Origin of the sequence: Corynebacterium sp. HMSC078H07 (assembly GCF_001812805.1) — a bacterium.
GTDB lineage: Bacteria > Actinomycetota > Actinomycetes > Mycobacteriales > Mycobacteriaceae > Corynebacterium.
Map to the genome: position 1 here is coordinate 1 of NZ_KV810436.1, position 57,671 is coordinate 57,671.

Genomic DNA, 57,671 nt, shown 5'->3' on the forward strand with positions numbered 1-57,671 from the left:
CGGGTGTGCCCGAAGTAGGTGCGGTGAAGGTGGGAAAGCTCGGTGGCGTCGGCTGGGTCGGCGCCGAGTGCGCGAAGCTCGTCGGGTGAGCTGGATGCTTTTTCCACTAGCGCTATCCCCGAGTTGCGGTAGTGGAAGTAGGTTTCTAATACCCCCATGACCACGAAGCTTAAAACAGGCCCACCAACCCCGCAACCGAAGCAGAAAAAACACTGGTTGCGGGGAGAAAACGATTAACCACGGTCGACGGCGCGGTTGCGCAGGGCGCGGGCGAGGCGGTCGCGCTGCTCGGTGACCGTACGGCGCAGGCCGCCGGCCAGGTCGCGGGAGAGGAACTCGTCGGCGCGGTCGAGGGTCTCCTGGCTGACATCCCAGCGCGGGAACAACCCGGTCACCGTGGTCAGGGCAATCTCATTGGACTGCGCGGACCAAATCTTTTCCGCCACGTCGAAGAACTCAGCGTTCGGCAGGAGCTCGTCGGCGCCTACGAACGTCAGACCCGCTAGCTTTGACTCCAAGTCGCGGTTACCCAACTCACCAGCGACGATTTCGTCCCATACTGCGCGCTTGTTGTCCTCGGTGTTTACAGCTGCCAACGCTTTGAGGGAAGCCTGATAGCCCGTCGCGGTGTTATCGCGCTTGAGTTCCTCAGCCACGGCCGTCATGGCGGCGCCGGCGTGCTCGGGGCCGGTGGCGCTGGCAAGCGAGCCATCAGCAATGAGCGCGGTGAGGGCCTTCCAGCGCAGGCCCGCATCCGAGGAGGTTTCAAGGAGGTCCTGGAAGAAGGTGCGGGAGGCGTCGTGAAGCTTGATGCCGGCCAGCGCCTGGGCGAAGACGATGGAGCGCTCAGTGTTGTCGGAGCGAGCGCCTTCAAGGAGGGCGTCGGCAAGCTGCGTATCCTCCTTTGCCCACTCCGGGTCGGCGTAGGTGGACTGAGCCAAAGCTGCCTGGGAGAGGATGCGTTCGAGCACAGCGAGCTCGGTTTCGGCCTCAGCACCGCGGGCGACGAGTGCGACGAAATCGCGGGCGCGCATCGAGCCAGCACGGGTCATCTCCCACGCGGTGGACCAGCACAGCGTGCGGGCCATGGGGTCTTCGAACTTGTCGATATTCTCCAACAGGAACTGCAGGGAACCCGCACCCAGCTCGATGAGACAGTAGGTCAGGTCATCGTCATTGGGCAGCACGAAATCGATATCCGCCAGCGGGCGGCCGATGAGTTCCGGAATCTCTGTGGAGGCACCATCGATATCCATCTCGATGCGCTCGGTGCGCACCACCTTCTCTCCCTGCAGCGCGTAGACGCCGACGGCGACGCGGTGCGTGCGCAGGGTATCGCCGCGCTGGGTGAGGTGGGCCTGGGTGATGGTGCCGGACTCGTCCGTCTCCAACGCCACACCCAGCGTGTTGACTCCCGTGGTCTTCAGCCACTGCTGCGCCCAGAAGGACAGGTCGCGGCCCGAGGCCTCCTCCAAGTGGCGCAGCAGATCCCCGAATGTGGCATTCGACCACTGGTGTTCCTGGAAGTGGCGGCGCACGCCGGCGAAGAAGTTCTCGCGGCCCACATAAGCCTGCAGTTGCTTGAGCACCGAGGCGCCCTTGGCGTAGGTGATGCCGTCAAAGTTCTGCTCCACGGTCTCAATATCGGAGGCATCCGTGGAAATCGGGTGCGTCGTGGGCAGCTGATCCTGCTGGTAAGCCCAGGCCTTCTCCACGTTGGCAAAGGTCACCCACGCGGTGTCGTACTGGGTCTCCTCCGCCTGAGAGATAGCGGCGGACCACGTGGCAAAGGATTCGTTGAGCCACAGGTCATCCCACCACTGCATGGTCACCAAGTCGCCGAACCACATGTGCGCCAGCTCGTGCAGAATGGTGTCCGCGCGGCGCTCATACTTGTAATGCGAGGCCTGCGACGTAAAGACGTATTCATCGCGAATGGTCACGCAGCCGGCGTTCTCCATCGCACCAGCGTTGAATTCCGGCACGAAAATCTGGTCGTACTTGCCAAAGGGGTAGGCAAAGCCGAAGTTGCGGTGGTAGAAATCGAAGCCCTGCTTGGTCTCAGTAAAAATGCGCTCCGCGTCGAGCGAATCCAGCAGCGACGGGCGGCAGTAAATCCCCAGCGGCACCTCAACGGACTGAGCAGGCGAGCCTTCCGGGTGCTCCGCCAAGGTGCCGGTCCACGTATCCGTCACGCCCACGTACGGGCCGGCGCACAGGGCAATCAGGTAGGTCGACAGCGGGTAGTCCACCGCCGCGCGCACGGTATTGCCTGAACGCGTGATGGGGGAGTTCGTAATCACCGTCCAGTGCTCCGGAACCTCAAAAGCCAGCGAGTACGTCGCCTTCAAATCCGGCTGGTCAAAGCAGGCGAAGACGCGCTTGGCGTCGGCAGTCTCGAACTGGGTGTAGAGGTAAGCCTCGCCGTCGACCGGGTCAACGAAGCGGTGCAGGCCCTCGCCCGTGCGGGAATAACGAATCTTTGCCACGACTTTTAGCTCATAAGAAGCCACCTGCAAACCCGACAACGGGATGCCGTAAGTCGGGTCATAGGCATTGGTAGGCAACGGCGCACCGTTGAGACGGACCTCGACAAGCTCGTCCCCGCGCAAGTCAATAAAGGTTGAGCCAGCTTCCTTTACCCGGAACTTCACCACCGTGGTAGACGTGAAAAACTCCTCCCCGGTGAGGTCGAGGGCGACGTCATAGTGCTCTACCTCCACCATGCCCGAGCGCTGCTGGGCTTCCTCGCGGGTGAGGTTAATCGAGGTCATGTAGGTTACTCCTCTTCGTCGGTGATTAAGTCTCTGCACCAGCGTAGTCACACGCCTAGGGTGGGATGCCACAGACCGCACAATCAAAGGAGATTTACCGTGGCTCAACAAGTGACGTTCTGGTTCGACTGCTCCTGCCCCTTCGCATGGCTGACCTCGCGTTGGATTAAAGAAGTGGAGAAGGTCCGCGATATCGAGGTGACCTTCGAACCGATGTCCCTGTCCGTGCTCAACAAGGGCCGTGACCTGGATCCGGAGTACATGAAGATGATGGAGGCCAACTGGGGCCCTGCCCGCGTGGCAGCCAAGATTGCCGTGGAGGCCCCGGAGAAGGTCGATGCCTTCTATACCGCAATGGGCACCCGCATCCACACCGAGGGCCAGGGCGGCAAGAAGGGTTACGGCGCCTACGACGACATCATCAAGCAGGCGCTTTCCGACGCCTCCCTCCCCGCCACCTTCGCCTCCGTGGCCAACACCGAAGAGATGGATGACAAGCTCTCCGAGTTCCATAACCGCGGCATTTCCGAGGTCGGCGATGAGGTCGGCACCCCGGTAGTGAAGTTCGGCGATACCGCTTTCTTCGGCCCGGTCATTACTCGCGTTCCCGCCGGCGAGGAAGCCGGCGAGCTTTTCGACGCCTCCGTGCGCCTCGCCCAGTTCCCCTACTTCTTCGAGCTCAAGCGCTCCCGCACGGAAGCCCCGCAGGTCTAACGCGTGCGGTTGCGCATTGCCGCCGCGATGACGCAAACGAGGACGATGGGGGTGAGCACGAAAGCAGGAAGTCCCGCGATGTTAATGATGGGCAGATAGCTCTGCGCCTGATATTCCTCCCACTCGGCGGCTACCCACGTGCCCCACGAGGCGCCCGCAAGTAGCGCTAGGACGCCGGCGGTGATTCCGCCGGCGGTGCGTGGCTTATGCAGGAGCCACCACAGGCCCACGCTGAGGTGGGCCAGCGTCATCACTGCTGCCAAGAGAAGAGGCAGAATGAAGACGTTGTCGGTGAAGAAATCGGCGGCGAATAAACCTGCGCCGACAAGGATTGCGCCGACGTAAAGGACACAAACACGAGTGTTCATAGGCGTAGCTGGGTCCTTCCTAGGGGAGTAGACCTGCCCCACCATATCAATTTTGAGTTATTGCTAAAACGGGTCGGCGGGTGTGTTCGCTGACCGCTAAGATGTTGGGCATGCGCGTTTATCTAGGAGCAGACCATGCAGGGTTCGAGATGAAGAACGTCATCGCCGAACACCTAAAGAAGCAGGGCCACGACGTCATTGATTGCGGTGCCCATGAGTACGACGCCGAGGATGACTACCCGGCATTTTGCATTGAGGCGGCGTTGCGGACCGTCAACGATCCGGGCTCGCTGGGCATCGTGCTGGGCGGTTCCGGAAACGGCGAGCAGATTGCCGCGAATAAGGTCAAGGGCGCGCGCTGCGCCCTGGCGTGGTCCCCCGAGACCGCACGCCTCGCCCGCGAGCACAACAATGCCCAGCTCATCGGCATCGGTGGCCGTATGCACTCCGAGGAGGAGGCGCTCGCTATCGTGGACGCTTTCCTGGATCAGGAGTGGTCCCGTGCTGAGCGCCACCAGCGCCGTATCGACATTCTTGCCGAGTACGAGCGCACCAACATTCCGCCGGAGCTTCCGGAGGCTTAGTAGTTCATCTCCTTGGGGTGAGTGCCGCCACGGCCCTCTTCCCCGAGGTCGAGATCAGTAATCGCAGCCATCTCGGAATCATCAAGCTCGAAGCCGAAGACATCGAAGTTCTGCGCGATGCGCTCCGGGTTTTCGGACTTCGGGAACACGATGACACCATTTTGTAGGTGCCAGCGGATGATCACCTGAGCGGGGGAGACGCCGTATTTCTCGGCGGGCTCAGTGATTTCCGGCTGCTCGAAGAGATCGGTTTTGCCCTGGCCCAGCGGGCCCCAGGCCTCGATGTGCACCTGGTGGGCGCGGAAGGCATCGAGCTCGCGCCAGCGCTGCAGGTAGGGGTGCAGCTCTACCTGGTTGACCACGGGGGTTTCATCAGTCTTGGTTTCCAGCTGGTCCAAGTGCTCCAGTTCGAAGTTGGAGACACCGATGGACTTGGCCTTGTCGGCCTTCCTCAGCTCGATGAGCTGCTTCCAGGCCTCGACGTAAGTATCGTTCTCCGGGCAGGGCCAATGGATGAGGTAGAGGTCCACGTAGTCAAGTCCGAGCTTCTCCAACGATTCGTCGAGTGCTGCGGCTGCGTCGGTCTGACGGTCATTCCATAGCTTGGTGGTGATGAAGAGCTCCTCGCGCGGGATGCCGGACTTGGCAATCGCGCGGCCCACACCTTCTTCGTTGCCGTAGATGGCAGCGGTGTCGATGTGTCGGTAGCCCAGCTTGAGGGCCTCGAGAACCAGCTCTTCGGTCTTGTCGGGGTCAACCTTGAAGACTCCGTAGCCAAGCTGGGGGATGGTGTTGCCGTCGTTGAGTGTGATCGTCGGTACAGCGTTCGATGTAGTCATGGGCACCACTGTACGCAGAAAAGACGGGCTCCTGTGGAGGAGACCGCCAGAAAAATTTGGAGGGAATGACGGGAATCGAACCCGCGTCTTCAGCTTGGAAGGCTGAGGTATTAGCCACTATACGACATTCCCACAACCCCGAAACTCCTCGCGATGAGCGCGCGAATCGGCGTGGCGTCTACTTTAGCGCACACCGGCGCCGATGCGAAAACGGGAACTAGAGCAGGGCTTTAGACGTTACGGTGGGTAAGAATGCAATCACTGTAAAACTCACGGCTCTGATAGGAGAGGTGTTCTCGTGGCCGCTCTGTGGCTCATCATTATCGCTGTCGGTGGCAGCGTATGGTTCTTGTCTTCGTTAAACGGAAAGAAGCAAAAGGAGCTGCGAGAATCCGAGCGCTTCGATGATGCCCTGGCGGATGCCCGCCGCTGGACTGAGCGCTTGGGCGGTCAGGTGATGAACCTGAGCGGAACCGATACTGCCTCCCAGCAGGCCATGGCGGATGCATCCGAGCGTTTCACCGCTGCAAACTCCGCAATCTCCCAGGCCAGCACAGTCAAGCAGGCGCACCTTGCGCGTGAGTCCGCGCTGGAGGGTCTGTACTACGTGGCGGCCGCGCGCGAGATTATGGGCATGGACCCAGGCCCAGAACTCCCGCCGCTGGAAGGCCAGCGCCAGGCCGGCAAGGTCACGGAGACCCGCACGGTGGAGGCAAATGGGGAGACGCTGACGGCGTCGCCAAGCGCATCGGCACAAACCCCGAACTACTACCCGGGTGGTGTCGTAGCAGGGCGCCCGGTCCCGGCCGGTTGGTACTCGCGCCCGTGGTGGGCTGATGCGTTGACCACCGGAGTGTGGATGGTGGGCTACTCCATGATGTTCAACGCCATGTTCGCGGGCATGTCCGGCGTCGGCTACTCTGCCGCGGCGGCTGAAAGCGGCGACTGGGGTGGCCATGATGCAGGCGACATGGCGGATGTTGGCGGTGACATGGATGGCGGCGGAGATATGGGCGCCGGTGATGTCGGAGGAGGCGATGAAGGAGGGTTCTTCGATGGTCTCTTTGGCGGCGACGGAGGCGATGGTGGAATGTTTGACTTTGACTTCGACTTCTAAGCGGAGAAAGAGCCTCTGACATGCAGAAAGGTCGTTAAAATGGGGCCGGTGTTGGGATAGTCAAGCGGCTATCGGTACACTAGCCCCAGTATGAAGCGCAGCTGCGTACGGGACTTCCGGGCGCAGAGGCTTTCCATACGGGGCGTGGCGCAGCTTGGTAGCGCACCTGCTTTGGGAGCAGGGGGTCGCAGGTTCAAATCCTGTCGCCCCGACGTATGGGGGCCTGGACACTCATCCAGGCCCCTTAATTACATTTTTAAACGATCACAATCAGGAGAGTTTCTCGTGAAGACCACCGTAGACAAGCTGAGCGATACGCGCGTCAAGCTCACCGTCAACGTTCCGTTCGCTGAGTTGGACAAGGAAATCGCTCAGGCCTACGCGGCGATCGCGCAGCAGGTTTCCATCCCCGGTTTCCGTAAGGGCAAGGCTCCGCGCCAGCTTATCGACGCCCGCTTCGGCCGCGGCCCTATCCTCGAGCAGGTCGTTAATGACATGTTGCCGTCTCGCTACGAGCAGGCCGTTGAAGAAAACGAGCTCAAGGTTATTGGCCAGCCGGAGGTTGACATTGCCAAGCTGGAGGACAACGACTTTGTCGAGTTCACCGCTGAGGTAGACGTGCGCCCGGAGTTTGAGGTTCCGGACTTCTCCAAGATTTCTGTCAAGGTTCCGGCCCTCGAGGTGGGCGATGAGGACGTCGACAAGGCACTCGAGAACCTTGCTGAGCGCTTCGGTGAGCTCAAGGACACCAAGCGCAAGATGAAGACCGGTGACTTCGCTGTCATCGACATCACCACTGAGGTGGACGGCACCAAGCTGGATGAGGCTTCCCACGAGGGCATGACCTACCGCATTGGTGATGACAACCTCATCAAGGGTCTGGACACCGCTCTGCGCGGCATGAAGACCGACGAGGACAACGAGTTCACCACCACTATCCAGTCCGGTGAGCACGAGGGCGAAGAGGCTACCGTTAAGGTCCACGTCCAGCAGACCAAGGAACGCAAGCTGCCGGAGCTCGACGACGAGTTCGCACAGATGGCTTCCGAGTTCGACACCATGGACGAGCTGCGCGAGGACACCAAGACCCGCGTCGAGGAAACCAAGAAGTCCGAGCAGGCGGCTAACATCCGCGATGAGGTCCTCAAGGCCGCTCTCGACGAGGTTTCCTTCGAGCTGCCGAAGTCCATCGTCGACGAGCAGGTTCACGCTCAGCTGCACCAGATCATGGGCCAGATGGCTCACGACGAGAAGGCACTGGCTCAGCTGCTGGAGGCTCAGGGCACCACTCGCGAAGAGTTCGATGCTGATGCTCGCAAGTCCGCTGAGGAGTCCGTCCGTACCCAGCTCTTCCTCGACGCACTGGCTGAGGTTGAGGAGCCGGAGGTATCCCAGCAGGAGCTGACCGACCACATCCTGTTCACCGCGCAGTCCTACGGCATGGACCCGAACCAGTTCATCCAGCAGCTGCAGTCCAGCAACCAGCTGGGCAACCTGTTCTCTGACGTTCGCCGTGGCAAGGCCCTGGCAATGGCTATCTGCCGTGCCGAGGTCACCGATGAGGCTGGCAACAAGGTTGATGTTGACCAGTACTTCGGTGAGATCGATGAGGACGAGGCTGAGGCTTCCGAGGAGAAGTAATCTCCCGCTTGTAACGCGCTGCTGCCACATGTGTGGTGGCGAGCGCGCATGAAACCCCGGATTCAGGTAACTCAAAGATGAGCCTGAATCCGGGGTTTGTGTCATTGTGAACGCCCTCTAGGAGTCTTTGAGTACTTCGTAGAGGGCGTGATGTGTGTTGGCTGGGGATACCGCTAGCCGTTCTTGGCTCTAAAGGCCTCGTCGGTCAACTGCAGGAAGCGCATAACGTAATCCTTGACAAAGTCTGCGGTACGTTGATTGAGATGCCCGGACTCTTCGAAAAGGGTGGGGGATTGGCCCAGAAATACTTCGGGCTGACCAGGGAGCGGCATATCGAAGTAGGACAGGGCGAGGCGAAGGTTTTTCTGTGAACTGTAGCCGCCCATACGGCCTACAGAGTGGCTAATGATACCTGCGGGAAGGTTCTTCCACGCCACATCTGAGTTGGGTTTAGAGCCGATGTCCACTGCGTTCTTGAGGCAGGCAGGGATAGTGCGGTTGTTCTCTGGCGTAATGAAGAGGATCCCGCTCGAGTTCTTGATGGTCTCGCGAAAGGTGGTGTACTCAGCCGGAGTGGGCTTGTCCGTGACGGCGGGGTCATCGTAGTCGAAGTCATAGAGCGGCAAGTCACGGATTTCCACGATGTTTGCCTCGTAGTCTTCAGGGATCATCGTGAGCACCTCGTGTGCAATCTTGCGTGCAAATGATTCTCGGCGCAGGCTGCCGACGATAACGCTGATACGTGGGGTGGTCATGGTAAACCTTCTTTCTTAGTTGGGTGTAGGGAGACGTGGTCAAGGGAGAAAAGGCTTGCAGCCAAAGGCCGGTGGTGGGCCGGCAGCGTGGGCGGCGGTGAGGAAGCCATCTACTTTGTCTCCTTCTTCATGGCGGAAGTACAGTTCGATGAGTCCTAGAAGCCCCCCGAGGACTGCTTCTCGTGCGGCGGATGTATTCAACAGCCGCATGGCTGCGGGTTGGTTTCCTTCGCGGATGGCTTCAAACAGCGCGATGGTCTCAAGCCAGCTTCCTTGGTCCGGTCGCGGAAAAGGTTTAGAAATCCCAGTCATCATCACTCGTTTCTTCAGCAGTACCAATGACATAGGAGGAACCAGATCCGGAGAAGAAGTCATGGTTCTCATCTGCTCCGGGGGCTAGGGCCGCGAGGATTTCTGGGTTCACTTCCGTTTCTTCGGGCGGGAAATAATCCGGGTAGCCCAAATTCATGAGTGCCTTATTGGCGTTATAGCGAACGAACACAGCTACATCATCCATGAGTCCCAAAGGCTCATATAGCTCGCCGGAATAGTCCAGCTCTAGTGCATAAAGCTCTTCGAGCAAAGAAATGGTGAAATCATGCATCTCCTTCTGCCGTAGCGGGGTCGTGGATTCCAGACCGCGCTGATACTTGTAACCCGAGTAGTAGCCGTGCACTGCCTTGTCACGCAGAATGAGGCGAATCATGTCTGCCGTATTTGTCAGGGTGGCGTGGACAGAAAAGTGCAAGGGAAGATAGAAACCCGCGTAGAGAAGCAGCGAGGAAAGCAGCGTCGATGACACCTTGCGTTTGAGTGGATCCGGCCCAAAATAGTGCGCGAGCACTTTCTTGGCGCGTGCCTGGAGAAGGTCATTATTCACCGCCCAGCGGTATGCTTCATCAATTTCCTTTGTACTGCTCAGGGTAGAAAACACTGAAGAGTATGAACGGGCATGGACTGACTGCATGAAGGCGATGTTGGTATACACGGCCTCCTCGTGTTCGGTGCGGGCATCTTGAATCTGACAGATTTCACCCACGGTGGCCTGGACAGTATCCAGGGTGGTGAGTCCCGTGAACACCCGCATGGTGAGGTTGCGTTCCTCGGGTGTCATCTTCTGCCACGCCGGGAGATCATTAGAAAGCGGGACCTTCTCTGGCAACCAAAAGTTGGCGGTGAGACGGTTCCACACTTCAAGATCCTTGTCATCGCTCACCCGGTTCCAATTGATGGCGCGGATGCGGGCTGAAGGATCATGCCGGTAGCTCGGCGGAGTAACTGAAATGCTGGTTAGTTCAGCACTATTCGATGTTGAAGACATAGCTTCTTTCTTTCTGAGTGAATGGTTGTGGACAAGGGGGAGGACCGTGCTCCTACAAAGCACAGGAGACGCAGCCTTCGACCTCGGTTCCTTGGAGCGCGGATTGGCGTAAACGGATGTAGTAGAGGGTCTTGATTCCGGCTTTCCAGGCATAGATTTGTGCCTTGTTGATGTCCCGCGTGGTGGTATCAGCGGTAAAGAACAAGGTCAGGGAAAGCCCTTGGTCCACGTGTTGGGTGGCCATGGCGTAGGTGTCGATGATTTTTTCGTATCCCACGGCGTAGGAGTCATCGAAATACTCCAGGTTGTCGTTGGTCATTTCCGGTGCGGGGTAGTACACGCGCCCCAAGCGGCCTTCCTTGCGTATTTCAATTTTGGAGGCAATTGGGTGGATGGACGCGGTAGAGTCATTGATGTAGGAAATTGATCCAGTGGGTGGAACTGCCTGCAAGTAGGCGTTGTAGATGCCGTCTTGCATCACTTGATTCTTGAGCCGTAGCCAATCCTCGCGTTGAGGGATCTGCACGCCTGCTTCATGGAAGAGCTGTTTTACGTGTTCAGTGGCTGGCGCCCAGTCTTGGTCGATGTATTTGTCAAAGTAGGCGCCAGTGGCATAGGTGGATTCTTCGAAGCCTGTGAATCGTTGACCTTTTTCAACCGCGAGTGCATGGGATGCGCGGAGCGCATGGTAGGTCACCGTGAGGAAATAGATATTTGTAAAGTCCAGTGCCTCGGCGCAGCCATAAGGAATACGCTGTGAAGCAAGGAAGCCGTGGAGATTCATTTGGCCCAGACCAATGGCATGCATGGAAGCATTTCCGTGAGCGATGGAGGGAACAGCTTCGATATTCGTCAGGTCTGAAACCTTCGTGAGGGCACGCACCGCGGTTTCGACGGTCTCCCCGAAGTCCGGCGATTCAAAAGCCTTCGCAATGTTGAGCGAACCTAGATTGCAGGAAATATCCTGGCCAACGGTGGTGTAGTCACCCGAAGCTCCGTAGGTCGATGGCGTGTTGACCTGGAGGATTTCGCTACACAGATTGGACATATTGATATGTCCTTTGAGGGGATTAGCGCGGTTGACCGTATCCTCAAAGAGGATGTAGGGGTATCCGGATTCAAACTGAAGCTCAGCCAGCGTGGTGAAAAACTCGCGGGCCTTAATGGTCGTGTGAGAAATTCGCGGATTGGCAACCAGCTCGTCGTAGTACTCGGTGATGGACATGTCAGACATGGCTACGCCGTACTCGCGAGCGATGTCATACGGGCTAAAAAGATGCATATCCTTGTTCTCTTTGGCCAGCCGGAAGGTTATATCTGGAATAACAACCCCCAGCGAAAGAGTCTTGATGCGGACTTTCTCATCGGCATTTTCCCGCTTGGTATCCAGGAAGCGAAGAATATCTGGATGGTGCGCATGCAGGTAGACGGCTCCAGCGCCCTGCCGGGCACCCAATTGGTTGGCATAGCTGAAGCTATCTTCGAGAATCTTCATGACTGGGACTACGCCGGAAGCCTGGTTCTCAATCTTTTTGATCGGGGCTCCGGATTCGCGCAGATTGCTCAGCAACAGGGCCACTCCACCACCGCGCTTTGATAGTTGCAGTGCAGAGTTCACGCAGCGGCCAATGCTCTCCAAGTTGTCTTCGATTCGCAGGAGGAAGCAGGAGACCATTTCGCCGCGCTGGGCTTTGCCTGCGTTGAGAAAAGTAGGGGTGGCGGGCTGGAAGCGTCCGGTCATGATGTCATCCACCAGCTTTTCTGCGAGCTCTTCGTCGCCCTGTGCAAGGTATAAAGCTGTGGTGGCGACACGTTCTTCGTAGCCTTCTAGGAATCGGGAGCCATCAAAGGTTTTCAGTGCATATGAAGTGAAGAACTTAAATGCGCCGAGGAAGGTGCGGAACTGGTGCTTAGCTCGATGAGCTCTGTCGTACATGGCGCACAGAAAGGCGTCATCATAAAGCTCAAGGAAATCCCGCTCGTAGTACTCGTTATCAACCAACCATTCCAAGCGTTGCTTGGTGGAATCGAACTGATGCATGCGGGGAGCGACATGGTGCGTGACATAGTCTTGTGCTGCCTGAATGTCCTTGTCAAACTGGATTTTTCCAGAAGCGTCGAACAAGTTCAGCTGCGCGTTGAGTGCGTGGTAGCTCTTGCGCTTGCCGACACCGCCGGCATTGTCTGCTGAAGCGGTGCGGGGCGTAGCGCCAATAGTCTGTGTGGGGGTGGCATCAAGAGGCCACATTGTGTTGTCCAATCTGTGTGATGCGGATGTGTTCTTCATCTTGTGGGGGATTAATGGGGTGTCATCGTTAGCTGCTTTTGCTGCTCCCAAAACTTCTGAAGGCCCTGCTTTACGGCGGCGATGTCCTTCTGGGTGCCGAGAAGCTCGAAGTGATACAGCTCCGGTACGTGGCACTTGGCGGAAATGATGCGTCCGGCGACGCAGTAAGCACTTCCGAAGTTGGTATTCCCTGAGGTAATAACGCCCCGGATAAAGGAGCGGTTGATTGGGTCATTGAGGAAGTCGATGACCTGTTTGGGGACTGCGCGTTTGAGCGAGCCGCCGCCGTAGGTGGGAACGATGAGTACGTACGGGTGTGAAACCTGGATCATCCCGGTTTTCTTGGGGCGCAGTGGAATGCGCACCGCGGGTCTATCTAAGCGTTCGACGAATCTTTTCGTGTTTTCTGAAACGCTGGAAAAGTACACCAAATCTGGTGAGTCTGACATAGCAATCCTGCTCATCCTGGCCTTAGCCATAAGTGGGATAGGTGATATTCGAAAAGACTAACTACGCAATGGCGTAGTTGCAACTACGGTCTAACGTAGTTTTGAAAAGAGCAGGTGAGAGCAGGATTAATGCAAAGGGGAATGTCTAAAGGTTGTGGTGTGCTACAAACACTGCGTCGGTAGCTGGGCGTCCAAGTACTACCCACTGAGTGCTGCCGGCCACCTGTATTTCGAGAGAATCTGAAAAGGGCGCTCCCTCGCGCGTGCTAAGAACAGCCCCAGTGACAATGCCGCGCTCCTCAAGGAACTTCAGCAGTTGTGGGTCGGAATCAGAAATGCGTTCCACGGTCACCTGCGATTGTGCACCGCTGTCGGTGAGGCGATGCGCACTGGGGATTGTGATCTGTCCATCAACCGTAGGGATAGGATCGCCGTGCGGATCCCTAGTGGGGTAATCAAGGAACTTATCCACACGTTCTATGAGCACGTCAGACACCGCGTGTTCGAGATTTTCGGCTTCATTGTGGACTTCGTCCCAGGTGTAGCCCAATGCTTGAACCAAAAAAGACTCAAGCAATCGGTGACGGCGCACCATGACCAATGCGTACTGCCTGCCAAGTTCGGTTAACTCCACAGAGCCATAGGGCGTGTGTGACACGAGCCCTTGCTTCGCCATTTTGCGCACTGCATCAGAGACCGAGGAGAGCTTGAGTCCCAGCTGTTTTGCTATAAGCGTGGCGGTAACGGGCTCGGATGACCATTCCTTTAGCCCCCAGATAGCTTTCAAATAGTTCTGGGTACTGGTGGACAGCTCGGAAACAGACATGAGTAAATGTTAACCCAGCTTCCGAGTGCGCCTTTGGCGCTGTGCCCCAACGCTCATAGCGAACAGAAGCCAAGTTTGAGAGGAATGCCGGTAAGGTGGGGCCAGTTAAAGCATTCTTCACTTGAAGGAGAACCACTAATGTCTGAGAAGATTTCAATGAACTCGTCGTCTACGGGTATGAATCTGAGCGATAGCGTGTACGAGCGCCTGTTGCGTGAGCGCATTATCTTCCTGGGAACCCAGGTCGATGATGAGATTGCGAACAAGCTTTGCGCCCAGATCCTCCTGCTGTCTGCCGAGGACCCCACTCGCGACATTTCGCTTTACATCAACTCTCCGGGTGGCTCTGTCACTGCGGGCATGGCCATTTACGACACGATGAAGTACTCGCCGTGCGATATTGCCACGTACGGCATGGGCCTGGCTGCCTCTATGGGTCAGTTCCTTCTCTCCGGCGGCACCAAGGGCAAGCGCTACGCTCTGCCGCACGCGCGCATCATGATGCACCAGCCTTCCGCTGGTGTCGGTGGTACCGCAGCTGACATCGCCATCCAGGCTGAGCAGTTCGCGCAGACCAAGCGTGAGATGGCTGAGCTCATCGCTGAGCACACCGGCCAGACCTTCGAGCAGATCACCAAGGACTCTGACCGTGACCGCTGGTTCACCGCCCAGCAGGCCAAGGAGTACGGAATCGTCGACCAAGTCATCGAGTCCGTCAACGGTCCTATCAGCAACTAGGGAACAAGGAGCCTTATTACAATGTCTAACCTTCAGATGCCTTCTTCCCGCTACGTTCTGCCAGAGTTTATTGAGCAGAACGCGCAGGGATCCAAGACCACCAACCCGTACTCCAAGCTGTTTGAGGAGCGCATCATCTTCCTGGGCACCCAGGTCGATGACACCTCCGCTAACGACATCATGGCGCAGCTGCTGGTGCTGGAGTCTCAGGACCCAGACCGCGATATCACGATGTACATCAACTCCCCGGGTGGATCCTTCACCGCGCTGATGGCCATCTATGACACCATGCGCTACGTGCGCCCGGACGTGCAGACCGTGTGCCTGGGCCAGGCCGCCTCCGCCGCAGCCGTCCTGCTGGCTGCCGGTGCCCCGGGTAAGCGCGCAGCACTTCCGAACTCTCGCGTGCTTATCCACCAGCCGCGCACGCAGGGCACCCAGGGCCAAGTCTCTGATCTTGAGATTGAGGCCAACGAGATTGAGCGTATGCGCCGCCTCATGGAGGAGACCCTGGCCGAGCACACCGGCCGCACCGCTGAGCAGATTCGCATCGATACTGACCGTGACAAGATTCTCACCGCCCAGGAAGCAGTGGAGTACGGTCTCATCGATACCGTCTTTGATTACCGTAAGCTCAACGCCTAGGTAAGTTGCGTGTAGGCGCGATGCCCCGCCTCCGGATTTGGTCCGGGGCGGGGCTTGCTTTCGGCGAAGAGCGGCTTAGCCCTCATAAACTGGCAAGATGACGATGTGGCCATAGCGCTTGTCGACGTCCCAGGAGAGGTTTCGCACGGAGTCGCGCGAGGTGACGTCGACAAGCAGGGCGTCTGCGTCGAGATCGGTCGCGGCCTGGTCTTGAAGGTCGAACCTGGAGTTGCTCCTGAACGGTTGGGGCGGATGTGTCCGAGCTTCAGCCTAGGAGGCTAGCGCCAGTGGTATGGCTAGCGCCGGTGGTGTGGAGGGCCTTGTTGACGCCGATGTCGGTGAAGGGGCGGACAGCAGAAGTAAACGAGCAAGCAGCTCTGTCTATGTTGATTAAAGACTGTTTTAAATTCAATGGCGCGCCACTCAGTGGGGAATGAAGCTCATGGGTGAGTGGTTTACTAGAGTGGAATGAAGACCGCGGGGGCTGCGGTAGAATCGCCCCACTAACACCCTCAGAGAAAAGAGTCGAAAGGCGTTCATGGCACGTATGCAAGAAAGCGCTGACCTGCTCAAGTGCTCCTTCTGCGGAAAGAGTCAAAAGCAGGTAAAGAAGCTTATCGCCGGCGGCGGCGTCTACATTTGTGACGAATGCATTGAGCTCTGCAACGAGATTATTGAGGAGGAGCTCGGCGCAGCTCAGGCCGAGGCGGATGAAGAGAAGGAGATGCGTCTGCCGCGTCCCTCGGAGATTTCGGCCTTCCTAGATAAGTACGTCATCGGCCAAGATCAGGCCAAGCGCGTGCTGTCGGTGGCGGTGTACAACCACTACAAGCGCATCAAGGCAGAAGAAGCCGCGGGCTTGGAGAGTCGCCGCAAGAAGGCACAGGAAGAGGACGTGGAGATTGCCAAGTCCAATATCCTCATGCTGGGCCCCACTGGCTCCGGTAAGACTTACCTGGCACAGACTTTGGCCCGGCTTCTCGACGTCCCCTTCGCCATCGCGGATGCCACCAGCCTGACAGAGGCCGGCTACGTGGGCGAGGATGTGGAGAATATCCTTCTCAAGCTACTCCAGGCAGCCGATTTCGATGTTGAGCGCGCGCAGCAAGGCATTATTTACGTTGATGAGGTAGACAAGATTTCCCGCAAGTCGGAGAACCCGTCAATCACTCGTGACGTCTCCGGTGAAGGTGTGCAGCAGGCGCTGCTCAAGATTCTTGAAGGCACCGTGGCCGCCATCCCGCCGCAGGGCGGGCGCAAGCACCCGAACCAGGAGTTCATCCAGCTGGATACCTCTAACATCCTGTTCATTGTTGCTGGCGCCTTTGCTGGTTTGGACAAGGTGATTTCGGAGCGTGTGGGCAAGAAGGGCGTTGGTTTCGGCGCCAAGCTGGAAACCAAGGATGAAAAAGAGTCTGTTGACTTCTTCTCGCAGGTCCGCCCCGAGGACTTGGTGAAGTTCGGCCTGATTCCGGAGTTTATTGGCCGTCTTCCGATTGTGGCGACGGTGGACAACTTGGACCGAGAGTCTCTGGTCAAGGTGCTCGTGGAGCCGAAGAATTCTTTGGTCAAGCAGTACCAGCGCCTGTTCAGCATGGACGGCGCGGAGTTGCACTTCGAGGATGAAGCGCTCGATGCCATCGCTGAGTTGGCACTGGAGCGCAAGACCGGTGCGCGTGGCCTGCGCGCCATCATGGAGGAGCTGCTTGTTCCGGTGATGTATGACCTGCCGGACCGCGAGGATATTGCCAGCGTCCATATCACCGAAGCCTGCGTGAAGGGCGAAGGTGAGCCGGAGTTCGTCTACTCGGACGAAGCGAAGGAATCCGCTTAAACCGGCTGTAGATTTATGGCTGGGTGGTGCTGGAAAGCGTCGCTCGGCCATTTTTGTGGCTCAAATCAGAGTGGATGAGAGGAATCGACCATGGAGCTACGTGACGAACAATCACTGCAGGTGGCCAAGCTTTACTATCGCGGAGGACTGAGTCAAAGCGAGGTGGCTGCTGAGATGGGGTTGTCCCGGCCAACCGTTGCCAAGCTCTTGCAACATGCCAAAACCCGCGGATACGTCACGGTGGAAATCCATGATCCCCGTGAGGACGGCGATGAACTAGGCCAACGTCTAATGGAGCGTTATGGGCTTGAGGATGTTCGTCTCGTCTTTAGCCCTCGTGGTGATGAAGACACGCTTACAGAGGGCTTGGGGCGCGTCGGGGCCAAGATGCTCCATGAACTTGTCCATGACGGTATGAGTGTGGGAATTTCCTGGGGGAATACCATGCACTCAGTGGCGCGGCATATGCAGCCAAAAAGCGTGGCTGGAGTCGAGATTGTACAGCTCAAAGGCGGACATTCGCACTCTATCCGCGTGACGAATGACATGGACACGCTCAAGCGCATTAGTGCGGCGTTTGGAGCCGAGACTCTAAGTCTGCCTCTGCCGGTCATTTTCGATTCTGCGGAAGCAAAAGAAATCGTCGAAAAAGATCGACACATTTCTTCCATTTTGAATGCAGGGCGCCACGCTGATCTTGCGGTTTTCACTGTGGGAGCTGTCTCGCGCGATAGCCTGTTGATGAACCTTGGATACCTCAGTGAAGAGGAGATCCACGTGCTTGAACGCCAGGCCGTTGGTGACGCCTGCTCGCGTTTTTACACGGCCGATGGGGAGGTGGCCTCGCCAGCTATAGATGCGCGCACTATCGGCATTTCACTCTCAGAACTAAAGGCGATTCCGCAACGCTTCTTGGTGGCCGGTGGGCTTCAAAAGATGGCAGCCATCGATACCGCGCTGCGTATGAAGTTGGCGACGCATGTCGTTATCGACAAAGAAACAGCGAACCGATTGCTTCAGCTTTAGGAGAAAACAAACAAAAGAGCCCCTCGTGCTGAGAGGCTCTCCTTGGCGCGGGTTAAAGAACCATGGGGGCGACGATGACGCCCACAATGGCGGCGTTGAGCATATTGGTTAAGAAACCACCGAACAGGGCTTTAGGCCCGAGTTTCGCAATCTCGCCGCGGCGCTCTGGTACAAGGCCGCCGATTGATCCAATCTGAATGCCGATGGAGGAGATGTTGGCAAAGCCAGCCAGGGCGAAGGAAGAGAGCATGATGGCTTTGTCGCTGAGCTGGTCGATGTTTTCACCAAACGCGGTGTAGCCAACGAACTCATTGAGGATTGTCTTTTGGCCAATGAAGTTGCCGACCTGCATAACGTCGTCCCACGGGACGCCGATAAGCCATGCCACCGGCGCGAAGAGGAGACCAAAGAGGCCTTCGAGAGACCAATTGTCTTGACCGAAGATGGAACCTACGCCGCCGAGGATGGCGGAAAGCATAGCGATCATGGCGATAAAGGCAATGAGGAGGCAGGCCACTGAAATGGCAATCTTGCCACCGGCCATGGCACCGCTACTGATGGCATCGATGATGTTCTTGGAATCGTTATCGCGCACGTCCTTGACCGTGGCATCTAGATTAGATTCCTCGGTCTCCGGCATGAGGCCCTTGGCGATGAGAAGGGAACCGGGGGCGTTCATCAAGGATGCGGCCAGAAGATACTCCAACGGTGCGCCCAATAGGGAATAACCAATGAGCGTGGAGCCGGCGACCGAGGCGAAGCCGCCGACCATACAGGTGTAGAGCTCCGAACGAGTGAGCTTGGGCAGGTACGGCTTGATGACGAGAGGGGCCTCCGACTGGCCGAGGAAAATAACTGTCGTGGCCCAGACAGACTCCACCTTGGATGTGCCCATAAGCCATTTGATGCCCGAACCGACGTACTCGACGAAGTACTGGATAACCCGGAGATAGTAGAGCGCAGCAATAATTGCGCCCAAAAAGATGACTACAGGAAGAACATTGAGGGCGAAAATGAAGTTTTCCCCGAGTAAGCCACCGAATACAAACGACGTACCTTCGTTCGTGAAATCAGTGAGCTTGGTGAGACCGTGGGAGACCGCTTCGAGAGCTTTGAACCCGGGCTCCCATGCCAGCACTAGGTAGCAGAAGACAATCTGTAGGGCGAGGCCCACACCGATTGTGCGCCACTTTATGTTTTTGCGGGAACTGGAAAGAACGTAAATGACCGCAAGGATCGCGAGGATTCCTAAAAGACCTTGTAGGCGTTCCATGTTTATCAGACCATTCTCTTAGAGGGCCTCGGGGCCAAAGGAGTGGGGAAGGATTTCACTGAAGTCGAAGCTGCGGGGTGCACCATCGACGGAAACGATGACTCGTTCGCAATTGAACTCGCGCAGCACCTGGCGGCAGGCGCCACACGGATAGCACGGTTCAGCCTTGAGGCCAACGATGGCAACAGCGCGAATTACGGGCAGATTGGGCAAGTGGCCGTCATCAGCGGTGGCATCTCCTGACGTAATCATGTGAGCGGCGGCGTTGCGCTCGGCACAGATACCAAGGGGGCTGGAGGCATTTTCGACGTTGGAGCCGGTGATGACCCGGCCATCGTCGAGAAGCAGGGCGGCACCGACCGGGAATGAGGAATACGGTGCCCATGCGTGGTGTGCTGCTTCCCTCGCCTTCTCCAAAAGCTCAACGTCTGTTGGCGTTTTTGTCGCATCCATAGCGATGGGTCCTTTCTTGCGGTGCGGGAGGAGGCGTGTTCCAGCGCTTCAGGAACAAAAATAAAACTCCTCATTGACATCTGTTCTATTAGCGATAATAATGGGCTGTGTTGCGATGCACAAGCCCGAAATTCAAGTGAGGTAAAGCACAGCGGGCTGCATTCCGCATCCCGGAGTAGGTAGGTCAAGAGTGAAGGAGTTGTCGTGGCCGAGAAATTTGATGCAGTCGACGTTATCCGTACCAAACGTGACAAGGGGGTGCTGAGCCCTGCCGAGATTGATTGGGTTATTGACGCCTACACGCGTGGAGTGGTGGGCGATGAGCAGATGGCCGCACTTAATATGGCCATTTTCCTCAACGGCATGAACCGTGAGGAGATTTCGCGTTGGACCCAGGCGATGATCGCTTCCGGCGAAACGATGAGCTTCGATTCTTTGTCGAAAAAGACCGCCGATAAGCACTCCACCGGAGGCGTCGGTGACAAAATCACCCTACCGCTCGCACCGCTCGTTGCGGCTTTCGGTGTCGCCGTACCTCAGCTGTCTGGACGCGGCCTCGGACACACGGGAGGAACACTGGACAAGCTGGAGGCAATTCCAGGGTGGCAGGCCGATGTGAGTAACGAGCGCATGATGGAAATCCTGGAGGATCCAGGTTGCATCATCTGTGCTGCCGGTGCTGGCTTGGCTCCAGCAGATAAAAAGATTTACGCATTGCGTGACATCACCTCCACGGTGGAAGCTATCCCGCTGATTGCCTCCTCCATCATGTCCAAGAAAATCGCGGAAGGTACGTCTTCCTTGGTCCTCGACGTTAAAGTCGGTTCCGGTGCATTCATGAAGAACCAAGAGCAGGCTCGCGAGTTGGCGCAAACCATGGTCGATTTGGGTAAAGACGCTGGCACGAAGACGACTGCTTTGCTGACTGATATGTCGACCCCTCTGGGGCGCAAGGTAGGCAATGCCCTTGAGGTTGAGGAATCTGTAGAGGTGCTCGCCGGTGGCGGTCCGGCGGACGTCGTCGAACTCACCGTTGCTCTGGCCCGCGAGATGCTCGAGGCAGCCGGCGTTCACGACGCCGACATTGAGGCAGCCCTCAAGGACGGCCGTGCTATGGACAAGTGGAAGCAAATGATTAAGGCGCAGGGCGGCGACCCAGATGCCGCTCTGCCGGTGGCGAGCCACACCCACGATGTCATCGCGGACTCCGATGGCTACCTGACCGAACTTGATGCTCTCGCTGTCGGCGTGAGCTCGTGGCGCTTGGGTGCCGGTCGTGCTCGAAAGGAAGATCCGGTACAGGCCACCGCTGGTATTGAACTGCATGCCACGAAGGGCGAGAAGGTGACCAAGGGACAGAAACTGTTTACTCTCCACACGGAAACCCCAGACCGCTTCGAGCGCTCCTTGGAGGTTCTCAACAGCGGTTTTCAGATCACCAATGAACCGCTGTCTGAAGAGCGCACGATCATTCTTGACCGAATCAGCTAACACACATTCACCGACATTTAGGAGACATTATGACTTCTCGCACTGACGTTGCCCAGATGATTGATCACACCCTGCTTAAACCGGAAGCGACGCCGGACCAGGTGGCCGCTTTGGCCAAGGAAGCGGGAGAACTGGGCACCTATTCAATTTGCGTATCGCCGAACCAATTGCCTGTTGAGGTGCCGGCGGGCGTACACGTAGCCACCGTCGTTGGCTTTCCTTCCGGTGCTGTGAAGACCGAGGTTAAGGCAGCTGAGACTGCACGTGCAGTGAAAGACGGTGCCGAAGAGATTGACATGGTGGTCAATCTTTCCCAGGTCAAGTCCCATGACTACGCCGCGGTGGAGGCCGACATCAAGGCCGTGCGCGATGCTGCACCGGCTCCAGTCATCGTGAAGGTCATCATTGAATCTGCTGCGCTTGACGATGAAGAAATCGTCGCCACGTGCCAAGCCGCCGAGCGCGCAGGCGCCGATTTTGTCAAGACCTCGACTGGCTTCCACCCCGCTGGTGGTGCTTCGGTCCATGCCGTGAAGCTTTTGGCAGACACCGTCGAGGGTCGCCTCGGTGTAAAGGCCTCGGGTGGAATCCGTGATGCTGAGGCCGCCCAGGCCATGATTGATGCTGGCGCAACGCGCTTGGGTCTGTCTTCCTCTGCAGCCGTGCTCGAAGGATTCGAGGCTTAAAATGACATCCATACTGGAGACCGCTCGGCAGTGGGCCGAACACGACCCAGACCCGGCAACGCGCGCAGAGGTAGAGTCCCTCGTCGAGGCACAGGATGAGGAAACGCTCCGCACTCTGTTTGCAGGCCCGCTGTCTTTCGGCACTGCTGGTCTGCGCGGCACAATCGGTCCGGGTGAGTCGCAGATGAACCGAGCTGTCGTTATCCGGACGACAGCGGGGTTGATGGACGTGCTGAAGAAGCAGGTGGACGTACCAAGAGTTGTGGTCGGATGCGACGCTCGTCATGGATCTGCTGCTTTCCATCGCGATGTTGCTGATGTGGTGGCCGCCGCGGGTGGACACGCATTGGTTCTCCCGCCGCAGAACCCCACTCCGCTCACCGCATTCACAGTTCGGGAACTAGGAGCTGATGCCGGGGTTATGGTGACTGCCTCACACAACCCGCCTCAGGACAATGGTTACAAGGTGTACTTGGGAGGTCGGGTAGTTGAAGGTGATGGTCAAGGCGTGCAAATCGTGCCGCCGTTCGATTCTGAGATCGCCGCCGCAATTGCTGCAGCTCCCCCGGCTGACCAAGTGCCCCGTGATGCAGCCAACGGCCCAGGGAAAGTAGAAGAGGTTGATACCCGCGAGCGTTACTTATCGCGCATTCAAGAGCGAGCAGGTGAAGGGCCGCGAGATCTTCGCATCACTCTCACACCGATGCACGGCGTAGGAGGCGACCTAGCGCTCAACGCTCTGGAAGCAGTGGGGTTCACTGAAGTTGAACTGGTGGCGGAGCAAGCGCAGCCGGATCCCGATTTCCCCACCGTTACTTTTCCCAACCCCGAGGAGCCAGGTGCACTCGACTGTGCCTTTGCAGCCGCTCAGGAAACACGAAGTGACATCATCTTGGCTCTGGACCCTGATGCAGATCGCTGTGCTGTTGCCATCCCTACTGAAAGCGGGTGGCGTCAGCTCACCGGTGATGAAACCGGTGCCTTGTTAGGTGACTACTTGGCTCGCGACGGCGGAGTGTTGGCCAACTCGGTGGTATCCAGCCGCTTCCTCGGGCGCATTGCACAGGCACGCGGCGCCCAGTGGCGCACGACGCTCACTGGGTTTAAAAGGATTGCGCGCACACCTAACCTGACTTTTGGCTACGAAGAGGCCATCGGGTACTGCTGCGACCCCGAAGCCGTTGCGGACAAGGACGGTATTTCGGCAGCAGTGACCGTTGCGTGCTTGGCAGCCGAACTGAAGTCGGCAGGCAAGAACCTGCAAGATAGACTCGACGAGCTCGCCGCTGAATTAGGCACGCACAAGACGAAGCCATTGACCTTCCGCTTCGACGACATCACGCAGATTGCTCCCACCTTGGAGCAGATCTTGCAATCCCCGCCGGAATCGCTGGCCGGTTCGCCCGTCCTGCGTGCGAGCGATATGTCGAAGGGCTACCAAGGCTTGGAACCGACCCCCGGATTGGTCCTGGAAACCGAGGCCAACGACCGCGTCATTATCCGCCCCTCGGGTACGGAGCCGAAGCTCAAGTGCTACCTCGAAGTGGTGCGGGAAGGCGATGTCGATTGGGTAGGCGCTGAAGAGCGACTGGACCGCATCGCTGTGGAACTCAAGCGTGAGTTAGGCCTGTAACCAACGCTTGCCACGTACTACCTGCCAAATCAGGTGGCATTACTCAAAAGGCATCTTCACTCCTGAAGATGCCTTTTGTGCTGTTCATATGGCGTTTTTACTCGTGAAAACGCTTTCTAGCAGATGCCATACTCGTGTCGATGCGTTGGCTTTGTACCGAGGAGTGTCCTGGGACGCAGAGCAATATAGGCCCACCGTGTGGTGATGGGGCGTGAAGCTGGTGTAAGGGGCAAAGGAACCAGATAAGTGGGACCTTTTGGCAGTGGCGCGTGATCGTGAGCTGGGCTTTTGTTGAGCTCGACGCGCAGATGGTTCCTGTACTTTGGTTCCTTTGCTCGTGCGGTGCCGGGGGCAAGGGAGCTCGCGCGGAGTCGGAAAAGAGACCCAGGCGAATACTGTGCGGTTAGAGCGGGGAACCGAGGGGCGGCTATGGAGCCGTAAGGAGGGCAGGTTACCCGTAGAGGCTCGTGGATGCGCCGCCCTCGTCCTCAGTGGAGTACACATCCAAGGGCGCTGACTCGGCCTCAAGTTCGGTCTCGTTCTGGGTGAGGTAAGACTCAAAACCGATGTCGGGGATATTCGCCGTAAGGAAGGCCAGCACGGCATCGACGGCCATGCGGTGTAGACCCTCCGTGTTGTTGTGGGTATGCATGTCGATGTCGAGCAGATTGCCCATCATCGCGTGATTCGTCACGCGGTACATCGTCAGCGCCGAAATCAGTGTGAAGATGTCATTGGCCGAAATGCCTGGGCGGAAAGCGCCGGAATCTTGGCCCAGCATGAGGAGTCGGTCGAGGTGGAGGGAGATCTCGGAGACGTCGATAATCGCTCGCGAGGACTCCAGCACACTGTGGGAGGACTCCATCGTCATCATCTTGATGGCTTCCGGGTGCTCCACGTGCTGGCGGAACATCCAGTCAACGAGAGTGCGCACGCCTTCCACAGGAACGGCCGAGTCAACGGCCAAGCTGCCCTCCGGTGGGTTCAGGCGCTTGGCTGCGGTGGCTAGGGCCTGCTGGTACAGACCTTTCTTGTCCCCAAAGTGGTAGTGAATCATGCGCTTGGACATGCCAGAAAGCTTCGACACAGTGTCGAGCTTGGTCTCGGCATAGCCATGGTCAGAGAACTCCGCGATCGCAACATCGATCACGTGCTCTACAGAGCCGGCGTTGACCGATGTGACCTCAGTGTTCATGAATGTTCCGTCCTTGTACGCGTTGAATTGGTGGCTGGTTATGCCCGCTTCTTACTACTATGCCGAAAAACTGTGGAGACGGAGTTCAAGTACACCAATCTTGGGTATTTCGGGGGTGAAATTGCACCCCATGGGGGAAAGAAACGGGACTAGGCTGGGAAGGCGAGTACCGAGTCGAAAGGATGTCACACATGACCGCATCGCAACCCGTCAAGATCACTGTGACCGGCGCTGCCGGCAACATCGCCTACTCGCTGCTGTGGCGCATCGCTGCCGGTGATGTCTATGGCAAGGACACCCCAGTGGAGCTGGCCCTGCTGGAGATTCCGCAGGCCATTGGCGCCGCTGAAGGCGTGGCCATGGAGCTCAATGACTCCGCTTTCCCGCTTCTGCGCGGCATAACCGTCACCGATGACCCGAACGTGGCCTTCAAGGACACCAAGGCAGCGTTCCTTGTGGGTTCCCGTCCGCGCACGAAAGGCATGGAGCGTGCCGATCTGCTCGAGGCCAACGGTGCCATCTTTACCGAGCAGGGCAAGGCGCTTAACGCCGTCGCCGCGCGCGACGTCCGTGTTCTTGTCGTGGGCAACCCGGCCAACACCAACGCCTACATTGCGTCCCAGAGCGCCCCGGATTTGGATCCGAGCCAGTTCACCGCTCTCATGCGCCTCGACCATAACCGCACCCAGAGCCAGGTGTCCCTCAAGACCGGCATGCCCACCGCAGAGCTGACCAAGGTGGCCGTGTGGGGTAACCACTCCGCGTCCCAGTTCCCAGACCTGACTTTCTCCAACGCTGAGGTGGATGAGGACTGGTACAAGGAGGAGATGATTCCGAAGGTGGCCAAGCGCGGAGCGGAAATTATCGCTGTGCGTGGTAAGTCCTCGGCAGCATCGGCGGCGTCTGCCGCGGTGGACCACATGCACGATTGGATCCACGGCACGGAGGATTGGCGTACCGCGGCCGTCGTCTCGGATGGCTCCTATGGCGTGGATGAGGGTCTCGTTGCGGGATTCCCCACCGTGGCCCGCGATGGCAAGTGGGAAATCGTTCAGGGCCTCGAGCTCAACGATTTCCAGAAGGAGCGCATCGAGGCCTCCGTACAGGAGTTGCGTGAGGAGCGCGAGGCTGTCGCTCACCTGCTCAAGGACTAGGCCTCAAGCACGAGATTATCGATAAGCCGCACCGGCCCCACTTGCGCTGCCACCAGTGCTAGAGCGGGCCGGTGTTGTGCGTCAACGGGTTCGAGCGTGGCGGGGTCCACCACGGTGAGGTAATCCACCGTGACGCCGGGGGAGGAGGCGAGTTGGGCCTGGGCGTCGTCGAGCGAGGCGCCGGCGTCTAGTGCGAAGAGTGCTCGGGATAGGGCCACGGCCTGCTCGCGCTCAGCAGGGCTCAAGCGAGCATTGCGGCTGGACTCGGCCACACCATCTGCTGCGCGGACGATGGGCGCGCTGATGATGTCCACTGGCAGGTCGAGGTCACTCACCATGCGGCGCAGGATGGCCACCTGCTGGGCGTCTTTCTGTCCAAAGTAGGCGCGGTCGGGGCCCACGAGGTTAAATAGTTTGGTGACCACTGTGGCCACGCCGTCGAAGTGGCCGGGGCGCGAAGCACCTTCCAAGACCGAGCCCATCTCGCCCGTGCGAACCCACACCCGGGGAGTGCCGCCGGGGTACATCTCTTCCACACTGGGAGCAAAGACGGCATCGACTCCTAGCGAATCCAGCAGCCCGGCATCGGCGTCAAGGTCGCGCGGATAGGCGCGGTAATCCTCGCAGTCGCCTAGGTCAGTGAACTGCAGCGGGTTTACAAAAACCGAACAGATGACGTGGTCGTTCTCCTCGCGGGCGCGGCGCACGAGGGAACCGTGGCCGTCGTGAAGCGCGCCCATCGTGGGCACGAAACCGACAGATCCGCTAAGAGATGCGCGGAAATCCCGCAGCTCAGCTTTGGTACGAAGAATCTTCATGGATCAAACCCTAGTCCTCGAAGGATTCCTCGGCGTTGGGGAAGGAGCGTTCTTTCACATCGGCCACGTACTCCTTTGCGCCGTTAAGCAGCGCGCCGCGCAGATCCGCATAGCGTCGTACGAAGCGCGGCGCCTTGGGACCACCTAAACCGAAAGCATCGGTCCACACCAGGATCTGTCCGTCGGTCTGTGCGCCGGCACCAATACCAATGGTGGGAATGGGCAGATCCGCGGTTACCTGCTCGGCAAGAGCAGCAGGGACCATTTCGAGAACCACGGCGAAAGCGCCGGCGTCGGCAAGCGCGCGGGCATCCTCATGCAGCTTCTCCGCACCAGCGCCGCGGCCCTGGACCACGAAGCCGCCCAAGGCATGGACCTGCTGGGGCGTGAAACCGATGTGGGCGCAGACGGGAATTCCGGCGTCGACAAGCGCGGCAACAATCGGGGCCCGCTCCGCGCCGCCCTCCAACTTCACGGCCTGCGCACCGGTCTCCTTCATGACGCGCACGGCAGACTCCAACGCCTGGGCAGGGCCGGACTCGTAGGTGCCGAAAGGCAGGTCAACTACTACGAAGGCGCGGGAGGTGGCCGTGACCACCGCGCGGGCCAACGGAATGATTTCATCGAGGGTGAGCGACAACGTGGTCTCGCGGCCCAGCACCACATTGGCCAGGGAATCGCCCACGAGGAGGAGGTCTATGCCTGCTTCATCGAAGATTTCGGCGGTCATGCAGTCATAGCTAGTCATGCAGGCAAAAGCCGAAGATTCCTGCTTGGCGCGGGCAAAATGGCGGGTTCGAAGACGGGCACGGTGGCCAGGGGTGTGAGACATGCCCTTACTCTAGCCAGGGGTCAGGTGCCAGTTGACGCACAGGGTAGAGTTGACCAGGTGACTGATCAGAATAAAGAGCAACTCGTTGGCACCAACCGCGCGGACCAGCTTCCCAAGTCCTGGGAGCCGCAGGCAGTAGAGAAAGACCTCTACGAAGGCTGGGTAAGCGCCGGTTATTTCACCCCGGACGCCTCCTCCGAGGCGGAGCCCTACTCGATTGTCCTGCCACCGCCGAACGTCACCGGCCAGCTGCACATGGGCCACGCCCTGGACCACACTCTGATCGACTCCATCATTCGCCGCAAACGCATGCAGGGCTATGCCACCCTGTGGCTGCCGGGCGCTGACCACGCCGGCATCGCTACCCAGACCAAGGTGGAGGCCCGCCTGCGTGAGCAGGAAGGTAAGAAGCGCTGGGATTATGAGCGCGAAGACTTCATCAACAAGGTCTGGGAATGGAAAGAAGAGTTCGGCGGCACCATCCAGAACCAGATGCGCGCCATCGGTGACTCGGTGGACTGGTCCCGCGAGCGCTTCACGCTGGATGAGGGCCTGTCCCGCGCCGTGCAGACCATCTTTAAGACCCTCTACGACGAGGGCATGATCTACCAGGCCAACCGCCTGGTCAACTGGTCCCCAGTGCTCGAGACCGCCGTGTCCGATATTGAGGTGGTGTACAAGGACGTTGAGGGCGAGCTCGTGTCCATCCGCTATGGCTCGCTTGACGACGCCGAACCGCACCTCATCGTCGCCACCACCCGTGTGGAAACGATGCTGGGTGACGTCGCCATTGCCGTCCACCCCGACGACGAGCGCTACGCCCACCTGGTGGGCCAGGAGCTGCCGCACCCCTTCCGCGATGATTTGAGCCTGAAGATCATCGCCGATGATTACGTGGACATGGAATTCGGTACCGGTGCGGTGAAGATCACCCCGGCGCACGATCCGAATGACTACGCCATGGGCCAGCGTCATGACCTGGACATGCCCACCATCATGGACACCACCGGACACATCGCCAACACCGGCACGAAATTCGACGGCCTGACCCGCGAGGAAGCCCGCGTAGAGATCCGTGAGGCGCTGCGCGAGCAGGGCCGCATTGTCAAGGAGATTCGCCCCTACGTGCATTCCGTGGGCCACTCGGAGCGCTCTGGTGAGCCGATTGAGCCGCGTCTGAGCCTGCAGTGGTTCGTGGCCGTGGAGAAGATGGCGAAGATGTCCGGTGACGCCGTCCGCGAAGGTGATACCACCATCCACCCGAAGGCGTTGGAGCCGCGCTACTTCGAGTGGGTCGATGACATGCACGATTGGTGCATCTCCCGCCAGCTGTGGTGGGGCCACCGTATCCCCATTTGGTATGGGCCCGAAAAGACCAACGAGGCCGGCGAAGTGGAACGAGACATCATCTGCCTCGGCCCTGACGAGGAAGCGCCGGAAGGCTACGTCCAGGACCCGGATGTTCTGGACACCTGGTTCTCGTCTGCGCTGTGGCCTTTCTCCACCATGGGATGGCCGGAGAAGACCGCCGACCTAGAAAAGTTCTTCCCCACGAACGTGCTGGTCACCGCTTATGACATCCTCTTCTTCTGGGTAGCCCGCATGATGATGTTCGGCACCTTCGCTGGTGCCCACACTCCGGAACTGCTCGGTGCGGGCAAGGACGGCCGCCCACAGGTGCCGTTTAAGGACATCTACCTCCACGGCCTCGTCCGCGATGAGCAGGGCCGCAAGATGTCGAAGTCCCTGGGCAATGGAATCGACCCGATGGATTGGGTCCGCGATTATGGTGCGGATGCCCTGCGCTTTACCTTGGCCCGCGGCGCCAACCCGGGCGTGGACCTGCCGCTGGCCGTCGACGCTGCTGCGGCCGGACGTAACTTTGCCACCAAGCTCTTTAACGCCACCAAGTTCGCGCTCATGAACGGCGCGGGTGTGGCGAAGCTGCCGGCACGTGACGCGCTGACCGACGCCGACCGCTGGATCCTCGACCGCGCCGAAGAAGTCCGCGTCAAGGTGGACGCCTATCTCGATGATTACCAGTTCGCAAAGGCCAACGAGTTGCTCTACCACTACGTGTGGGATGAGCTGTGTGACTGGTACTTGGAGATTGCCAAGACACAGATCCCGCGCGACTTTGATGCAGCGACCGCTGAGGAGCAGGCAACGGGACGCAGTACCCAAATCGTCCTGGGTCGCGTGCTCGACCTGGTCCTGCGCCTTCTGCATCCGACCATGCCTTTCGTCACTGAAGTCCTGTGGAAGGCACTCACCGGCGGGGAGACCATCGTCACCGCGCAGTGGCCTACCCAGGAGCACACCAACGGTGGCGCGGAGAAGGACGAGGTGGCTGCCCGCCGCATCGAGGATGCCGACAAGCTCATCACCGAGCTGCGTCGCTTCCGCTCCGACCAGGGTGTGAAGCCCTCCCAGAAGGTTCCGGGTCGCCTCGACTTCGCAGCGGCTGACCTGCAGAACCAGGAGGGCCTCATCCGCAACCTGGCCAACACCACTGAGCCGGGCGAGGACTTTACTGCATCCGCCTCCATCGAGGTGCGCCTGTCCCAGGCCACCGTGGAGGTCACCCTGGATACGTCCGGTGCCGTGGACGTGGAAGCCGAGCGCAAGCGCCTGGAGAAGGACTTGGCCAAGGCGCAGAAGGAACTGGATCAGACCGGCAAGAAGCTGGGTAATGAGGCCTTCCTGTCCAAGGCCCCGGAAGCCGTGGTGGAGAAGATCCGCACCCGCCAGCAGGTGGCCCAGGAAGAAGTTGAGCGCATCACCGCACGTCTGGAGGGACTCAAGTAGTGGCGGAGGAGAAAGGCCGCGAGGAGTATGAAATCGTTGATGCCCTCGCGGAGGGCACCGATGGCGGCCCAGTGGAGATTACCGACTCTGGCCTAACACTCAACCTCGGCGGCGAGGAGGACTACGAAGAGGCCGCGCCCGAGCAGGCCACGCCGGAAGAACTCGCCGAGCTGGCCCAGGTCACCGCGGAGCTCAACGAGCGTGCGCCGGAGACCATCATTGAGCCGAGCCTGGAGCGCATTGAGATGCTCATGGATCTGCTGGGCAATCCGGAGCGCTCCTTCCACGTCATCCAGGTGGCCGGCACCAACGGCAAGTCCTCGACCGCGCGCATGATCGATTCGCTGCTGCGCGCCTTCCACCGCCGCGTGGGCCTGGTGACTAGCCCGCACCTGCAGCTGGTCACCGAGCGCATCGGTATCGACGGCCACCCCATTCACCCGCGCGATTTCGTGCGCATCTGGCGTGAGATTCAGCCTTATGTTGAGATGGTGGATTCCCGCTCGGACATTCCCATGTCCACCTTCGAGGTGCTCGTGGGCATTTCCTATGCAGCGTTTGCTGATGCGCCTATCGACGTCGCCGTGGTCGAGGTCGGCCTCGGCGGCACGTGGGATGCCACCAACGTGGTCAACGCCGAAGTTGCCGTGGTCATGCCCGTAGGCATGGACCACACGGACTACCTCGGTGACACCATCACGGAAATCGCCAGCGAGAAGGCCGGCATCATCAAGGCTCGCGAACATGAAGCCGACGATGTCATTACCCCGGGTGAAAACATCGCCATCATCGCCGAACAAGACCCAGAAGCCATGCGGGTTATCCTGCAGCGCACCGTGGACGTCGGCGCCGGCGTGGCCCGCGCCGGATCCGAATTCGCTGCGCTGGAATCCCGCATTGCTGTGGGTGGCCAACAGCTCACCATTCAGGGCCTAGGCGGTCTCTACGAAGACATCTTCTTGCCCCTACACGGCGAGCACCAAGCCAAGAACGCGGCTGTGGCGCTGGCGGCAGTGGAGGCGTTCTTCGGGGCGTCGTCAGGCAACCCCATCGACATCGCGTCCGTGCGCACTGGCTTTGCCAAGGCCATTTTGCCCGGCCGCTTAGAGCGCGTGCGCACCAGCCCCACAACCTTCTTAGATGCCTGCCACAACCCGCATGGCGCTAAGGCCCTGGCCGCAGCGCTCGACCGTGACTTCGACTTCGCGCGCCTTATCGGCGTGGTGTCCATCTTCACCGACAAGGACGCCACCGGCATCCTTACGGCCTTAGAATCCGTGCTCACGGAAGTCGTCATCACTCAGAACACCTCCCCGCGTGCCCGCGATGCCTATGAGCTGGCCGAACTAGCCCGCGATATCTTCGGTGAGGAACGCGTCTTTGTTGAACCCGACCTGCCCGGCGCCTATGCTCAGGCCGTTGAGCTGGCAGAAGACGCCGACGTCCAGTCCGGCTCCGGCATCATCATTACCGGCTCGGTCGTCACTGCAGGCGATGCCCGCGCCCTCTTTGGAAAGGAGCCCGCATGAGTTCCCGCAAGCCCATCCCCGAGGACGAAATTGGCCCGCTAGGCCTCGGCCAAGCCCCCACTAAGGACCCGCTCAAGCAGTTCGGCGGCATGGTCGTAGCCAGCTCCCTCACCCTGGAGCTGCTTACTCTCGTCCTGGCACTGCCCATGCTTTACAAGCTTTACGATGGCACCCTGTGGACCCCGTTCAACTACGGCGTGGTCATCGGGTTTATGGTCCTCCTGCTGGCCTCCTTTCCATTCATGAATAAGCCGTGGATTGTGGGCGTACAGATTGTCCTCCACATCATCGGCATTGTGCTGGGCTTTATGATCCACTGGTCAGTAGCGACCATCTTTATCATCTTTGCCCTGCTCTGGGCGCTGGCGGCCTATATGCGCTCCGTCATCGTGGCTCGTATGGAGCGCGGCTACCTCACCACCCAGCACCTCAACGAGAAGTAAGTAGAGCGAGGGGGAGAGCAGTCTGTGTATATTCGGCCGGAATTGCGCGCGGGTGCGGCAGTCATGTCGTTGTTCGATCCGACGAATCCGCTCATCCGCCGCGCTGGCCGCGTCGTTCCGGCGCTGTGGCCCGCGCCGTACATTTACGGTGTGCGTACCCGCCGCGTGAAAAACCGCGACATCCGTGCCACCATTTATGAGCCGGATAATCCCCGCGCCGTGGTGTTGTGGATTCATGGCGGCGGTCTGCTCATGGGTCATTCCCGCCAGGACGTTAAACACCTCAAGGACACCGCCGCGCAGCTGGGTGTGACGGTGGTGGCACCGCACTATCGTTTCGCCCCGGAGCATCCGTACCCGGCAGCGCTTGACGACGTCCACTCGGCCCACTACTGGCTCCTTAACCATGCCGATGAGCTTGGGGTACGCGCCGACCGCATCGTCATTGGTGGCCAAAGCGCTGGCGGCGGGCTTGCTGCGGCTCTGTGCCAGCGCCTTTATGACGAGGGCGGAACCCAGCCGGTGGGGCAGTGGCTGTTTTGTCCCATGCTCGATGACCGCGCTGCGTCCGATGAGCGCAACGTCATCTGGGACGCAGATTCCAATGCGCAGGCCTGGCGTTACTACGTCCAGGATGACCCGACTGCGCCCTATGCTGTGCCCGGCCGCCGTGCGGACCTCACTGGATTGCCGCCTGCCTGGCTCTACGCTGGGCAAAGCGAGCTCTTCTATAACGAAATCCTGGACTATGCCGAGCGACTCGAGGCAGCTGGCGTACCCACGCAGTGCGAGGTCGTCGAAGGTGGCGTTCACGCTTTTGAACTCTGGGCCCCGCATACAGCCGCAGCAAAGCACCTGCTCATGAGCTCGCGTATGTGGCTAGACTCCACACTGAACGCGCTAGACTAGCGGGCATGCGCTACTTTCTCTTCGGTCTCTCTGCACTTCTTTGTCTCGCGGCTGTGGTGGCCAAGATTTTCCATGGCGGTTTTGCACTCCCGCTCGCCCTGCTCGTCCCCGCCTTCATTTTCCTTGTCGTGGGAATGCTAAGAAGCCGGAGTGAGCAGCGCCCAGTCCAGTTTGAGGATCTTGAGGGCTGGCACCGCGAGGAGCTTCAGGGTTTGCTCGACAACGGCCAGTTCGGCACTGCCGTGCGCCAGGTTCAGATGTGGTTCCGTGGCACCAGCCACGAGCGCGCCGAAGAAATCGTGCGACGTCTCACTTAATAGCCCTCTGTGCGGACGCGAGCACGGCTTACCTGTACTATGTGCCGTATGACTGAACGTACACTCATTCTCATCAAGCCGGACGGCGTGAAGAACGGCCACGTGGGCGAGATCATCTCCCGCATTGAGCGCAAGGGCCTGAAGCTCGTCGCCATGGATCTGCGCGTCGCCGACGAGGAGACCGCCAAGAAGCACTACGCCGAGCACGAGGACAAGCCGTTCTTCGGTGAGCTCGTTGACTTCATCACCTCCGCACCGCTGGTTGCTGGCATCGTCGAGGGCGAGTCCGCTATCGCCGCATGGCGCCAGCTTGCCGGTGGCACCCACCCGGTAGAGAAGGCCACCCCGGGCACCATCCGCGGTGACTTCGCCCTGACCGTCGGCGAGAACGTCGTCCACGGTTCCGACTCCCCGGAGTCCGCTGAGCGCGAGATCTCCATCTGGTTCCCGAACCTCTAAAGAATTTCACCGCGCCTAGCGCGCAATAAAGCCCGAGCAGTTCACAATGATGAATGAACTGTTCGGGCTTTTGTCATTTCTGCGCTCGAACCCGCCTTGCGTGCTCGAGCGCAGATCAGATCGGGCGCTGGTTAGTCGAATGACAGCAGCGTGCGCAAGGCTGCAAAAGCGTCTTTGTTCACCTGGTGGGTGACGGTGCGGCCGCATTGCTGCCTGGATAGTAGGCCGGCCTCCCGCAGGCGCGCTAAGTGGTGGGAGACCGTGGGCTGGCTCAGCGCAGTGAGCCCGGTGAGCTCCGTGACGCTCATCGGGCCACAGCCTTCCTCGCACAGAATGGACAGGAGACGAAGTCGGGCTGGGTCTGCGAGGACTTTGAATTGTTGCGAAAAATGCATCGCCTCGGCGTCGCTGAGCGGGCCCATGCTTAAGGAGCAGCACTCAGTGCCGCGCGCGCTGGTCTCGGGCGTGGAAGAGGAAGCCATGCGATCAGTATAGGAGCTATCCACACTCCCGCCGTTATATTGACGCCTATCAATATGAACTGTAGATTGAATGTTCGTATCACGTTCTGTTCAAGCTAGAAGGAGGGAAGGCATGGCCGTGTCGCAGCGCCCGAAGTTGTCTTTTCTTGACCGATTTTTACCCGTGTGGATTATTCTGGCGATGGCCGCCGGACTACTCATTGGCCACTTCGTTCCCGGAATTGGCCAAGCCTTGGGCGCCGTTGAAGTGGGCGGGATTTCCATCCCGATCGCCATTGGTCTGCTTGTCATGATGTATCCGCCCTTGGCCAAGGTCCGCTACGAGAAGACCAAGGAAATTGCCACGGATGGCCGTCTCATGGCGGTATCGCTCGTCCTCAACTGGCTGGTGGGACCGGCGTTTATGTTTACCCTGGCGTGGCTCTTCCTGGCAGACCAACCGGAGCTGCGTACCGGCCTCATCATTGTGGGCCTTGCGCGCTGTATCGCCATGGTGCTTGTGTGGTCGGACCTCTCGTGCGCTGACCGCGAAGCAACGGCTGTGCTTGTCGCCCTCAACTCCATCTTCCAGGTCGCTATGTTTGGTGTTCTGGGCTGGTTCTACCTTCGCATCCTCCCCGGCTGGTTGGGACTGGATGTGACAAGTGTTGACTTTTCCTTCTGGGCCATTGTGAAGTCCGTGCTCGTCTTCTTGGGCATCCCGCTCCTGTTGGGTGTGCTGTCTCGCTTTTGGGGTGAAAAGGTAAAGGGCCGCGAATGGTTTGAGAACCGTTTCCTTCCGGCCGTATCGCCCCTAGCCATGATTGGTCTGCTGTACACGATTGTGTTGCTCTTTTCCCTGCAGGGCGAGCACATTGTGGAGCAACCAGCAACGGTAGCGCGCGTGGCGGTGCCGCTGATTATCTACTTCGTGGGCATGTTTGTGCTGTCACTGGGCGTGGCAAAGGCTGTTGGCATGAACTATGCGCAGTCTGCCAGCGTGGCGTTTACTGCAGCAGGAAACAACTTTGAACTTGCTATTGCAGTGTCCATCGGCACCTTCGGAGCGATGTCTGCCCAAGCCCTTGCCGGTACGATTGGTCCCCTTGTTGAGATCCCAGTCCTCGTTGGTTTGGTCTATTTCATGCTGTGGATTGGTCCGAAACTCTTCCCGGAAGATGACACCCTTCCGCGCTAGCGCGTGCGCGAGGCGTCGATGCTGCGCACGCCAGATTCGGTCAGAGTGATGTTAAAGGTCCGCTCACCACTCCACTGGATGAGACCAGGTAGCTTCACCACGCCGGCCGCTTCTAGTTCACGGAGTTCTTCTTCGAGCCCCTCCTCGTAGCCGAGCAGTCGTCCCAGCTCAGAGATGGAAGTGGTATTGCCAGTGACTGCACCGGCGGCGACCAGCCCGCTGAGGACTTCCGGGTGTTTCTCCACCGCGGTTATGCTCTGCTCAGTGACGCCTTCGAGGCTTCCTTGTTCGGTGATGGCCTTGATGCGGCGCTTGCCAACGCGAAAAGAGGTCGTGCCGAATGCGCGGCCGCCGATGATGAACGCGGGGATGGAGAAGGCAGTAAGCCCAGCGGCGATAAGGATGGGGTTGGGTGAGATATCGCCGAGAACCCCGGTGGACCTAATTCCCTCAGCGATGAGAGGGGACAAGAGAGCAAGGACGGGCAGAAAGTAGGCGAGAACGGGGTAATCGCCCGCCCGGTACTCTTCTTGCGCAGCTTGGACGAACTTCGGCTTACTACGAATGATGCGAAAGGCACCATAGATTATGGCGATCCACAGCACGGCGTACACGGGGACCGCGTAGGGGTCGGGAAGGTCAACAGCGCGAAGGCCGGAGGCGATGCCCGCCGGTACGGCAACGGTGATGATATCCCGCAGTGCAATCTCGTTGCGGGCGCGTGCTTGAGCCACTGTGCGCGGTGCAGATACACGTCGCGCTGGGGTGTTCGGTGTGTCAGCGCTCTCAAGTCCGGACATAGCGGCGATACTAACATGTAGCTTAAACTGAAACCTGTGCCAGAATGGAGGGCACAGATACTCATATAACTGAATACGGAAACAGAGAGTTTTTAAAGTCTCACCACCGTGTGGCGGCAACCTGCGCCCGGGGTGAGCAGACGTCGGGAGATTAGCCGCCCATGGCATCCAAGAAAAAAGAAGAAGTACGTAGTGAATCGGCTCTGGCAGCGGCGGTAGCGAGGATTGACCGTGACGCGCTTGCGCCCAAAACCCGCCTGTACGCCCTAGCTAAGCAACTGGGCGTGGCCTCCAAGGACCTGGTTGAGCAGTTCGCAGAGATGGGCATGAAAAAATCTGCGCAGTCCTCGGCAACGCCGGAGGAGATTGGGCAGCTTATCGCCGCCCTTGCACCCGCCACCCACACCAAGGCCGAGGCCGCGGACGAGAAGATCGAGGATAAGGCCAACGAAGAGGCCGCAGCCGTAGCTGCAGAGGCATCGGCCGAGGAGAAGCCAGCGAAGACTGCCCCGAAGAAGCGGGCCAAGCGCGCGACGAAGCGCGTTGCCAAGGCCGACAAGACGGAAAAAGCAGCTAAGGAAACTAAGACAGCAAAGTCGAAAAAGGATAAGTCGAAGAAGGACAAGTCTGCGAAGGAGGACTCGTTCAGCCAGCCGGTGGACTCCACGGATAACGTTGCGGAACAGCCACAACAGCCCGTCCAGTCTGAGCAGCTGAGCGAAGACGAGGAGAAGTTGCGCGAGCGCGTGCGCAAGAACGTTGACAACGAAATCTCCCAGATTGTGGACAAGGTCGACGCTGAGATGCTGCATGAGGCACTCGCGGAATCCGGTGATGACTTCGACGAAGATGACCTCACCCCGCTGATTACCCCGATGCCAGAGGAGGAGCCGGAGGTCTACGAGTACGCACCAGTCTTCATGGCGCCGAAGGCTGCTCCTAAGCCGAAGCGTCAGAAAACAGAGGACGTCGATGAGGCTGTTGAGTCCGACGAGGACGCAGCGCCGTCGAACCAGCAGCGTGGCCGCCGCCGTGGCAGCCGCGGTACTTCGCGTGGACGCGGTGCCGAGGGGCGCAGTGGCGACAGCCGTGGGGCTGAGCTTATCGACGAACCCAAGGCCATCAAAGGCTCGACGCGCATCGAAGCCCAACGCCGCCGCCGCGCTGAGCTGCGCGAGAAGGGCCGCGAGCGCCAGCACATCGTCTCCCAGGCCGAATTCTTGGCTCGCCGGGAATCGGTGGAGCGCACGATGGTGGTACGTGACAAGCAGCGCACCGACGGTGCCGGAATCATTACCCAGGTCGGTGTCTTGGAGGATGACCTTCTTGTCGAGCACTTTGTCACGACCGAATCGCATCCCTCCCAGATTGGCAACATCTACCTCGGCCGCGTTCAGAACGTCCTGCCCTCGATGGAAGCCGCCTTCGTCGATATCGGACAGGGGCGAAATGGTGTGCTGTATGCGGGAGACGTCGATTGGCGCGCGCTCGGCATTGGCGGGCGCGGTCGAAAGATTGAAAATGCCCTGAAGTCGGGTGATCAGATTCTGGTTCAGGTGGCCAAGGACCCAATCGGCCACAAGGGCGCACGCCTGACTACCCAGATCTCTCTGGCTGGTCGCTTCCTGGTCTATGTTCCGGGCGGGCGCAGCGCAGGTATTTCCCGTAAGCTTCCGGCCCCAGAGCGCAAGCGCCTCAAGGGAATCCTCGAGCGTGTCATCCCGGGCGATGGCGGCGCTATCATCCGTACCGCGGCGGAAAATGTTCCGGAAGAAGACATTGCTACCGACGTCAACCGTCTGCACTCCCTGTGGGAGGACATCAGCGCCCGTGCTGCACACGAGAAGGCCACCAAGGGTGCCAAGCCGGTGACGATGTATGAGGAACCGGACCTGCTCATCAAGGTCGTGCGTGACCTGTTCAACGAAGACTTCAGCACCCTTGTCGTCGATGGCAAACGGTCCTATAACACGGTGAGCGCCTACGTGGATTCCATGGCGCACGACTTGGCGGATCGCGTCGTGCGCTACGACGCCCGTGAGCACGATGGCGAGGATGCCTTCAGCACCTACCGTATTGACGAGCAGCTGCACAAGGCTCTTAGCCGCAAGGTCTGGCTGCCCTCGGGCGGCACCCTCATCATCGAGCGCACCGAGGCCATGACGGTTATTGACGTCAACACCGGTAAGTTCACGGGCTCCGGTGGCAACCTTGAGGAAACCGTCACGCGCAACAACCTCGAGGCGGCCGAGGAGATCGTGCGCCAGATGCGCCTGCGCGATATGGGTGGCATGATCGTCGTCGACTTCATCGACATGGTTCTGCCGGAAAACCAGGATCTCGTCCTGCGTCGACTGAAGGAAGCACTGGGGCGCGACCGCACCCGCCACCAGGTTTCCGAGGTCACCTCGCTGGGACTGGTGCAGATGACCCGCAAGCGCGTCGGTACCGGCCTAGTTGAGACCTTCTCGACCGAGTGTGAAGCCTGCAACGGCCGCGGCATTATCATCCACGAGTACCCAGTGGATGAGGAGCCGGAGGAGGAGAACTCCAAGCCGCAGCGCCGAGGCCGTAAGGAGCGCCGCGCGCCACACCGCGATCCGAAGCAGCACCCGGCTGCCGTGCGTATGCACCGTCATGATGATGAGGAGAACACTGCTGGTGTCGACGCAGATGACGTGGATGCGGTAGAAGATAAGGATTCTGCGCTCGAGGACCTTGTGGCTAACGTGGTGGTCGTCGACTCAGACGACGATGCCTCCGGCCGCGACAACCGCGACGGCCGAGACGGCGATGACGAGGTCGACGCCGGCACACCGGACAGCGCGTCCATCGGCTACGCCGTGGCGGAGAGTATGGCGCCGAAGAAATCGAAGCGCTCCCGCAAGCCGCGCCGGGCAACACGCACCTCGCGCACGTCCGAGAAGAAGGCCGAGGTTCAGAGTCCGTCGCACGAAAAGCAATCGAAGCAGCGCTCGCGCCAGACCTACGAGGAGGCCGTTGAGGAGTTCGAGAAGTCACCGCGCCGCAAGCGTCGCACGCGCGGCAACTCGCGTTCTGACGTCCGCCCGAAGCGTGAAGACTTCGAGCACGAGCCGCAAGCCTCGAAGGCAGCAGACGAGCAGGGCAGCAGCGCTGCCACGGCCCAGGAATCTGCCAAGCCCCAAGAATCTGGAGATGGCGACGTCACAACGGCGCGCAGCTCCCGCGGGCGTGGTCGTCGCCGTGCGGTGCGCCGCTCGATGAAATCCCAGCAGCCGGTTGTCATTGAGGAGGCGTCACGGGCATCGAAGTCCCGGCAACGCGACGAGACCTCCGCACGGGAGAAGGAAGGTGGGGCCAAGGGGGCGTCGGCAAGCCGCAAGGTCGGCCGTGGTAGGCGCCGCGTAACCCGTCGCAGCTCGCGCTAGAAAAGGCGTTTTGCCTTTTCGCCCCCTCACGGGGTAGTCTTTGACAGTCGCTGTTTAGACCATGAATGCGCTGGACGGGCCGCGCGCTGATGTCGCGCGTCTCTCGCGGCTTTTGGTCTGAACGCAAATGTCCAATGTCCATTCGCCAGGGGCATCACCCAGCCGCTGGCGAGCCGAGTTTAGATAAGGGGTAGCCCTCTATGTACGCGATCGTCAAGACCGGCGGAAAGCAGTACAAGGTTGCTGAAGGTGACCTCGTCAAGGTCGAGAAGATCGAGGGTGAGCCGGGTTCCTCCGTTGCTCTCACCCCGGTTCTGCTCGTCGATGGCGCAACCGTCAAGTCGAAGGCAGCTGACCTGGAGAAGGTCTCTGTCTCCGCTGAAATTGTCGAGCAGGGCAAGGGCCCGAAGATCGACATCCTCAAGTACAAGAACAAGACTGGTTACAAGCGTCGCCTTGGTCACCGTCAGCCGGTGACCACGCTGAAGATTACCGGTATCAAGTAAGCCTTAACCGGCTCTAATTCATCCCTGAAGGAGGGAAAACCACATGGCACACAAGAAGGGTGCTTCCAGCTCCAGCAACGGTCGCGATTCCGAGTCCAAGCGCCTCGGCGTCAAGCGCTTCGGTGGTCAGCAGGTTAAGGCCGGCGAGATCATCGTGCGTCAGCGCGGCACCAAGTTCCACCCGGGTGAGAACGTTGGTCGCGGCGGCGACGATACCCTGTTCGCTCTTGCTGCCGGCTCCGTTGAGTTCGGCGTTAAGCGCGGTCGCCGCATGGTTAACATCGTGCCGGCCGACGAGGTCGCTGCAGAAGCTACTGCATAAGACCAAGGCTTTCGCATTGTAAGTCCTTCCTCTTCTATAAGAAGGGAAGGACTTACAGCGTTTTGTGGTTGCTTTGGTGTGCTCCGTTGGAAGCAGTCTATGAGCGCTTGGACTTGAAGCTGTATCGAACTATGGATGAAGGTTGCGGCATAAGTGCAGACCGTCGCTTGTCAGAAGTGTGATAGCGAAGTAGCATTCCGTTGGAATACCCTCAAGGGTGCGGTGACCGTGCCCTTTAATTCCCTCTAATGAGAGAACGGAAAAGCATATGAATAAGGTCTCTACTCGCCTCGCTGCGGTTATCGCAGCCGGTACCATCTCTATCGCAGGTGCGGGTTTTGCCGCTCCGGCCCTTGCACAGTCCGAAACCCCCTCTCCAGCAGCACCTGCCTCTCCTAGTGAAGAAGCAGCCGCCCCGTCTTCAGCTTCAGCTGCGGCGACACCTGGCTCTGAGTCTGGCGTGGACGTTCCTCCGGGACCTGCTACACCCAAGGAAGCCTCCCTCATTGACCCCAACCATGACGTCAAGCTGACTATCACCAAGTACCTTGGCGATCCGGGTGATACCAGTACCCCGCTTGCAGATACCGAATTCAAGGTTGAGCGCGTCAATGTGGACTTGACCACGCAGGAAGGTTGGAAGCAGCTCTCTGCCTTCACTGCAGAGGATGCTCCGATTGACGGCAACTTTACCGCTGTGACCAAGAAGACCGATGCTAGTGGTGTTGTCACCTTTGATACGGCAACTGACAACTTGAAGGTCGGCGCCTACAAGATCACTGAGATCAATCGCGGCGGCTACACCACCGCTCCGCCCTTCCTTATTACACTGCCACACGACGTGGATGGTAAGTGGAGCTACGAGCAGACCGTTCAGCCGAAGAACCAGAACCTGGTTCCCTCCAAGCAGGTTAAGGATGCTGATGCGACTATCGGCAAGCAGCTGACCTACACCGTCAACGCACCGGTACCCGCAGACACACTCACCCGCTTCATTATTCAAGACCCGCTCAACGAGGCTTTGGAGGTCAAGCCGGAAGATGTAAAGGTCTCGCTTGCTGGTGCCACCAATGGTGCAACGCTGGCAGCCGAGGATTACACGACCACCCTGGATGCTGCTTCCAATACCCTGCAGGTGGAGTTCACCAAGGCGGGCCTTGCCAAGTTGCAGGAAGCCCGTAAGGGGGCGCCTGGCCTGAAGGTTCTCGTTGAGTTCCCTGCCACCATCACTAAGGCCCCAGAAGGCGGCGAGATCACCAACACCGCGAAGATCCTCCTCCCCAACGGTGCTGAGGTAGATACCAACGGTGATGACCCGGCTACCCCGGATGTAGAGGACAATCCCACCAAGACCACGTTCGGTACCCTGACCATCACCAAGACTTCTGGCAATGCCAAAGAGGGCGATTCCCTTGACGGAGCCGAGTTCGAGCTCTACCAGTGCAAGAAGGAAGGCGAGAATTGGCAGCTGCTCGGTTCCCCGCTGAACATGGCGACCACTGCGGAAGGTACTCCAGCAACTACGATTACTACCACCGGTTCTGCGGGCACCGCACCAAGCCTCAAGTCTGAGGCAAAGGGTTATGCCATCCCGGTGCAGTCTTTTGCTGCTGCCACCGGCGTGACTACCAAGGACTACTGTGTGCTTGAGACCAAGGCTCCGAAGAACTTCGTCCGTAACGAGGTTCCGCAGCACGTCACTGTGGACGTGGCCGCTAAGACTTTGGCCGTTGAAGTCGACAACCAGCGCAACTCCGTTTTGGGTCAGCTTCCGGCTACCGGTGCCTGGGGAATCGTCTTGGTATTCCTCGTGGGTCTCGCGCTGCTGGCCCGCGGTATCTACACCTCCTACAAGGATTCCCGCACTGCTTAGATAGGGGTTTCCGGGAAGGCGGGGCACTGCATGACCCAACGCAGAAGGCGACGTCGTAATCCGCGCTCCATTGTTTATCTCATCCTGGCGCTGCTGGTGTTCTTGTCCCCAGTCGTGGTGACGTACTACAAGAACATTGAGCAGCACCAGATCGCAGAGGAATACACGCGTTCAGTGTCGCGCTTGTCTGAAGATGAGCGCGCCGCTGAGTTCGCGCGGGCCGCGGAGTATAACGCGCAACTGCCGGAAGTCGGAGCCCCAGATCCGTGGGTCAACGGTGTTGATGTCAATTCACCTGCTTACACGAATTATCTAGATATCCTGCGCACCGCAGGCTCCATGGCCCGCGTGCGAGTTCCGAGCGTAGGCATTGACTTGCCGGTGTACCACGGGACGTCGACAAGCGTGCTTGCCCATGGCGTAGGGCACCTGTACGGTACCGCACTTCCAGTGGGAGGTGAGGGAACACATTCGGTGCTCACGGGGCACACGGGGCTTGCCACCCTGACCATGTTCGACAACCTTACCCACATCACGACCGGTGAAGTGTTCACCGTGGAAGTTATGGGTGAGGTCCTAGCCTACAAGGTCACAGGGATCGAAACCGTTCTTCCAGAAGAAATCGAACACCTTCAGGTCGAGGAGGGGCGAGACCTTCTCACCCTCGTCACCTGCACACCGTATGGCATCAACTCCCATCGGCTACTGGTCCATGGTGAGCGCACGGATGTGCCCGCCAACTATGACCAAGGATTCAAGCCCCCGTGGCAGTCGTGGATGACCGTAGCCATTGCTGTTGTTGTCTTTATTGTTGCCTACCTGCTTTGGCTCTTGGCTCGGCGCCGTAAGAAGCGCCAGCAAGGCCAAGAGGTTTATCGTTAGCGAAAGTTCATATGCTCATGAGGATCAATGCTCACTTCAACGGACACGTCGCGTCCGTGCTCGCGGTTTTCATGATTGTATGTCTGAGCCTGCTGCATGTGGCTCCGGCTTTGGCCGGGTCCAACGCCAGCTTGGTCATTGCAAAAACTCTGGGCTCTGGTGCGCAGGGAGAGCCTGCCGATACGCAGGCACGGTTCAAGGCCGTTCGGCTCATTGATGTTCCAGGTGACGCTAAGACGGATCTGGGCAAGCTCGCCCAAGATAACCCGCGCTTGTTGAGTAGTGACCCCGGCGTGCGCACGGATCCACCCCAGTTTGCAGATACGGATGCCGAAGGTAAAGCGGCTTTCTTCAACCTGGAACCTGGGGTATACCAAATCTCTGAAGTCAATCAAGCAGTCGGCAACGAACACCGCGATATAGCTACGCCTATCTTGGTTTATGTAGGGCACAAGACCGCGCTCATTCGTGCGAAGAACCAGCCTACGGTTATCGGAAAGAAAGCAAACACGGACACTGCAACGCAGGGAAGCGACGTAGTCTTCCACATCACTACCTCTGTCCCGCCTCGGGACGCCAATGGGCAACTTCATCAGTACGTTGTCGTAGACGCCTTAGATTCCCGGTTGAAACTGGTAGGGGTCCGCAACGTGCGCATTAACAACGTTCAGGGACGCGTGGAGCTGCGCGAAGGGGAGCACTTCACGGTTGATGCGGTTAATAACCGAGTGGTTTTCTCGATGAACAAGACGGGTTTATCGAAGCTTGCGCAGAGCCGTGATGGTAACCCGGATACCTCCGTGCGCTTCGACATCCTCACCACGGTTGATAAGAACCTCCAGGAGTGGTCTCCGATTCGCAACACCGCACTGTTTTCCCCTGATGGGTACTGTGTCCCGCAACCAGACCAGACACAGACGGATGCTGCAGATTACCGTTTGACGGCCGACGTAGAGCAACACGATGGAACTCTTTCTCCTCTTGACTGTCGGGTGGGGCGTGCTCCGGAGAAATCCAACACAGTTGAAGTCGGCGTTAAGAAGGAGGGAGACCACAATGGGTCTAGTTCACCTCAGCTGTGGTGGCCTTTCGCAGCCCTGCTGGCAGCGTTGGGCCTAGGTTCTTCTTCCTCCTCCGGAGGCTCATCGCAGCCGCCGAGTAATGATTCGCCTTCCGCTGAACCCACCACGCAACAGCCGAACGGGAAAGCCACCACGTCACCCAGTGAGAGCTCTGGCAACACAACTAAGCCAGGTCCGGTGCGTCAAGCGATTGACTCGCTGGCCAGTACCGGTGCAAGTGTTATCGGCTTTATCTTGGCCAGCCTGACGCTCATTGCTCTTGCCATCGTCTTCCTCACACGCCGCCGTGATTCTGAGGACGCAATACTTGAAGTGGACGATAGCGATTCCCAGGCGGGTGAGAAACCATGATGCTGTCTTTCCGCCCTTTACACCAACCTCAATCTTTAGGAGCTCTCGTGCACGTGACCGCTCTGAGCACAGCGCTAAAGCGCTTCTGCGCAGTGATCGTTGTCGCTGTAGTTGTCGTTGTTGGACTGGCTTTGCCTAACACTCCGTGGGAAGAGCACACAAGTGCGCAAGCAGAGGCGCAGACTTCACGGAACTGGAGCACGAACGAGAACGTGTACCGCCAATGTGCTTTCCGCAAAGGTACGGGCGAGGTGGCGCCGTATGCTCAGCAGTTGTGTTGGATCGACATGGCAGGCCTGCTGGAAGGTCTGTCCGATAAACCCAAGAATGTAACCAAGGACTTGGGCCGCTACGAACTGAGCTATACCGTAAATCTCCTTAAATACTCTGAACGCGTAGGCGGAGGAAGCACCAATTGGTCTACCGATGTGAATCAGTTCGGCCTTTCTACAGGCCCAGTCAATGGTCGTGTTTTCGGCAACGAGCTTGGCGGAGTGCAGTATTTCTCGCCATTTGCCGGTGATAGCGCTTCCCCTGCTGTCACGTTCACCAACCCTAGCAGTTTGGGGGATCCCGGCCAGATGGCTAAAGTTCAGTTCCGAAATATCAAGGTCAAGGACAAGGCTACCGGTACCTACGTTAAGGACTACCGGCTGACTGCCATCGATGCTGAGGCTACCGAGTCTGGCTTGTACGGCGAGAACATGAGCTTTGATGCTCCTGAGCTGAACCAAGACGTGGAACTATACCGAAGGTTTACACCTCCTGAGCATCTTTCGGCCTGCGATCCCGCGAGGCAACCGAAGAATATTCTGGGACCAGGTGAGGAAAGCTACTACAATCGCGGAGACAATACTTTCAAGGACGTCTACTGCAAGGAATACACTAGCTTCCAAAGTCCAGCGGGCACGTACATTCTGGGCGGGGATAGGATTACCTCGCTTGATGTCGGTTTGTTTACCCGTTATAGGACGCAGGCCTTTGCTCTGTCGCTCAACATGGGACGCATGACCGGAAATGTCGCTCCGGTAGATACCACCATGGAGAAGGCGGCGACCGGCCAGGAAACCAGCTTCGATTTTTCCATGGCTACTCGACTGGGAAGCACCGAGATACCCGTTCCGTGGCAAGGCGAGGGAACCTATACCCAGACACTGCGTCAGATGGATCCCGTGAATTCTTTAGGAAATACCGCCCGTGACGTCATGCTTTTTCGCTCCAGTGCACAAGGCGAGCAAAGAAACCTCGCCTTCAACCGTTACGAGCCAACATGGCAATGCACCGACCCCGCGGATGCGACGAAGAGTATCACGGTGAAGGAAGGCAGTATCCCGGCGGGCAAGGGAGTGTCCCTGGAAAAAGATACTGCTACGGGAACCTCGACTTTGGTGATGGAGAATAAAACGTCAGTGCCCATGACGTGCAAGGTCACATGGAAACCGAAGTTTAAACCGTCTTCTCTTAACCTGCGCAAGACTGTTTCCGGTACGGCTAAGAGCTACAAAGATATCCAGCTGCGGACTTACGATCTTGGTTATTCGTGTACTGAACCGGCCGGCTTTAAGGCAGCATATCCAGAAATCAAGCTTGCAGATTCCCGCCCGCTTGCCGACGGCGCCAGCTACACGGTTTCCGGTTTGCCTGCGGGAGCAACCTGTACTCTGGTCGAAAACAATGCGCAGCCCAGCCCGGGTACAAGCCTGAAACTGACGTGGTCGGGCAATGGCGTGACCCAGGGAACCGGCAACACACCTTCAGCGAAAGTCAAACTTGCCGAGGGGACGACAAATGCCACTGGTATCAGTAGCGTTTCCGCGGGCAACGACTTCCACGGACATACCGGTACCCTTAATGTGTCTAAGCACATCCACGGTGAGGCTGTGAATAATTTGGGTAGCCCGCGTGACTACCGCTTTGAATTGACCTGTGATAGCGCAAACTACCAACAGATTGTCACTATGACCACAACGGGTTCGGGGAACAATGAACTCGATGGAAAAGCCCAGTTTACGTCCGTACCTTTGGGGCGTGATTGTGTGCTCAAGCCGTTGTCCGGTTTGACTGGTTCGGAAACCGAAACCATCGTGTTCAATGGCCGTACAGTGAAGCTCGATGGGACAGTTATTGAAAAGAATGAGGCCGAAGCTTACCCACTCAAGCTTCCCGATTCCGATCAGCCACAAGAAGCGTCCAACGTGACCATCGACGCGATGTATTCCTTCCAAAAGCGTGATGTTAAGGTGTATAAGTCCTTGATTGGTCCCGCTGCGGCTAAGGTACCGACGGATGGGGTCTACGAGGTTTCCTATGTGTGTGAAACCCCCGACGACGCTGCGGGCAAGGTGGAAGGAACTCTGCACCTAGCAAGTGGTGAGAGTAACGCACAGTATATTAAAGGGGCTCGCGTAGGTTCCGAATGCCGTATCTGGGAATCGAAGCAGCCCGAGTTTCAGAACCAAGTTGTAGACCGTACCCGTATTACCGCGTCCAATACCTCTGACCAGGTAACCACGTTGAGTAACGATGAAGCACAGACCACACCGGTGCTTAAGGTCGATGACACCACTGACGCAAAGCAGAATACGGTGACGGTGTCGAACCACTATGTCAGTAGGCTGGCTACCGTCGACGTCAGCAAGCTTGTCCGCGCCCAACTCGGTCTTTCGAACTTGCTACCTGCGAACTACGAGATTTCTTTTGACTGTGGTGTGCGCAATGTCGAAACTTCTGACGGGGCGTATACCAACGTGGATCTGCGCGGAACCCTCAGCATCGCGGGAAGTGAAACGAAAAACCTCGTAGCCGACGTGGCAGATTCAGCATTGGGGTCTTTGGTAAACGACGGCCCCGCAGGTGTAATGCGTGTGCCCTACGGCAATACGTGCCGTTTCTCCGAAAAGGATCCGGACACCGTTCGCGGAGTGGACTGGACATCCAATGCGGGTTCGATTGAGCTCGCTGTGGATGAACCTGCAGAAAAAGCCGATATCGTGAATACCTTCCAGGCTGCTGGCGATGGTGTGACCATCAAGCAACGAACCTCCGGTATCAACGACTTTGCCCAGCCAGTCGAATACTCCCTGTCGTGCGTGGCATCGAATGGCACGTCGCTTGATTTGGGAGAGCATGCTCGAATTACTATGCAGCCGGGCGTGTCCTCCCACCAAGTGCCTAACAGCTCTATTCCGGAAGGCAGTAACTGTCACCTGAAGGAACTTAACGTTGACACTGGCAAGCGCGGGGATGGATACGAGATCCGCCGTGATTCCACGCTCAAAGTAGACGAGATTTCCAAGACTTTTGAGACCGCAGAAGGTGTCGACTCCGGAACCTTTGCCGTGGGTCCGCAGACTGTGGTTAACATCGGCCATTCTTATGATTATTCCGATAAGAAGATGACCATTACCAAGGACGTTCAGTTCGACGCCGACACCGCTCAGTACATTTCACAGGTACGCAAGAACGTGAAATATCAGCGTGAATTCGACGTCAGTGTAGTGTGCACTCCGCCGGATGGCGGCGTTACCGTGTCTCACCATGGCAAAGTCAGCTCCTCGCAGTCCTCGAACACGGATACGCATACGTTGGAGTTCACAGATATTCCTGATGGCTCGACATGCCGGGTAACCGAAGGTGCTACCACCGCAGCTGAGGGCATCACCTTCACACAGGAAGTAGCCGCTGGCGGTAAACGTGCAGAGAAAACACTGGAGTTTACCGTCAACGGAGACTCCCCAGTCAGCCTTATTAATACCTACAAGCGCACCTTGGCGAAGGTTGATCTCACCAAGATTGCCAGTACCCCGATTGACATTGAGAAGGCCCAGCCGGACGTAAGCGGTGACAGTGTTTATTACACGCACAACTTCACCATGGTGTGTTCTGATCCTGAAGGCACCAGCGCAGAATCCGGTGACCTGCCGCCGATTGAGGTCAAGCAGATTACGGGGCCCGGCCACACCCAATTTGTGGATGCCCCGGTAGGAGCAAACTGTTCCATTACCGGTGATAAATTTGGTCAGCTGGATCTCAAGAAGTCGCAGGGTGAGGGCAAGCCCACCCTCGAAACGCATCTGATCCCGCAGAAGGTGGAGTGGCGCCTGCAACGCAATGACGCCGAGCCCTTCATTGATTCTGAGATCACGGAAGGAACCACGACCTCGCAGCCGATTTCCATCAAAGCTGACAATGCGGATGGATCGTCGAACAACGTGCTGACTCTGACGAATTACTACACGTTCGTCAAATCTAAGGTAAAGATGACCAAGAAGATTGTCGCCGAAGCTGATGACGTGAAGCTCTTGCGCAGCGCCAATCCTCCGGTGAACTTTAACTTCTCCTACCAGTGTCAAGGCGTGGGTTACTCCACTTCTAACGTGGGGCTGCCTACGGAATTGGTAGCTGCAGATACCGAAGCTTTCCCTGATTCCACTCCATTGTTCACCAGTCCAGAAGTGGAAGTGCCATCTGGTGCATGGTGTACGGCAACAGAAGCTGAGCCGTCTTTTACTCCGTCTGAGTTGACGTGGAGCCAAAACTCCAAGGATATTTCCCAACGCGTGGGGTCAGCTGACTCGGCCGTAGAGTCTTTCGACTTTGTTAACACTTATCAACGCCGCACTGTGCCTGTGCGCATCGTTCCGATGCAGGATGGATACCTAGGTGGCGCGGATGGAGCCAACTACGAATATGACTTGGTATGCAAGGATCCTTCGGGTACGCAAGAGTCCTTTAGTATTCCTGCGGCGAGCACTAACTCCACCTACACGGTGACCGATACCGCCGAGCCATCTGGCGGCACCGTTGTAGAACTACCCGTCGGTTATGACTGTACCTTGGATCTGAGCAAGTCCTCGGCCCTTCAACCACGAGTACAACTGGAAGCGACCAGGTCCGAGCGCACTCCATATGTGGAATTCGGTAAGTGGATCGGCGGACAGCCCGATGCCCACAACCCGACAAAGAAGCTTGCTTCACTGACCGCTGATGAGGTCACGGATGCGATGAAGAAGTACAGCTATGACTTCCGCATTGATCCGAAATTGCAGTCACGTTCCGGTGAGCCGGTCATGACGCTGGGTGCGGAGGCTATGCACCTTCGTGACCGTGTTGACGTCACTTTCACCAAGACGTCGACTGGTGCAGCAGGCGAAGGAAAGACCTTTAGCTTCGCATCGAGTTGTGGTGATACATCCTTCGATCTCAAATCCGGAGAATCGCACACGCTGCAGGGAATTGAAGTCGATCGCACGTGCACGATCCGTGAGCAGACTGCCGAAGGACACGTAGGTGCTGTTGTCTCCGTTGAAAGCGCTGGCGACCGTTTAGGTACGCCAACAGCGCGAACCACGACCGACACTGATGGACGCCTTGCCGGCGGTACGTGGACTTTCGACGTGCTTCCGGTAAGTGCCCCAAGCGATCTGTCGACGGATGGGCCGCAGTGGGCATTAACGGCGAAGAACTCCTTCCCGGGACTCAAGGTGAAGAAGAAAATCGATGGCGCACCGATTAGCGCGCTCAGCGGAGCAGTAGCCGATACCGCAATTCTGCCGGATTCGGCTCAGACCATGCGCTTTACCTATGAAGTTGAGAACGAAGGTGCCCTGCACATCGGCAACTTCTTGGTCAAGGAGCCCGAGCTAGCTGGTTTTACAGTTCGCGATAGCGCTGGTGAAGAGTATGTGATCAACAATAACGGCCTCATACCGGTCGGCGTATGCAATTTGGGTGACGGCGGCCGGCTAGCCGCGGGGGAGAAGCGGAGTTGCTCTTTTGATGTGGTGATAGACCAGAACACAGACACAGCCTTTAGCTATAAGGGAACGGTAACGGTCACCGCAGACGCTTACGCTGGTGAATCTGACGCAGCACCGTCATCCCAGGTGTCGGCTTCCGATACGTATGGGGCGTTACGTTTGAGCGGCTTGTTGGCAGCAATGCTACCGGATACAGGAATGCAAACCCTTGTGTGGATGCTTGTGCTTGGCCTCGCAGTATTGGGTTTGGGGCTGTGGATATACCTGCGCAACAGGGAGGACGATGACGACGCGGAAGAATAAGCGCCGGTCCTTCTGGCTCATCGTCGCTGGAATCCTCATTCTGCTGTATCCGATTGTTGCTACGCAGTACAACGACTATCACCTGTACCAGCAAGCAGAGTCCTATGGCAGGTCTGTGAATGATATAGACCCGCCAACTCAGCGTCAGCACTATCTTCGTGCGGCACATGAGTACAACGACTGGCTTGCGCAGCAAGGCCACCACGCTTATCCGCCGACGCCCGACTCACCTGGCTTCGAGCGTTACTTAGATACCCTCAACGCTCCGGAGACGGGCGGAGTAATAGCCCGTTTGCGCATTGCCTCCATCGGTGTGGATCTGCCGGTCTTTCACACCACAGCCTCTTCAGTTTTGTATAGCGGGGCTGGCCACATGTTCGGTTCCTCGCTTCCTGTTGGCGGCTCCGGAACCAATGCGGTGATTTCTGCGCATACTGGAATGGTTAATGCGTCAATGTTTGATAATCTTCCCAGATTGCGTGATGGAGAGACCGTGACTGTCGACGTCATGGGGGAAACACTCACTTACAAAGTCACCGGTCGCGAGGTGGTCAAACCCGAAGACTATGAAGCTGTCACGTATGAACCGGGGAAAGACAAACTCACGCTTATTACCTGCACGCCTTATGGCATAAATACGGATCGACTGCTCGTGCATGCAGAAAGAGTCCCCACTCAGGTAGAGGAGGAATCAGGGTGGCAACCTAAGCTATCGTGGTGGATGATTTTAGCGCTCATCCTCATTACCTCGGTGCTGGTGATCGTGTGGTGGAATGAGCGGCGTCGCGGAAAAGCGCGTAGGCAGCGAGTAGACTGACTACCTTTAGACATTAAGTACTGAGTGATTCGGAAACTGGCAAAGGCCCGTTTGGAGAGTAGCGAGCATGGCACGATTCATTGACCGAGTGGTATTGCACCTGCAGGCAGGCGACGGCGGCCATGGCTGCGCGTCTGTCCACCGCGAAAAGTTCAAGCCGCTCGGCGGTCCCGATGGCGGCAATGGCGGCCACGGAGGAGACATCCTGCTGGAGGTCTCCACTCAGATCCACACGTTGATGGATTTCCACTACCGCCCGCACATTAAGTCAGAACGCGGCGGCAACGGTGCCGGTGATTGGCGCAATGGTGCGCGCGGCAAGGACCTCATTCTCGACGTGCCGGTCGGCACTGTTGTCTACACCGAGGACGGCGAGATGCTCGCGGACTTGACGGTGCCGGGCACCCGGTTCGTGGCGGCAGAAGGTGGCTACGGCGGTCTGGGCAACGCGGCGCTGGCCTCTGCTGCCCGTAAGGCCCCAGGTTTTGCCTTGCAGGGCGAGCCCGGCCAGGCCCGTGAACTGGTGCTGGAGCTGAAGTCCATGGCAGACGTCGGCCTCGTCGGTTTCCCTTCCGCGGGCAAGTCGTCTCTGATCTCCGTCCTCTCAGCGGCTAAGCCGAAGATTGGTGATTATCCCTTCACCACCCTCCAGCCCAACTTGGGCGTGGTCGACATGGGACATGAGTCCTTCACCATGGCGGACGTCCCCGGGCTTATCCCGGGCGCAGCCGAAGGCAAGGGGCTCGGCTTGGACTTTTTGCGCCACACCGAGCGCACTGCGGTCCTTGCTCATGTGGTTGATACCGCCACGATTGAACCAGGGCGCGACCCAGTATCCGATATTGAAGCACTCGAGAATGAGCTGGCCAAGTACCAAGAGTTACTGGACGAAGATACTGGCCTTGGTGACCTGCGCGAGCGCCCTCGCGTCATCATCCTCAACAAGGCCGATGTGCCGGAAGCAGAAGAACTCGCGGAATTCGTCAAGGACGACCTTGAGGAGAAATTCGGCTGGCCCGTCTTCATCATTTCGGCCGTAGCGCGCAAGGGCTTGGACCCACTGAAGTACAAGCTCATGGAGATGGTCAACGAGCACCGCAAGTCCCAACCGAAGGCGAAGGCGGATAAGGAACACACCATCATTCAGCCGAAATCTGTCGCTAAGAAAAAGGGCCGCTTCGCCGACTTCACCATCACCAAGGACCCCGAGGTGGAGGGCGGCTTCATCGTCGAAGGCGAGAAGATCGACCGCTGGATCCGCCAGACGGACTTCGAGAACGACGAGGCCGTGGGCTACCTCGCGGACCGCTTGGCCAAGGCCGGTGTTGAAGCCGAACTGCACAAGATGGGTGCTGTGGAAGGTTGCCCGGTGACCATCGGGGACATCGCTTTCGAGTACGAGCCGATGGCCGGCGGACGCGCTACCGATGCTGGTCGCGGTCAGGATGGCCGCCTCATGGGCACCAACCGTGTGTCCGCCGCCGAGCGTAAGCGCGCCTCCCAAGCGCGCCGCGGTTTGGTGGATGAGTTCGATTATGGCGTGGATGAGGAAGTCACCCGCGAGTCCGCGAACCGCGATCGCTGGCAGGGCTAGCCCGGTATACTGAGCTGGTATGTCATCCGAAAACGACAACCAGCTCGACTATCCTCTCCCTCTCGAACCTTTCGAGGGGCCAACCCCGGACATGGCGTATCCGGCAACGCCCGCTCTGTCGGAAAAATCCAGCGGGTTTTCCTCACCATTGCGTGAGCAGATTTCTGAAGCCAAGCGCATCGTCATCAAAATCGGCTCGTCCTCGCTGACCCGTGATGACTTTGTCACGTCCACGGAGAAGATCGACAAGATCGTTGACGCCGTCTGCGCGCGTATGCATGTCTCTGACATCATCATCGTGTCTTCGGGTGCTGTTGCTGCGGGTATGGGCCCGCTCGGCCTGACCACGCGCCCCACTGATCTGGCCACCAAGCAGGCCGCCGCGGCAGTGGGACAGGTCCACCTTGCCTATGAGTGGGGAGTGTCCTTTGCTCGCTATAACCGCACCATTGGGCAGGTGCTGCTGACTGCGTCGGACGTCGGCAAGCGCGATCGCGCCCGTAACGCTCAGCGCACCATTGACCGCCTGCGCCAGATGCGCACGGTGCCCATCGTGAATGAGAATGACACCGTGGCGACCTCCGAGATGCACTTCGGCGATAACGACCGCCTCTCCGCGCTCGTGGCCAATCTTGTTGGCGCGGACGCGCTCTTCCTTTTCTCCGACGTGGACGGTCTCTACGATAAGAACCCGGCGGAGCCGGACGCCAAGTTTGTGGAAGAGGTGCGCACCGGTAAGGACTTGAAGGCGGTTGTTGCTGGTGATGGCGGCAAGGTCGGCACCGGCGGCATGGCTACGAAGGTTTCCGCGGCCCGTCTGGCCACGCGCGGCGGCATCCCGGTGCTGTTGACCTCGACGGACAATATTGGGCAGGCGCTTGACGACGCCTCAGTAGGCACCGTCTTCCATACCCGTGAGGAACGCCGCCTGTCCGCATGGAAGTTCTGGGCGCTCTACTGCGCCGATGCCGGCGGCTCCCTGCGCCTCGACGAGGGCGCGATGGAGGCCGTGGTGCGCGGAGGAAACTCCCTCTTGGCGGTGGGTCTTACGGATGTCACGGGCGAGTTCAACGCCGGTGAGATCGTGGATATTATGGGCCCAAAGGGCCAGGTCATCGGCCGCGGTGAGGTGGGATATGACTCGGTTACGCTGCGCAGCCTCATGGGCAAGCACACCGATGAGCTCCCGGAGGATATGCGCCGCCCGGTTATCCACGCGGACTACCTGTCCAACTTTGCCTCCCGAATCTAATGCGCTACTTTATCGGCCCCGACGTGTGGGCACCCACGGTGCGGGATATCGACGCCGCAGGGCACGAACGAGTAGAAAGCCTTGCTGAAGCTGAGGTCTTCGTCAACACCTCCTCGGACCCGGCGGCGGTGCCGGACCTGCCGGAGAATATCCAGTGGGTGCAGTACTGCTTTACAGGGGTCAACCACCTCATTGAGGCCGGAATCATCCGTTCTGATGGGGTGCCGTGGTGCAACTCAGCCGGGGCTTTTGCCAAACCGGTGGCGGAATCCGCGCTGGGACTTCTGCTGTCGCAAGCACACAACCATAAGGCCTTTGCGTTGGCCAGGTCGTGGTCGGTGGCCAGGGAACTAGATGAATCCCAGGCCTGGCTTTATGACCAGCAGGGCCTCAACACGTGATGATTGTGGGCGCTGGAGGAATCGGTCGGCAGCTCATTGCGTACCTCAAACCCTTCGGCGTACATATCACTGCGGTGAATCGTTCCGGGCGCGCAGTGGAAGGCGCGGATGTCACCATCCCCATCGAGCAGGTGGACGAGGTCTGGGGCGAGGCGGACTTTGTGATCAATATTCTGCCCGCCACGGCCGCGACGGAGCACTTCTTTGATGCTGAGATTTTCCGCGCCATGAAGGATTCTGCGGTGTTCGTCAACGTCGGCCGCGGCAGCACCGTGGTCACTGATGATCTGGTGGAGGCCCTTCGCGAGGGTTCCATCGCCGGCGCGGGCCTGGAAGTCGTGGACCCGGAGCCGCTGCCGGAGGGCCACCCACTCTATGACTTGCCAAATGCCACGATGACGCCGCATATGGGCGCATCTTTTCAAGTGGCCGAGCACCACATGGGTGCTATCTTCAACGCCAACGCCGCCGCGTGGGAGCGCGGTGAACCAATGCCTACGCGCGTCGACCCGGACGCTGGATACTAGTGGAGGACATGCATGAAGTACGCCATTGAACCGAAGCCGTGGGAGGAAACCATCGCGGCGCTCGATGCCGCAGGCTTTGAGCGCGCCCCACTAGATGAGGCCTCCTTCCTCATCTATACCGGTGACGGCACCGATTTCCCTGACCCTCTTCCGGACAACATTGGCTTCGTGCAGATTCCCTCGGCAGGCGTGGACCACGTCCTCGAGGCGATGAAGGACAGCAGCGTGCCGTGGTCAAATGCGGCTGGTGTCTACGACAACACGGTGGCGGAATCCACCATCGCGCTGCTGTTGGCGCAGCTGCATGCTCATCGCCGCGTCAACGGGACGTTTGATTCCTATGCCGAGATGGAGGCGCACACCTCCTATCTCTACGACGACAAGACGGTGGCCATCATTGGTGCCGGTGGCATTGGCAAGCGGCTGATTAGCATGTTGTCCGGATTCGGACCGCGCATCATCGCGGTGAATCGCTCCGGTAACCCGGTCGAAGGGGCAGATGAGACCTACCCCGTTTCCCAGGTGGAAAAGGTCTGGCCGAAGGCGGACTACTTCGTCCTGATCGCCCCACTGACCCCGGAGACCCGCCACATGGTGGATGCGGAAGCGTTCGCACAGATGCCGGAGCATGCGGTGGTGGTCAACGTGGGCCGCGGGCCGCTCATTAAGACCGAGGACCTCGTCGCGGCACTTGAGGCAGGGGAGATTGCCGGTGCGGCGCTCGACGTCACCGACCCTGAACCGTTGCCGGAGGATCACCCGCTGTGGCAGGACAAGCGCGTGGTCATCACCCCTCACATTGCTAATACGCAGCGCTCCGTGCGGGAGAAGATTGGTGCGCACACTGTTAAGGTGGCCAAGGCTTTCGCTGCGGGGGAGCCGCTGCCTACTTTGGTTGACCCGAAGGCAGGTTATTAATGGAGAACCCAGACATCCGCGTTGGTGATGCGGAGCTTTCCACACCAAGCGCCACCGCACCCGCTAGCCGCCGCGAAATCGGGTATTAAACCCCTCTTGCGCTGCACATAGTAAAGAATCATTGTATATTCCGTTTTATGAATAAAAGAAACGGCAATATCTTCCTCATCGCCAGCATCCTCGCGGTCCTCGTATTCCTCCTACTTCACTTCCTCGTGCACTGGGATCTGGCGTGGCTCGTCTTCCCCGTCTTCGCGCTGGTAGCATGCTTGGTCTATTTCACAAGAAAACCCTGACGGACCCGTGCTTCTTCCGTACGCTGGTAAGGCATGAGCAACACCGAACGTGAAGAAGTTCTGTCCAAAGCACGCGCCGCCAAGGCGGTAGCGCCGCAGTTCGCGCAGCTGCCCACTCCGCGCAAGAATGAGATCCTCAACCGTGCCGCGGAGAACCTCAGCGCGCACACCGAAGACATCCTTGCTGCCAACCAGCGCGATATTGAGGCTGGTCGTGCCAACGGCATGTCCGAATCCCTCATTGACCGTCTTTCGCTTGACGCTGCCCGTATCGAGGGCATTGCCGGCGGCTTGCGCCAAGTAGCCTCCCTCCAGGACCCGGTAGGGGAGATCCTGCAGGGTCGTACCATGGATAATGGCATCCAGATGAAGCAGGTCCGCGTACCGCTTGGCGTGATGGGCATGGTCTATGAGGCCCGCCCGAACGTCACCGTGGATGCCTTTGGCCTCGCGCTCAAGTCCGGCAACGTGCCGCTGCTGCGTGGCTCGAAGTCCGCGAAGAATTCCAACGCCAAGCTTGTCGAACTTCTCCAGGACACCCTGGCCGAGTTCGATCTTCCGCGCGAGGGCGTGCAGCTTTTGCCCTGTGAGACCCACGATTCCGTGCAGGATCTCATCACCGCTCGTGGCCTAGTGGACCTGGTCATCCCGCGTGGCGGCGGGCGTCTCATCAACGCCGTGGTGGAAAACGCCACCGTCCCTGCCATTGAGACGGGTACCGGTAATTGTCACTTTTACGTCGACGCTTCGGCTGACCTGGACAAGGCCATCGACATGGTGGTCAACGGCAAGACTCGCCGTCCCTCTGTGTGTAACTCGACGGAGTGCGTGCTGATCGATGCCGCGCTTTCCGACGCCTCGAAGCTCCGCATCATCACCTCCCTCCAGGAAGCAGGGGTTACCATCCACGGCGATGTCAAGGAACTTGAGGCCTTCGGTGTGAAGGACGCCGTGGAGGCCACCGAGGAAGAATGGCGCGAGGAATTCCTTTCCATGGATAT

The 57,671-nt window shown here is 58.7% G+C and carries 48 protein-coding genes, 2 tRNA genes and 1 pseudogene (1 of these 51 running past the window's edge); 34 read left to right on the plus strand and 17 right to left on the minus strand.

Going from position 1 to position 57,671, the window contains the following annotated elements; genetic code table 11:
* Nucleotides 1–233: 233 nt before the first annotated feature.
* Entirely contained in the window at nt 234–2,774 is a 2,541-nt protein-coding gene (gene pepN / locus HMPREF2875_RS00325) for an aminopeptidase N (RefSeq protein ID WP_070669488.1), read from the minus strand.
* Nucleotides 2,775–2,873: 99 nt separating this feature from the next.
* On the opposite strand from pepN, the gene HMPREF2875_RS00330 reads away from it, so the two are divergent.
* Nucleotides 2,874–3,488, plus strand: a complete 615-nt coding sequence (locus HMPREF2875_RS00330; protein WP_070669489.1) for a mycothiol-dependent nitroreductase Rv2466c family protein — start codon at nt 2,874–2,876, stop codon at nt 3,486–3,488.
* Here the strand turns inward: HMPREF2875_RS00330 and HMPREF2875_RS00335 are convergent.
* On the minus strand, nt 3,485–3,856 hold the full coding sequence (locus tag HMPREF2875_RS00335) for a hypothetical protein (RefSeq protein ID WP_070669490.1): 372 nt from the start codon (nt 3,854–3,856) through the stop codon (nt 3,485–3,487). The genes HMPREF2875_RS00330 and HMPREF2875_RS00335 overlap by 4 nt on opposite strands.
* Nucleotides 3,857–3,966: 110 nt before the next feature.
* Between HMPREF2875_RS00335 and HMPREF2875_RS00340 the strand changes: the two genes are divergently transcribed.
* Nucleotides 3,967–4,440 (plus strand): ribose-5-phosphate isomerase, encoded by a 474-nt coding sequence (locus HMPREF2875_RS00340; RefSeq protein WP_070669491.1) that lies wholly within the window; start codon nt 3,967–3,969, stop codon nt 4,438–4,440.
* Here HMPREF2875_RS00340 and HMPREF2875_RS00345 read toward each other — a convergent pair.
* A complete protein-coding gene (locus tag HMPREF2875_RS00345) occupies nt 4,437–5,279 on the minus strand; it encodes an aldo/keto reductase (protein ID WP_070669492.1) in 843 nt (280 codons plus the stop codon). The two genes, HMPREF2875_RS00340 and HMPREF2875_RS00345, sit on opposite strands and share 4 nt — an antisense overlap.
* Before the next feature lie 57 nt (nt 5,280–5,336).
* Nucleotides 5,337–5,411, minus strand: a tRNA-Gly gene (locus HMPREF2875_RS00350).
* Nucleotides 5,412–5,577: 166 nt separating this feature from the next.
* Between HMPREF2875_RS00350 and HMPREF2875_RS00355 the strand changes: the two genes are divergently transcribed.
* The 3 genes from HMPREF2875_RS00355 (at nt 5,578) to tig (ending at nt 8,037) form a co-directional block, all read left to right on the plus strand.
* Nucleotides 5,578–6,396, plus strand: coding sequence for a hypothetical protein (locus HMPREF2875_RS00355; RefSeq protein ID WP_070669493.1), 819 nt, complete (start codon nt 5,578–5,580; stop codon nt 6,394–6,396).
* Nucleotides 6,397–6,534: 138 nt separating this feature from the next.
* Nucleotides 6,535–6,608 (plus strand) — tRNA-Pro (locus HMPREF2875_RS00360).
* Nucleotides 6,609–6,681: 73 nt separating this feature from the next.
* Nucleotides 6,682–8,037 carry a trigger factor gene (gene tig, locus HMPREF2875_RS00365; RefSeq protein ID WP_070669494.1) on the plus strand — a complete coding sequence of 452 codons (1,356 nt, stop codon included), beginning with the start codon at nt 6,682–6,684 and terminating at the stop codon, nt 8,035–8,037.
* Between the two features lie 173 nt (nt 8,038–8,210).
* Here the strand turns inward: tig and HMPREF2875_RS00370 are convergent, their stop codons facing one another.
* The 6 genes from HMPREF2875_RS00370 to HMPREF2875_RS00395 form a co-directional block, all read right to left on the minus strand.
* Nucleotides 8,211–8,792: an NADPH-dependent FMN reductase gene (locus HMPREF2875_RS00370; RefSeq protein ID WP_070669495.1), complete on the minus strand. Its 582-nt coding sequence runs from the start codon at nt 8,790–8,792 to the stop codon at nt 8,211–8,213.
* Nucleotides 8,793–8,831: 39 nt separating this feature from the next.
* On the minus strand, nt 8,832–9,104 hold the full coding sequence (locus HMPREF2875_RS00375) for a hypothetical protein (RefSeq protein ID WP_034655492.1): 273 nt from the start codon (nt 9,102–9,104) through the stop codon (nt 8,832–8,834).
* On the minus strand, nt 9,088–10,113 hold the full coding sequence (nrdF, locus tag HMPREF2875_RS00380; RefSeq protein WP_023020918.1) for a class 1b ribonucleoside-diphosphate reductase subunit beta: 1,026 nt from the start codon (nt 10,111–10,113) through the stop codon (nt 9,088–9,090). Before nrdF ends, HMPREF2875_RS00375 begins: the two co-directional genes overlap by 17 nt.
* 52 nt (nt 10,114–10,165) lie before the next feature.
* A complete protein-coding gene (gene nrdE / locus HMPREF2875_RS00385; protein WP_070669496.1) occupies nt 10,166–12,361 on the minus strand; it encodes a class 1b ribonucleoside-diphosphate reductase subunit alpha in 2,196 nt (731 codons plus the stop codon).
* 50 nt (nt 12,362–12,411) lie between these two features.
* The gene (nrdI, locus tag HMPREF2875_RS00390) at nt 12,412–12,879 is read right to left on the minus strand and encodes a class Ib ribonucleoside-diphosphate reductase assembly flavoprotein NrdI (protein WP_005324049.1); all 468 of its coding nucleotides are present in this window, start codon (nt 12,877–12,879) and stop codon (nt 12,412–12,414) included.
* Nucleotides 12,880–12,994: 115 nt separating this feature from the next.
* A complete protein-coding gene (locus HMPREF2875_RS00395; protein WP_070669497.1) occupies nt 12,995–13,675 on the minus strand; it encodes a metal-dependent transcriptional regulator in 681 nt (226 codons plus the stop codon).
* A 138-nt stretch (nt 13,676–13,813) separates the two neighbouring features.
* Here HMPREF2875_RS00395 and HMPREF2875_RS00400 point away from each other — a divergent pair, with 138 nt between their 5' ends.
* The 4 genes from HMPREF2875_RS00400 (at nt 13,814) to HMPREF2875_RS00415 (ending at nt 17,918) form a co-directional block, all read left to right on the plus strand.
* Nucleotides 13,814–14,413 (plus strand): ATP-dependent Clp protease proteolytic subunit, encoded by a 600-nt coding sequence (locus HMPREF2875_RS00400; protein ID WP_070669498.1) that lies wholly within the window; start codon nt 13,814–13,816, stop codon nt 14,411–14,413.
* Between the two features lie 21 nt (nt 14,414–14,434).
* Nucleotides 14,435–15,058, plus strand: coding sequence for an ATP-dependent Clp protease proteolytic subunit (locus tag HMPREF2875_RS00405; protein ID WP_039676418.1), 624 nt, complete (start codon nt 14,435–14,437; stop codon nt 15,056–15,058).
* A 538-nt stretch (nt 15,059–15,596) separates the two neighbouring features.
* Nucleotides 15,597–16,892: an ATP-dependent Clp protease ATP-binding subunit ClpX gene (clpX, locus tag HMPREF2875_RS00410; RefSeq protein ID WP_070669499.1), complete on the plus strand. Its 1,296-nt coding sequence runs from the start codon at nt 15,597–15,599 to the stop codon at nt 16,890–16,892.
* Nucleotides 16,893–16,982: 90 nt separating this feature from the next.
* A complete protein-coding gene (locus HMPREF2875_RS00415; protein WP_070669500.1) occupies nt 16,983–17,918 on the plus strand; it encodes a sugar-binding transcriptional regulator in 936 nt (311 codons plus the stop codon).
* Between the two features lie 52 nt (nt 17,919–17,970).
* Here the strand turns inward: HMPREF2875_RS00415 and HMPREF2875_RS00420 are convergent, their stop codons facing one another.
* Nucleotides 17,971–19,191: a NupC/NupG family nucleoside CNT transporter gene (locus HMPREF2875_RS00420; RefSeq protein WP_070669501.1), complete on the minus strand. Its 1,221-nt coding sequence runs from the start codon at nt 19,189–19,191 to the stop codon at nt 17,971–17,973.
* A gap of 18 nt (nt 19,192–19,209) precedes the next feature.
* A complete protein-coding gene (locus HMPREF2875_RS00425) occupies nt 19,210–19,644 on the minus strand; it encodes a cytidine deaminase (protein ID WP_070669502.1) in 435 nt (144 codons plus the stop codon).
* Nucleotides 19,645–19,848: 204 nt separating this feature from the next.
* On the opposite strand from HMPREF2875_RS00425, the gene HMPREF2875_RS00430 reads away from it, so the two are divergent.
* The 3 genes from HMPREF2875_RS00430 to HMPREF2875_RS00440 are packed head-to-tail and all read left to right on the plus strand — an operon-like array spanning nt 19,849 to nt 23,454.
* Entirely contained in the window at nt 19,849–21,135 is a 1,287-nt protein-coding gene (locus HMPREF2875_RS00430) for a thymidine phosphorylase (protein WP_070669503.1), read from the plus strand.
* Between the two features lie 29 nt (nt 21,136–21,164).
* Nucleotides 21,165–21,821, plus strand: a complete 657-nt coding sequence (deoC, locus tag HMPREF2875_RS00435; RefSeq protein ID WP_070669504.1) for a deoxyribose-phosphate aldolase — start codon at nt 21,165–21,167, stop codon at nt 21,819–21,821.
* Between the two features lies 1 nt (nt 21,822).
* On the plus strand, nt 21,823–23,454 hold the full coding sequence (locus HMPREF2875_RS00440) for a phospho-sugar mutase (protein ID WP_070669505.1): 1,632 nt from the start codon (nt 21,823–21,825) through the stop codon (nt 23,452–23,454).
* 451 nt (nt 23,455–23,905) lie between these two features.
* Here HMPREF2875_RS00440 and HMPREF2875_RS00445 read toward each other — a convergent pair whose 3' ends face one another.
* Nucleotides 23,906–24,649 carry a TetR/AcrR family transcriptional regulator gene (locus HMPREF2875_RS00445; protein ID WP_070669506.1) on the minus strand — a complete coding sequence of 248 codons (744 nt, stop codon included), beginning with the start codon at nt 24,647–24,649 and terminating at the stop codon, nt 23,906–23,908.
* 191 nt (nt 24,650–24,840) lie between these two features.
* On the opposite strand from HMPREF2875_RS00445, the gene HMPREF2875_RS00450 reads away from it, so the two are divergent.
* A complete protein-coding gene (locus tag HMPREF2875_RS00450) occupies nt 24,841–25,803 on the plus strand; it encodes a malate dehydrogenase (protein ID WP_070669507.1) in 963 nt (320 codons plus the stop codon).
* Here HMPREF2875_RS00450 and panC read toward each other — a convergent pair.
* Together panC and panB are read right to left on the minus strand one after the other, a co-directional pair.
* A complete protein-coding gene (gene panC, locus HMPREF2875_RS00455) occupies nt 25,800–26,621 on the minus strand; it encodes a pantoate--beta-alanine ligase (protein ID WP_070669508.1) in 822 nt (273 codons plus the stop codon). The two genes, HMPREF2875_RS00450 and panC, sit on opposite strands and share 4 nt — an antisense overlap.
* 10 nt (nt 26,622–26,631) lie before the next feature.
* Complete coding sequence (gene panB / locus HMPREF2875_RS00460; RefSeq protein ID WP_070669509.1) at nt 26,632–27,453, minus strand: 3-methyl-2-oxobutanoate hydroxymethyltransferase; 822 nt, start codon at nt 27,451–27,453, stop codon at nt 26,632–26,634.
* A gap of 57 nt (nt 27,454–27,510) precedes the next feature.
* Here panB and HMPREF2875_RS00465 point away from each other — a divergent pair, with 57 nt between their 5' ends.
* The 6 genes from HMPREF2875_RS00465 (at nt 27,511) to ndk (ending at nt 33,918) form a co-directional block, all read left to right on the plus strand.
* Nucleotides 27,511–30,261 (plus strand): valine--tRNA ligase, encoded by a 2,751-nt coding sequence (locus tag HMPREF2875_RS00465; protein WP_070669510.1) that lies wholly within the window; start codon nt 27,511–27,513, stop codon nt 30,259–30,261.
* On the plus strand, nt 30,261–31,790 hold the full coding sequence (locus HMPREF2875_RS00470) for a bifunctional tetrahydrofolate synthase/dihydrofolate synthase (protein ID WP_070669511.1): 1,530 nt from the start codon (nt 30,261–30,263) through the stop codon (nt 31,788–31,790). Before HMPREF2875_RS00465 ends, HMPREF2875_RS00470 begins: the two co-directional genes overlap by 1 nt.
* Entirely contained in the window at nt 31,787–32,233 is a 447-nt protein-coding gene (locus tag HMPREF2875_RS00475) for a DUF4233 domain-containing protein (protein ID WP_070669512.1), read from the plus strand. Before HMPREF2875_RS00470 ends, HMPREF2875_RS00475 begins: the two co-directional genes overlap by 4 nt.
* 63 nt (nt 32,234–32,296) lie before the next feature.
* Nucleotides 32,297–33,142, plus strand: a complete 846-nt coding sequence (locus HMPREF2875_RS00480; RefSeq protein ID WP_070669540.1) for an alpha/beta hydrolase — start codon at nt 32,297–32,299, stop codon at nt 33,140–33,142.
* 5 nt (nt 33,143–33,147) lie between these two features.
* Nucleotides 33,148–33,459, plus strand: a complete 312-nt coding sequence (locus HMPREF2875_RS00485) for a hypothetical protein (RefSeq protein ID WP_070669513.1) — start codon at nt 33,148–33,150, stop codon at nt 33,457–33,459.
* 48 nt (nt 33,460–33,507) lie between these two features.
* Nucleotides 33,508–33,918 carry a nucleoside-diphosphate kinase gene (gene ndk, locus HMPREF2875_RS00490; RefSeq protein ID WP_039676402.1) on the plus strand — a complete coding sequence of 137 codons (411 nt, stop codon included), beginning with the start codon at nt 33,508–33,510 and terminating at the stop codon, nt 33,916–33,918.
* 131 nt (nt 33,919–34,049) lie between these two features.
* Here the strand turns inward: ndk and HMPREF2875_RS00495 are convergent, their stop codons facing one another.
* On the minus strand, nt 34,050–34,400 hold the full coding sequence (locus HMPREF2875_RS00495) for an ArsR/SmtB family transcription factor (protein WP_070669514.1): 351 nt from the start codon (nt 34,398–34,400) through the stop codon (nt 34,050–34,052).
* A gap of 112 nt (nt 34,401–34,512) precedes the next feature.
* On the opposite strand from HMPREF2875_RS00495, the gene arsB reads away from it, so the two are divergent.
* On the plus strand, nt 34,513–35,577 hold the full coding sequence (gene arsB, locus HMPREF2875_RS00500) for an ACR3 family arsenite efflux transporter (RefSeq protein WP_070669515.1): 1,065 nt from the start codon (nt 34,513–34,515) through the stop codon (nt 35,575–35,577).
* Here the strand turns inward: arsB and HMPREF2875_RS00505 are convergent.
* Nucleotides 35,574–36,377, minus strand: coding sequence for a hypothetical protein (locus HMPREF2875_RS00505; RefSeq protein WP_246816991.1), 804 nt, complete (start codon nt 36,375–36,377; stop codon nt 35,574–35,576). The genes arsB and HMPREF2875_RS00505 overlap by 4 nt on opposite strands.
* 161 nt (nt 36,378–36,538) lie before the next feature.
* On the opposite strand from HMPREF2875_RS00505, the gene HMPREF2875_RS00510 reads away from it, so the two are divergent.
* From HMPREF2875_RS00510 to HMPREF2875_RS00570, 14 genes and pseudogenes are all read left to right on the plus strand, one after another.
* Complete coding sequence (locus tag HMPREF2875_RS00510) at nt 36,539–39,787, plus strand: translation initiation factor IF-2 N-terminal domain-containing protein (protein WP_070669516.1); 3,249 nt, start codon at nt 36,539–36,541, stop codon at nt 39,785–39,787.
* 200 nt (nt 39,788–39,987) lie between these two features.
* The gene (gene rplU, locus HMPREF2875_RS00515; protein ID WP_010190885.1) at nt 39,988–40,293 is read left to right on the plus strand and encodes a 50S ribosomal protein L21; all 306 of its coding nucleotides are present in this window, start codon (nt 39,988–39,990) and stop codon (nt 40,291–40,293) included.
* 43 nt (nt 40,294–40,336) lie between these two features.
* Nucleotides 40,337–40,615: a 50S ribosomal protein L27 gene (gene rpmA, locus HMPREF2875_RS00520; RefSeq protein ID WP_039676398.1), complete on the plus strand. Its 279-nt coding sequence runs from the start codon at nt 40,337–40,339 to the stop codon at nt 40,613–40,615.
* Between the two features lie 268 nt (nt 40,616–40,883).
* A complete protein-coding gene (locus HMPREF2875_RS00525) occupies nt 40,884–42,488 on the plus strand; it encodes a SpaH/EbpB family LPXTG-anchored major pilin (protein ID WP_070669517.1) in 1,605 nt (534 codons plus the stop codon).
* Nucleotides 42,489–42,518: 30 nt separating this feature from the next.
* Nucleotides 42,519–43,370 (plus strand): class C sortase, encoded by an 852-nt coding sequence (locus HMPREF2875_RS00530; RefSeq protein ID WP_070669518.1) that lies wholly within the window; start codon nt 42,519–42,521, stop codon nt 43,368–43,370.
* Nucleotides 43,371–43,387: 17 nt separating this feature from the next.
* Nucleotides 43,388–44,803, plus strand: coding sequence for an isopeptide-forming domain-containing fimbrial protein (locus tag HMPREF2875_RS00535; RefSeq protein WP_168165549.1), 1,416 nt, complete (start codon nt 43,388–43,390; stop codon nt 44,801–44,803).
* 53 nt (nt 44,804–44,856) lie between these two features.
* A complete protein-coding gene (locus HMPREF2875_RS00540; RefSeq protein ID WP_168165550.1) occupies nt 44,857–50,865 on the plus strand; it encodes a DUF5979 domain-containing protein in 6,009 nt (2,002 codons plus the stop codon).
* A complete protein-coding gene (locus HMPREF2875_RS00545; protein WP_070669521.1) occupies nt 50,846–51,682 on the plus strand; it encodes a class C sortase in 837 nt (278 codons plus the stop codon). The genes HMPREF2875_RS00540 and HMPREF2875_RS00545 overlap by 20 nt, the downstream gene beginning before the upstream one ends.
* A gap of 67 nt (nt 51,683–51,749) precedes the next feature.
* Complete coding sequence (gene obgE, locus HMPREF2875_RS00550) at nt 51,750–53,276, plus strand: GTPase ObgE (RefSeq protein ID WP_070669522.1); 1,527 nt, start codon at nt 51,750–51,752, stop codon at nt 53,274–53,276.
* Nucleotides 53,277–53,367: 91 nt separating this feature from the next.
* Nucleotides 53,368–54,528: a glutamate 5-kinase gene (gene proB, locus HMPREF2875_RS00555; protein ID WP_371327544.1), complete on the plus strand. Its 1,161-nt coding sequence runs from the start codon at nt 53,368–53,370 to the stop codon at nt 54,526–54,528.
* Nucleotides 54,528–55,456 (plus strand): annotated as a pseudogene (locus HMPREF2875_RS00560) (D-isomer specific 2-hydroxyacid dehydrogenase family protein). The gene proB and the pseudogene HMPREF2875_RS00560 overlap by 1 nt, the downstream one beginning before the upstream one ends.
* A gap of 12 nt (nt 55,457–55,468) precedes the next feature.
* Entirely contained in the window at nt 55,469–56,374 is a 906-nt protein-coding gene (locus HMPREF2875_RS00565) for a D-isomer specific 2-hydroxyacid dehydrogenase family protein (RefSeq protein ID WP_070669524.1), read from the plus strand.
* A 137-nt stretch (nt 56,375–56,511) separates the two neighbouring features.
* Nucleotides 56,512–56,670, plus strand: a complete 159-nt coding sequence (locus tag HMPREF2875_RS13610) for a hypothetical protein (protein WP_168165551.1) — start codon at nt 56,512–56,514, stop codon at nt 56,668–56,670.
* Between the two features lie 33 nt (nt 56,671–56,703).
* On the plus strand, nt 56,704–57,671 hold the 5' portion of the coding sequence (locus HMPREF2875_RS00570; RefSeq protein ID WP_070669525.1) for a glutamate-5-semialdehyde dehydrogenase. 301 nt of this gene lie beyond the right edge of the window; 968 of the gene's 1,269 nt are visible here — the first part of the coding sequence; its start codon is at nt 56,704–56,706; the stop codon falls past the right edge of the window.

What these genes read in the sequence shown, in the direction of transcription:
- HMPREF2875_RS00405 (WP_039676418.1), top strand. Translation starts at nt 14,435, where the DNA reads ATGTCTAACCTTCAGATGCCTTCTTCCCGCTACGTTCTGCCAGAGTTT.
- ndk (WP_039676402.1), top strand. Translation starts at nt 33,508, where the DNA reads ATGACTGAACGTACACTCATTCTCATCAAGCCGGACGGCGTGAAGAAC.
- HMPREF2875_RS00415 (WP_070669500.1), top strand. Translation starts at nt 16,983, where the DNA reads ATGGAGCTACGTGACGAACAATCACTGCAGGTGGCCAAGCTTTACTAT.
- HMPREF2875_RS00535 (WP_168165549.1), top strand. Translation starts at nt 43,388, where the DNA reads ATGAGGATCAATGCTCACTTCAACGGACACGTCGCGTCCGTGCTCGCG.
- HMPREF2875_RS00420 (WP_070669501.1), bottom strand. Translation starts at nt 19,191, where the DNA reads ATGGAACGCCTACAAGGTCTTTTAGGAATCCTCGCGATCCTTGCGGTC.
- HMPREF2875_RS13610 (WP_168165551.1), top strand. Translation starts at nt 56,512, where the DNA reads ATGAATAAAAGAAACGGCAATATCTTCCTCATCGCCAGCATCCTCGCG.
- HMPREF2875_RS00485 (WP_070669513.1), top strand. Translation starts at nt 33,148, where the DNA reads ATGCGCTACTTTCTCTTCGGTCTCTCTGCACTTCTTTGTCTCGCGGCT.
- HMPREF2875_RS00370 (WP_070669495.1), bottom strand. Translation starts at nt 8,792, where the DNA reads ATGACCACCCCACGTATCAGCGTTATCGTCGGCAGCCTGCGCCGAGAA.
- pepN (WP_070669488.1), bottom strand. Translation starts at nt 2,774, where the DNA reads ATGACCTCGATTAACCTCACCCGCGAGGAAGCCCAGCAGCGCTCGGGC.
- HMPREF2875_RS00425 (WP_070669502.1), bottom strand. Translation starts at nt 19,644, where the DNA reads ATGGATGCGACAAAAACGCCAACAGACGTTGAGCTTTTGGAGAAGGCG.
- HMPREF2875_RS00375 (WP_034655492.1), bottom strand. Translation starts at nt 9,104, where the DNA reads ATGACTGGGATTTCTAAACCTTTTCCGCGACCGGACCAAGGAAGCTGG.
- HMPREF2875_RS00345 (WP_070669492.1), bottom strand. Translation starts at nt 5,279, where the DNA reads ATGACTACATCGAACGCTGTACCGACGATCACACTCAACGACGGCAAC.
- HMPREF2875_RS00440 (WP_070669505.1), top strand. Translation starts at nt 21,823, where the DNA reads ATGACATCCATACTGGAGACCGCTCGGCAGTGGGCCGAACACGACCCA.
- HMPREF2875_RS00395 (WP_070669497.1), bottom strand. Translation starts at nt 13,675, where the DNA reads ATGTCTGTTTCCGAGCTGTCCACCAGTACCCAGAACTATTTGAAAGCT.
- panB (WP_070669509.1), bottom strand. Translation starts at nt 27,453, where the DNA reads ATGTCTCACACCCCTGGCCACCGTGCCCGTCTTCGAACCCGCCATTTT.
- clpX (WP_070669499.1), top strand. Translation starts at nt 15,597, where the DNA reads ATGGCACGTATGCAAGAAAGCGCTGACCTGCTCAAGTGCTCCTTCTGC.
- rplU (WP_010190885.1), top strand. Translation starts at nt 39,988, where the DNA reads ATGTACGCGATCGTCAAGACCGGCGGAAAGCAGTACAAGGTTGCTGAA.
- HMPREF2875_RS00495 (WP_070669514.1), bottom strand. Translation starts at nt 34,400, where the DNA reads ATGGCTTCCTCTTCCACGCCCGAGACCAGCGCGCGCGGCACTGAGTGC.
- nrdF (WP_023020918.1), bottom strand. Translation starts at nt 10,113, where the DNA reads ATGTCTTCAACATCGAATAGTGCTGAACTAACCAGCATTTCAGTTACT.
- HMPREF2875_RS00505 (WP_246816991.1), bottom strand. Translation starts at nt 36,377, where the DNA reads ATGTCCGGACTTGAGAGCGCTGACACACCGAACACCCCAGCGCGACGT.
- HMPREF2875_RS00445 (WP_070669506.1), bottom strand. Translation starts at nt 24,649, where the DNA reads ATGAACACTGAGGTCACATCGGTCAACGCCGGCTCTGTAGAGCACGTG.
- HMPREF2875_RS00510 (WP_070669516.1), top strand. Translation starts at nt 36,539, where the DNA reads ATGGCATCCAAGAAAAAAGAAGAAGTACGTAGTGAATCGGCTCTGGCA.
- panC (WP_070669508.1), bottom strand. Translation starts at nt 26,621, where the DNA reads ATGAAGATTCTTCGTACCAAAGCTGAGCTGCGGGATTTCCGCGCATCT.
- HMPREF2875_RS00335 (WP_070669490.1), bottom strand. Translation starts at nt 3,856, where the DNA reads ATGAACACTCGTGTTTGTGTCCTTTACGTCGGCGCAATCCTTGTCGGC.
- nrdE (WP_070669496.1), bottom strand. Translation starts at nt 12,361, where the DNA reads ATGTGGCCTCTTGATGCCACCCCCACACAGACTATTGGCGCTACGCCC.
- HMPREF2875_RS00530 (WP_070669518.1), top strand. Translation starts at nt 42,519, where the DNA reads ATGACCCAACGCAGAAGGCGACGTCGTAATCCGCGCTCCATTGTTTAT.
- HMPREF2875_RS00480 (WP_070669540.1), top strand. Translation starts at nt 32,297, where the DNA reads ATGTCGTTGTTCGATCCGACGAATCCGCTCATCCGCCGCGCTGGCCGC.
- HMPREF2875_RS00545 (WP_070669521.1), top strand. Translation starts at nt 50,846, where the DNA reads ATGACGACGCGGAAGAATAAGCGCCGGTCCTTCTGGCTCATCGTCGCT.
- HMPREF2875_RS00525 (WP_070669517.1), top strand. Translation starts at nt 40,884, where the DNA reads ATGAATAAGGTCTCTACTCGCCTCGCTGCGGTTATCGCAGCCGGTACC.
- HMPREF2875_RS00340 (WP_070669491.1), top strand. Translation starts at nt 3,967, where the DNA reads ATGCGCGTTTATCTAGGAGCAGACCATGCAGGGTTCGAGATGAAGAAC.
- arsB (WP_070669515.1), top strand. Translation starts at nt 34,513, where the DNA reads ATGGCCGTGTCGCAGCGCCCGAAGTTGTCTTTTCTTGACCGATTTTTA.
- HMPREF2875_RS00565 (WP_070669524.1), top strand. Translation starts at nt 55,469, where the DNA reads ATGAAGTACGCCATTGAACCGAAGCCGTGGGAGGAAACCATCGCGGCG.
- nrdI (WP_005324049.1), bottom strand. Translation starts at nt 12,879, where the DNA reads ATGGCTAAGGCCAGGATGAGCAGGATTGCTATGTCAGACTCACCAGAT.
- HMPREF2875_RS00475 (WP_070669512.1), top strand. Translation starts at nt 31,787, where the DNA reads ATGAGTTCCCGCAAGCCCATCCCCGAGGACGAAATTGGCCCGCTAGGC.
- HMPREF2875_RS00400 (WP_070669498.1), top strand. Translation starts at nt 13,814, where the DNA reads ATGTCTGAGAAGATTTCAATGAACTCGTCGTCTACGGGTATGAATCTG.
- deoC (WP_070669504.1), top strand. Translation starts at nt 21,165, where the DNA reads ATGACTTCTCGCACTGACGTTGCCCAGATGATTGATCACACCCTGCTT.
- obgE (WP_070669522.1), top strand. Translation starts at nt 51,750, where the DNA reads ATGGCACGATTCATTGACCGAGTGGTATTGCACCTGCAGGCAGGCGAC.
- HMPREF2875_RS00450 (WP_070669507.1), top strand. Translation starts at nt 24,841, where the DNA reads ATGACCGCATCGCAACCCGTCAAGATCACTGTGACCGGCGCTGCCGGC.
- rpmA (WP_039676398.1), top strand. Translation starts at nt 40,337, where the DNA reads ATGGCACACAAGAAGGGTGCTTCCAGCTCCAGCAACGGTCGCGATTCC.
- proB (WP_371327544.1), top strand. Translation starts at nt 53,368, where the DNA reads ATGGCGTATCCGGCAACGCCCGCTCTGTCGGAAAAATCCAGCGGGTTT.